We start from the raw sequence: 57,671 nt of genomic DNA, 5'->3' as shown, positions 1-57,671 counted from the left end.
GGACAAGCGTCCGCGAGATTCGGGGATTGGCGAGCCTGATCACGCGAATCTTCGGATAAGCATCCCGTTGCAATGCGAGCTGGGGCAGTACAGCAACCCCCACGCCTTCCGCCACCAGACCCAGTGCGGTAGATACGCGCTGCACTTCGTACAGGGTCTGCAGCTTCAGGTCAGCGTCGACGAATGCCTGATCGAGCAAGGCGCGGTTGCCGCTGAACTGTCCGAGGAAAATCAGCGGAAAACCATGGAGCTGCTGCCACGCGACTTCCTTCCTTTTCGCCATGACATGGTCATCGCGGCAGACAAACACGAATTCGTCCTCAAGCAGAGGGACGCTGTCCAGTTCTGCATGATGCGGCCCGGCGATGTTGATGCCGAACTCGGCCTCGCGCTGCAAGACGGCATTGGCTACCCCGGATGAACTATGGTCTAGGATCTTGATCCTGTTCTCGGGGTATTTCGACGAGTACTCCTGGATGATCTTGGGCAGGAAACGCACGCCGACCGTCGGCACGCAAGCAATCGTCACGTTGCCGCGCCGTGACTTGCCCGTCTCGCGAATTTCGATCAGCGAACTCGTCAGCTCGCTCAACAGGCGGCGCGCCTGGGGCAGGAAGTCCTGGCCGGTGCTGGTCAGGGCGACGGTACGCGTGGTGCGCTCAATGAGCTTGACGCCCAGAAACTCTTCAAGCGTTTGCAGACGTCGCGTGACGCCGGTCTGCGAAAGGAACAGGCTGTCCGCCGCTGCCTGGAAGCTGCCATGATCCGCAATTGCCACGAATGCCTGCACACCGAGCGTATCTATTTTCATGCGAAAAACTCATTAATAGGGCAGATAAATTCATTTTACTCCACCACCGACGCGGCGCAAGATGGCATCACGTTCAATCGCAAAGCGACACAAAATGCAAATCCAGATCCCCTGCGTTGTGATGAGAGGCGGGACTTCCAAAGGCCCGTTTTTCCTGGCATCCGACCTGCCGAAAAATGAGCGCGCCCGCGATCGTGTATTGCTTTCCATCATGGGCTCGCCGGACCGGCGACAGATCGATGGGCTGGGCGGTGGCGACAGCCTGACCAGCAAGGTGGCGATAGTCAGCAAATCCGCGCGCTCCGGCATCGATGTCGAATACCTGTTTGCGCAGGTCGGCGTGGACAGCAACGTCGTCGATACCAGCCCGAATTGCGGGAATATGCTTGCTGGCGTAGCGCCTTTTGCCATCGAAAAGGGGCTGGTGAAAGCGACATCGCCTGCGACCGTCGTCAGGATCTTCAACATCAACACCGGCAAGGTCGTGGAAGCGGTCGTCCCCACACCCGCCGGGCGGATCACTTACGACGGTGACGTACAGATCGATGGCGTCCCGGGCAAGGGCGCCGGCATCGTTCTGAACTTCCTCGACGCGGCGGGAGCGAAAACCGGCAAGTTGCTTCCCACCGGTAATCCTGTTGACCTGATCGACGGCGTTCCTGTTTCCTGTATCGACTACTCGACGCCTGTCGTCTTTCTGGCGGCGCGGTCAGTGGGCAAGACCGGATACGAATCAAAGCAGGAACTGGACGCTGATACCCGCTTGCTCAATCGGTTGGAAACCATCCGCAGGCAGGCTGCGCTGAAAATGGGGCTCGGCGATGTCAGCGGCAAAGTGCTGCCAAAGATTGTGCTGCTTGCGCCGCCCGCGGCAAGCGGAAATATCACCTCGCGCTACTTTGTGCCATGGAATTGCCATGCCGCCCACGCTGTGACGGGGGCATTGTGTGTGGCAGCCGCATGCCATATCCCGAGCAGTGTTGCCTCCGAGCTTGTCCGGATTGATGCCCAGGAACCTGGCGCGGTCGTTGTCGAACATCCTTCGGGAAAGCTCGAAGTACGGGTGAACTTCCAACCCGACAGTGCGAAAAATCAGCCGGAAATCAAGAGTGCCGGCATCGTCAGGACCGCCAGGCTGCTTATTTCAGGTGTCGTTCATGTATCTGGCGCGGCGTGGCAAGGACTGGAAACGGAACGCGAATTTGCCGTTGCCGGTTGATCATAAAGATTCTTCCAACATTATTTTTACTATTTAGGAGACAAACATGACCAAGACTTCATTCCCTACCATGCTGTGCAAGGTCGCTGCCGTGGCGCTGGTTGCGACGCCCTTATTCGCCGTGGCGCAGGACTATCCGAATCCGAAGCGTCCCATTACCGTCGTCGTGCCGTATGCCGCCGGCGGTGGTACCGACAATATTGCCCGCGAACTGGCCAAGCTGATGTCTGACAAGCTGGGCAGTCCGGTCATTATTGAAAATCGGGGCGGTGCCGGTGGGGCCATTGGGTCCAAGCAGGTTGCCAAGGCGGACCCTGACGGATACACGCTGCTGTTCGCGAGTTCGTCGTTCGTCACCCATGCCGCGACGGAAGCACGGCAGTCCTACGATGTGAACAAGGACTATGCACCGATTGCAATGGTAGGACGCGGCCCGCTGGTCGTCGTGGCCCACAAGAGCACCGGTGCGAAGAACGTCAAGCAACTGATCGACGCGACGAAGGCGAACCCGAACGGACTTGATTTCTGTTCCTCTGGTCCCGGCACCATCCTGCATCTGGCTGGCGAACTGTTCAAGCACAAGACCGGCGCCAATCTGACGCACGTCGCGTACAAGGGCAGCGGACCGGCGCTCACGGATCTTCTGGCAGGACGCGTCCATGTCTTCTTCACCACCGTGCCCGCGGTGATGCAGTACGTCAAGGCAGGCAACCTGGACCTGCTTGCTGTTACCAGCGCCAAGCGCTCGGCGATCTTCCCGGATGTGCCCACGGTGGCCGAGGCCGGGGTGCCCGACTACAACATCACCACGTGGTGGGGCCTGCTCGCGCCGGCCGGCACGCCGGAGCCGATTGTCGCAAAGCTCAATGCCGTGGTGAACGAGGTCGCAGCCAAGGAACCTTTGAAAACCCGCCTCACGAACGAAGGCGCAGAGCCGTCCCGAGGAACCCCCGCTGACTTCAAGTCCGTGCTTAGCACTGAACTCAAGACATGGCAGGACGTGGCCAAGGCGACCAACCTCAAGTTTTAAGCGAATGCCGCTCAATCGATAGCGATGACAAACACTCTCAGGGAGACAGTAGTGAAAAAAACCATTCTTGCAGCCGCAGTGATCGGCATGACGTGCGCGACCGCCTTCGCACAATCCAATGTGACCGTCTATGGCATCGTCGATACCGGATTGGTGTTTGCCCGTGGCGGCAGTGCCGGATCCGAGACGAAACTGGAAAGCGGCGTATCGACCGGAAGCCGGCTGGGCTTTCGCGGCACCGAAGACCTGGGCGGCGGTCTTTCCGCGCTGTACACGCTCGAAGCCGGCATCCTGGCCGATACCGGCGCTCTCGATCAGGGCGGATTGCTCTTCGGTCGCCAGGCCTTCGTTGGCCTGAAGGGCGGGGCCGGCACGGTGACGCTTGGACGGCAGTACACGCCGATCTACAGCACGCTCCTGATCGCCGATCCCTTTGGCAACAACTACGGCGGCGCATCCGGCCAATTGATGTCGGATGAGAAGGCAGGAACACGGACCAACAACACCATCATGCTTGCGTCGCCAGTCATCAACGGCTTTGACGCACAGCTCGCGTATCGATTTGGCGAAGTCGCGGGGAACACCTCGGCATCGCGCCAGACCGGCCTCGCAGCGGGTTATGCAAGCGGCCCGCTCACTGTGCGGCTTGCCTTCAACCGTACCGACAACGCGACCGCAACCGATGAGGCAAAGAACACCTTGCTCGTGGGTCGTTACGACTTCGGTATCGCCACTGGCAGCATCGGCTACGGCATCAACAAGGGCATGGGTGCCGTCGACAGCCACGATCTGCTGCTGGGGGTCAAGGTGCCTTTCGGTGCGCACACCGTGATGGCGACGTATATCCGCAAGGACGACCGGTCGGCAGCCAACCGCTTCGATGCGCATCAGACGGCACTTGCCTACAACTATGCACTGTCGAAGCGCACTGCGTTCTACATGGCCTACGCCAAGCTAAGCAACACCAATTTCACAAGGACCAAGTTCGGCACCGGCGACAGCGAGCTGGATATTGGCATCCGGCATTCGTTCTGAGCCAGTCCTGTGTGACACAGCCATCGAGGAGACAGAAGTGAAAGAGTGGATCGGGAAATCGGAAACGCGCAGCGACATCATCACGGCAATGCCTGTCGCTGCCATGCGCGCGACCCTCGACAGGGCACCGGAGATTCCGGACCCGGGCACCGTACTTCCGCCGCTATGGCATTGGCTTTACTTCCTGCCCTTGCACGCACGGTCGGAACTCGGACAGGACGGGCATGCAAGGAAAGGCGGTTTCCTGCCGCCCATCCCTTTGCCGCGTCGCATGTGGGCCGGCGGCAGGTTCGTGTTTCATCACAATCTCCATGTCGGCGATACGGTCACGCGCACCTCGACCATTGATGATGTCAGCACGAAATCCGGCCGCAGTGGCCCGCTGACCTTCGTCAAGGTCAGGCATGACATCCGCCTTGACAGGACCGGAACGCTGGCATTGACCGAGTTCCACGACATCGTTTACCGCGAAGCGCCGAAGCCGGGCGAAGCGCAGGTGGAACCGCGGCCGGCCCCGGACGGCGACTTCGAACAGACGATCGTCCCAGACGATGTCCTCCTGTTCCGCTACTCGGCACTGACCTTCAACGGCCATCGTATTCATTACGACCGCCGGTACGTCACCGAAGTGGAAGGCTATCCGGGACTGATCGTCCACGGCCCCTTGATCGCCACCTTGTTGCTGGAACTGCTGCGATCCGAACGCCCTGACGGCTGGGTCAGGGAATTCGAGTTCAAGGCGATACGTCCGGTGTTCGACACGGCGCCGTTTCAGGTGTGCGGCAAGGCAGAGCCAGACGGTCAGACATACCGCTTGTGGACCAGGGATCACGAAGGCGCCATCACCATGGAGGCGACAGCAGTCGTTATTTGATATGAAACCACTTGAAGGTATCACTGTCGTCACGCTGGAACATGCGATCGCCGCGCCATTCGCCACCCGCCAGCTTGCCGACCTCGGCGCGCGGGTAATCAAGGTTGAGCGACCCGGCGTGGGGGACTTTGCCCGCGGCTACGACGAACGTGTAAATGGGCTGTCGTCGCATTTCGTCTGGACCAACCGATCGAAGGAAAGTCTCACGCTTGACGTCAAGCACCCGGAGTCGCAGCGCATCCTGAAGCGCCTGATTGCCGAGCATGCCGACGTCGTGGTGCAAAACCTGGCGCCCGGCGCGGCCGCCCGGCTCGGTCTTTCCCATGAAGCACTGTCCGAGCAAAAGCCGCAAATCATCGTCTGCGATATTTCCGGGTACGGCAGCGATGGTCCCTATCGGGACAAGAAGGCCTATGACCTGCTGATACAAAGCGAGTCCGGGTTCCTGTCCGTGACTGGCACGGAAGACGCTCCGGCAAAAGCCGGCCCTTCCATTGCAGACATATCGGCCGGCATGTACGCGTACAGCGGCATCCTGGCGGCGCTGCTTGAAAGAAATCGCACGGGCCGCGGCCGGCATCTCGATATCTCCATGCTGGAATCGATGACGGAGTGGATGGGGTATCCCATGTATTACGCCTACGACGGCGCGTTACCGCCGCCGCGCACCGGCGCCAGCCATGCCACGATCTATCCTTACGGACCGTTCCCGACCGGAGATGGCAAGGAAGTGATGCTGGGTATCCAGAATGAACGGGAATGGGCCATGTTTTGCAACAAGGTGTTGATGCGCCCCGAGCTTGCAGACGATCCGCGTTATTGCTCCAACTCCCGGCGCTCTGCCGCCCGCGCAGAAATAAGGGCGCTCATCGTCGCTGCATTCGCCGGTATCAGCGCAGAAGAGGCGGTGCGGCGGCTCGAACAGGCGCAGATTGCCAATGCACAAGTCAATACGATGCATGAGGTCTGGAAGCATCCCCAACTGCATGCAAGACGACGCTGGAGCGAGGTGCAATCGCCCGCCGGCAGCCTGCCGGCCCTGCTGCCGCCGTGGCTCGAAGGCGGAGAGCAGGCGCGGATGGATCCGGTACCGGCGCTCGGCGAGCACACGGAGCAGATTCTTGCTTGCCTCGGTTATGACGCAGCGCGCATTGCGGCATTGCGCGTCGAAGGCGCCATCTAGAGGAGGGAATATGACTTTCCCGGTGAGTTACCTGTTTGTGCCCGGCAATCGTCCGGAGAGATTCGACAAGGCGTTGTCGTCCGGCGCCGACGTCGTGATCATCGATCTCGAAGACGCGGTGCCGGAGACGGACAAGCCCGGCGCCAGGGACGAGACAAGGCATTGGCTGGATTGGCATAGCGAGCAAGGCTCCGGGATGCTGGAGAGCGGTCGCATCATTGTCCGCATCAATGCCGTTGGCAGTGTGCACGCGGACAACGACCTTGCGCTGTTGCGTCATGCGCCGCCGGTGGGCGTCATGCTGGCCAAGGCCGAAAGCGCGATGCAGATCGACCAGATCAGATCGGGCGTGGAGCCGGGTCGCCAAAAGCTGCCGTTCATGATTCCCCTGGTGGAAACGGCGCTGGGCGTGCTGAATATCCGGGAGATCGCCAGCGCGCCGATTGTGCAGCGCATTGCCTTTGGCACGCACGACTACATCGCCGACCTCGGCTTGTCAGGGGACAAGCGTGGGTTGCTGATGCCGGCATCGCAAATAGCCATCGCATCCAGGGCGGCGGGTATTGCATCCCCTATCGGCGGCGTCACCACCGACATTGCATCAACCGAACGCTTCACGGAAGACGTCGCCTTCGACAGCGCGTGCGGATTCGGCGCCAAGCTCTGCATCCATCCCGCACAGGTTGGCATGCTGCACGCCGCAATGGCTCCGGACGAAGCGCAGCTGCAGTGGGCGCATCGCGTGCTCGCCGCAGTCCCGGCAGAAGGCGGCGCCGTGCGGGTCGACGGTGCCATGGTGGATCGTCCGGTCATCCTCAGGGCGCAAGCGATCCTTGCACGTGCTGCCAAAACCGCAATTTAACCATTGGAGCGTTACATGCCATCCACCATCATAGACTCGGCAATCTTCGGCAACATATTCAGCACGGCCGCCATGCGCGGCGTCTTTTCCGACGAAAACCGTACCCAGAAATATCTTGACATTGAAGCTGCGCTGGCGCGCGTCCAGGCACGCCTGGGAATCATTCCCGAAGAGGCGGCGAAAGAGATCGTGCGGAACTGTTCGATCGACAGGATCGACATGGACAAGTTGCGCCAGCAGACGGAACGCATCGGCTATCCCGTACTCGGCGTGGTCCAGCAACTGGTCGAGCTTTGCAAGGACGGGCTCGGCGAATGGTGCCATTGGGGCGCCACCACGCAGGACATCACGGACACGGCAACCGTGCTGCAGATGCGCGAGGCGCTGGCGCTGATCGATGACGAGCTGGCTGCCATTTCCGCTGCGATGGCTTCGCTCGCACAGCGTTATCGCGATACGCCGATGATCGGTCGCAGCAACCTGCAGCAGGCGGTGCCGGTATCGTTCGGATACAAGATGGCCGGCCTCCTGTCCTCCATCGAGCGCCACCGTGAGCGCCTCGAACAGCTCAAGCCGCGCGTCCTCATGGGAGAGTTTGCAGGTGCAGCGGGAACCCTGGCATCCCTGCAGCACGGCGCGCTGGAAACCCAGACCGAACTGATGAAGGAGCTTGGTCTACGGCAGCCGGATATCGCCTGGCACACCATACGGGACACCATTGCCGAAGTCGGCTGCTTCCTGGGCATGGTGTGCGGCACGCTCGGAAAGCTGGCGATGGATGTGAAGCTGATGATGCAGACCGAAGTCGGTGAAGTGTTCGAGCCATTCGCCCATGGACGCGGATCGAGCAGTACCATGCCGCAGAAGCGCAACCCGATCTCCTGCTGCTACATCCATGCCTGCGCTTCCGTGGTGCGACAACAGGCAGCCGCACTGATGGATGCGATGATCGCCGACCATGAACGTTCCACCGGTCCGTGGGAAATCGAATGGATCGCGCTGCCGGAAGCCTTCCTGCTTTCGGCCGGGGCACTCGCCCAATCGCGCTTCCTCCTGGAAGGCCTGGAAGTAGACGCGGGCAGGATGCGTGCCAATCTTGACATGACCAATGGTCTGGTGGTGTCAGAGGCCGTCATGATGGGCCTCGCTCCCTTCCTGGGACGCGAGTATGCGCACGACCTGGTGTACGACATTTGCCGCGATGCAGTGGCGCAGGACCGTCCGCTGCTTGACCTCCTTGCTGCACATCCGGAAATCGTCAAGCACCTCGACCGCGAGGCGCTCGCCGATCTGTGCGATCCGGCGAGATACATGGGTCTGTCCGGCGTCATGGTGGATCGCGTTCTCGCCACACTGCACCGGTAAGCAAGTGCACCGCGGACAGATATTCCGCGGTGCAGGCAAGCCAATCGATGAACTTTTTGGGCGCTTGTGCTGCGCTTTGAAACCATGTCTTCACTCATTTTCAAAACCTCGCTCGAAAACGAAAAATACATGGCCATGCCGACCGTGCAGACTGCATCGCATCAGGGCTACAAGGCCGTGGTGGTGGTCGCCGTGCGGGACGATTTGTCGGGCGATTCGTCGCGCTACAGCATGTCGGGCGAATTCACCAGTTACCAGGACGCACTTCTTGCGGGCAGGCGTTTTGCACAAGAGCTCATCGAAACGTTGCCGTAGCGAGCACGGAATAAAGAAAAGAATTTCTCGTCAGGAGACAAGTGATGCCATCGTTCATTCGCGATCCCAAGGATTTCTGGTCCGGGGTCATATTCGTCATCTTCGGCCTCGCTGCCGTCATCATCGGGCGCGATTACTCGATGGGTTCTGCCGGGAGAATGGGACCTGCTTATTTCCCGACCATTCTCGGTGGATTGCTTGCCCTGATCGGTTCGATCGGGATTATCCGGTCCATGGTCAAATCCGGCGGCGCGGTAGGGCGTTTCGCCGTTCGTGAAATCCTCCTGGTCATGCTGTCGGTCGCCGTATTCGGCGTCCTGGTGCGTGGCGCGGGTCTGGCAATCAGCGTCATCCTGGTGGTGATGGTCAGTGGATACGCGAGCATCAAGTTCAAGGTCGGCCCCTTCCTGGCGGTTGCGGTCGGGCTGGCGGTGTTCTGCGTGCTGATTTTCGTCAAGGCGCTCGGCTTGCCGATGCCCATGTTCGGGCCCTGGCTCGGTTTCTAAGGGGAAGACGTCATGGAAATTCTCAGCAACCTGGCGCTCGGCTTCGAAACCGCCCTCACACTGTCCAACCTGTTGTATTGCCTGATCGGCGTCTTCCTCGGCACCGCCATCGGCGTGCTGCCCGGCCTCGGCCCGGTCGCCACCATCGCGATGCTGTTGCCGGCCACCTTCTCGCTGCCGCCGGTTTCTTCGCTGATCATGCTGGCCGGCATCTATTACGGCGCCCAGTACGGCGGTTCCACCACTGCTATCCTGGTTAACCTGCCCGGTGAATCATCCTCGGTGGTGACCGCGCTTGACGGGCACCAGATGGCAAAGAACGGCCATGCCGGCAAGGCGCTGGCCACCGCGGCCATCGGTTCCTTCTTCGCCGGCACCGTTGCCACCGTGCTGCTGGCCCTGTTTGCGCCGCCGCTGGCCGACTTGGCGTTGACCTTCGGCCCGGCCGAATACTTTTCGCTGATGGTGCTGGGCCTGGTCGCTTCGGTCGTGCTGGCGCATGGTTCGCTGCTGCGCGCCATCGGCATGATCGTGCTCGGCCTGCTGCTGGGCCTGGTCGGCACCGACGTCAATTCCGGCACGCCGCGCTACACCTTCGACCTGCCGCAACTGGCCGATGGCATCAACTTCGTGGTAGTGGCCATGGGCATGTTCGGCCTGGGCGAAATCATCTCCAACCTCGAGCATGAGGAATCGCGCTCGCTGGTGATGAAGAAGGTGACCGGCCTGATGCCGACCAAGGATGACCTCAAGCGAATCGTCGCGCCGATCCTGCGCGGCACCGGCCTGGGCTCGGTGCTGGGCATCCTGCCCGGCGGCGGCGCGATGCTGGCGTCCTTCGTGTCCTATTCGATCGAAAAGAAGGTGTCGAAGAACGCGGCCAATTTCGGCAAGGGCGCCATCGAAGGCGTGGCCGCGCCGGAAGCCGCCAACAATGCCGGCGCGCAGACTTCGTTCATCCCGATGCTGACCCTGGGCATTCCGTCCAACCCGGTGATGGCGCTGATGATCGGCGCGATGATCATCCAGGGCATCCAGCCGGGACCGGCGGTGGTGACCGAGCAGCCGGCCTTGTTCTGGGGCATCATCGCTTCGATGTGGATCGGCAACTTCTTCCTGATCGTGCTGAACCTGCCGATGATCGGCCTGTGGGTGCGCATGATCATGGTGCCGTACCACTTCCTGTTCCCCGGCATTCTCGTGTTCTGCGCCATCGGCGTGTTCAGCCTGAACAACAGCGAGTTCGACGTGTACCTGATGGCGTTGTTCGGCCTGTTCGGCTACATCTGCTCGAAGCTGGAAATGGAACCGGCGCCGATGCTGCTGGGCTTCATCATCGGCCCGATGATGGAAGAGTACCTGCGCCGCGCGCTGCTGCTGTCGCGCAGCGACCCGATGGTCTTCCTGCAGCGGCCGATCTCGGCAACCATGCTGGTGCTCGCAGCGCTGGCGATGATCGTCGTGCTCAGCCCGAACCTGCGCAAGAAGCGCGAGGAAGCGTTTGTGGAGTGAGTCGATAAGGCTTGAGCGTCGGCAGTGAAGGCATTCGCCCGGCTTGTTCTTGTCATGCACCGGTCGTGGAAAACGCCGCGGGCGATGGGCGAACCCTCCTGCACATCACCGCTTCAAACCGAACTCCTGCGCTTGTCTCCCGTACTCGTCCACGGTTTTGTTCACGTAAGCTGTCAACGCATCGCCTGTCAGGGAAAACGGGTACAGGCCGTGTACCGTGCGCAGTTGCTCGAAGGTCGGCTGGGCCATCATTCTTTCGAACGCGCCCACCCACTTGCGGTAATCCGTGTCGGTCACGTTCGGCCCCATGTAGACGCCGCGGATGATTGGCCAGACAAGGTCGAATCCTTGCTCGCGGGCGGTCGGGATGTTAGCCAAGAGGCCGGGCAGCCGCTTGTCCGCCATCACTGCAAGCACGCGGATCTTGCCGCCGCCCATGTGCAGCGACGCCTCGGACACATCGCCGGATACCGCCTGCACATAACCGGCAAGCAGTGCGGTAAAGGATTCCCCGCCGCCCTCGAAGGCCACGAAGCGCAGCGACTTCGGTTCGCTGCCCACCTGTTTCGCGAGCATGGCCACCTTCAGCCAGTCCTGGCTGCCGATCGTGCCGCCGGCGCCGATGGAAATGCCGGATGGGTTGCGCTTGATCGCATCCAGCAGGTCGCGCAAATTCTTGTAGGGCGAATCCTCGCGCACGGCAATCATGCCGTAGTCCGTGCCCAGCGCCGCGACCCAGCGCACGTCGGACGCCGACACCTTGCCGTACTTGCCCTGCGCCAGATTCAGCAGCGAGCCGCCGGAGAAGGCGACCAGCGTGTCCGGTTCGGCACGCCGTTGCGACAGCACCGAATTCCACGCCACCGCGCCGATGCCGCCGGGCAGGTAGCTGATGCGCAGCGCCGGATTGACCTGCGTCTGCTTCGCCACCGGTTCCAGTCCCTTGCGCGCCAGCTTGCAGGTCAGGTCCATGCCGCCGCCCGGCTTGGCCGGGACGATGCATTCCGGCGCGCGCAGGGACTCCGCGCCTGCCTGCGCGGCAAGCAGCAACACCAATGGGAAGAGCCATGCGCGAATTGTCATTTTGCATCTTTTTTGTCATGCCGGATGACGTCATTCTTGCCGATATTCGCCGGCGCGACAAACCGCGCCGCTTTTCCAAACGGGATGAAGTTGAGTATGATGGGCAACACCGCTGCGGACTACATGCAGGCATCCCGGAGCGGTGCAATCTTCCACCTTACTCCGTTGCAGCTTTCAGTCTGCTTTCAAAGAGAGTGTTATGAACTGGATTGGGGGGCGCGTTCTTGCGAGAAGGGATGCAGTGCTAGGCGCGGCGCGCCGCTCAGGCTGGGGGCCTGCGCAAGCGCCGCAACAACGCAATGCGTCCCTTCTCGCAAGAACCCGAAGGGCAGCCTCGATAACCGGCCGACTGCGGTGTTGCAGCTCCTTGCCGTGGAACCACCACGGCGCGTCGCTGCGCCTAGCATTCGGCCGGTTCTCGAGGCTGCGCGACCCCCAATCCAGTTCATAACACCCTCTTATGCGAATCCTCCTGGTCGAAGACCACGCCGAACTCTCGCGCTGGATCAGCAAGGCGCTGCAGGACGCGCGCCTGACGGTCGAATGCGCGATGAACGGCGCGGATGCCGATGCGCTGCTCCATACGCAGGAATATGCGCTGGTGATCCTCGACCTCACCCTGCCGAAGATGGACGGGCTGGAAGTCCTCAAGCGCATGCGTGCCCGCGGCAGCAAGACGCCGGTGCTGGTGCTGACCGCGCGCGGCGGGCTGAACGAGCGCGTGCAGGGCCTCAACCTCGGCGCCGACGACTACCTGGCAAAACCCTTCGAACTCGTCGAACTCGAAGCGCGCGTCAAGGCGCTGCTGCGCCGCTCGCAGGGCAATGAAGCCGTCGTATTGAACTGCGGCGCCCTGTCCTTCGACACCGTCTCGCGCATGTTCACCTATGGCGGCGCGCCGCTCGCGCTGACCCCGCGCGAACATTCGGTGCTCGAAGTCCTGATCACGCGCGCCGGCCGCGCTGTGCCGAAAGAGAAACTGTTCGACGAAGTGTTCGCGCTCGACGACGATGCCAACCTCGACGCGATCGAGATCTACATCCACCGCCTGCGCAAGAAACTCGAGCGCGCCGAACTGGGCCGGGTTGCGATCACCACGCTGCGCGGCCTTGGATACCTGCTGGAAGAAAAGCCGCAGTGAAGCCCGTGTGGATCGGCAGCCTGCGCGGCCAGTTGCTGGCGTGGATGATCTTTCCGCTCGCCATCCTGGTCGCCATCGATGCGGTCACGGTGTATCACGCCTCGATCGAGGCGGCCGACCTCGCCTATGACCGCTCGCTGCTCGCCTCCACCCGCGCGCTGTCGGAGCGCGTCTCCATCGTCGACGGCAAGGTCGTCGCGGATGTGCCCTACGTGGCGCTCGACAGTTTCGAGACCGACACCCTCGGCCGCATCTACTACAAGGTCACCGGCATCAACGGCGATTTCGTATCCGGCTACGACGACCTGCCGCCGCTGCCGAAGAACGCGCAACGCTCGCAGGCCTATCCCGCGCTGGTCTACTTCTACCATGCCACCTATCGCGGCGAGCCGGTGCGCATCGCCGCGCTCTACCAGCCGGTGTACGACGATACGATTCGCGGCATCGCGCTGATCCAGGTCGGCGAATCGCTGGAGGCGCGCCGCGACCTGTCGCGCAAGATCCTGTTCGACACGCTGCTGCGCGAGGCGCTGCTGGTGCTGGCCGCCGCCGTGCTCGTCTGGTTCGCGGTGCGCTTCGCGCTGCGCCCGCTGATGCGGCTGACCGACGACGTGGAGGCGCGCAAGCCGACCGACCTGTCCGATTTCAATCCCGACCTCGTGCACAAGGAAGTGCGCCCGCTGGTGGCCGCCATGAATGGTTACATGGCGCGCCTGCAGACATTGATCGCCGGCCAGCGCCGCTTCATCGCCGACGCCTCGCACCAGCTGCGCACGCCGCTCACGGTGCTCAAGACCCAGGCCGAGCTGGCATTGCGCGAGAACGATCCCCAGGCCATGCGCGAAATCGTGCACGGCATCGGCGCCACCACCGACGCCACGGTGCACCTGGCGAACCGCCTGCTGTCGCTGGCCCGCGCCGAGCACGGCGCCGCCGAGGGCGAGCTGCAGCCGCTGTCGCTGAGCGACCTGTTGCGGCAGGTCGGGCTGGAACTGGCGGTGGAAGCGGTCAAGAAAGACATCGACCTGTCCTTCGAGGGCCAGCGCGACGTGCAGGTGCGCGGCCACGCGCTGCTGCTGCATGAAATGCTCTCCAACCTGGTCGACAACGCGATCCGCTACACGCCGCCCGGCGGCAGGGTGGCGATGCGGGTGTTCAAGGTGGACGTGCCGATGCTGGAGGTCGAAGACAGCGGCCCCGGCATTCCCGAAGCCGAACGCGAGCGCGTATTCGCCCCCTTCTATCGCGCCGTCTCGGCGCAGGCGGTCAATGCCGCCGGAAGCGGGCTTGGGCTGACCATCGTGCGCGACATTGCGGCCATGCATGGAGCGAAAGTCGAGTTGTTGGACGGCGCGCAAGGTGCCGGATTGAAAGTCAGGATACTTTTTCCCCACTGACATCCCAACATTCGTGCAGCTTTGCAACCTTATGTAAAAGTCCGCGTCTAAACCGGCTTTTGCGCCTACGTTTCAAGTAAAACTGCGCGCTTCTTGTGTAAAGGAACATCCATGGAGCGATTCTCCCGCTCGGCCTTGCTTGCCCTCCTCGCCTCGCTCGCCCTTGCCGCTTGCGGCGGTGGCGGCGACAGCAACGGTACCGGCGTCACGACGCAGAACGCGGCTGCCGTCAACGAACCCGGTGCGCCCGTCGCCACCGGCAACACGGCGAACGACGGCGTGGCCTGGTTCAACTACCGCCGGGCGCAGGCCGGCGTTCGCACCCTGGTGCGCGCTCCCATGGCGGATACCGCCGCCCAGTTGCATTCGGAATACCAGAAGATCCACAACGTCATCACGCACGAACAAACAGCGGGCACGACCGGGTTTACCGGCGTGACGGTCGGCGACCGCCTGACTGCCGCCGGCTACCAGTTCCGTTCCGCCTACGCTTACGGCGAAGTGCTCTCCGCCACGTCGGATACCTCGGGCGTCAATGCAGCCGAAGACCTGATCGCGGCCATCTACCACCGCTTCGTGATCCTTGACCCGGTGTTCCTCCAGGTCGGCGCTGGCGCCGCGACCGTGCGCAACGGCGCTACGTACTTCACCACCAACTTCGTTGCCGATCGCCTCAACGCCGGGCTTGGCGCAGGCAGGTTCATCGTCTATCCCTTCTCCGGCCAGCAGCGCGTGCCGCGCAATTTCTTCAGCGACCACGAGGTGCCGGATCCGGTGCCATCCCGCAACGAAGTCGGTTACCCGGTCAGCATCCATGCCGACATCACATCGACCATCGAGGTGCAGGCCTTCAGCATCCGTCCACGCGGCGGTACCCCGCTCCAGGTGCAACTGCTGCAGAACCGCAGCACGTCGGCAGCCGCGGCCGATCCGCTGACGCCGCCTTCCGCCGCCGCCATCGTCCCGCTCGGCGTGCTGTCTCCGGGCACCACCTATGACGTGCAGTTCAGCGGAAGCGTGGACGGCGTGGCTGTCAGCCGGGAGTGGTCGTTTACGACACAGTAGTTCCGGGAGTGCTGCCAGCCCGGCATGAATCTGATATTGTGTTTCCCGATAACAAGGAGACACGTTAACGCGCCGCGCGTTTGACCTGCCCTTGCTATCGGGGAGGGGATCACCAACGGGCGGCACGATGACGGCAAGGCCACAAACAAACCCATCTGCGCACGACGACTATGAACTGTTGAGTGCCGGCTTTGACGCGACCGGCATCGGCGTTTGCTTTCTTGACGAAAAAGGCATCTTCCTTCGCGTCAATCCCGCTTTTTCGCGCATGCTCGGTTTCGCGCCGGACGAGATCGTCGGGCACCCCTGGACGCTCGCCGCGCCGCCCGAGGTCGCGGCCTACGGGCATCGCTTCATCGCAGAACTGTTTTCCGAACGGCCGCGCCTGCCTGACGAGTGGCGAGTGCGCCGCGCCGACGGCAGCCTGCTGACCGCACTGGTCAGCTTCCAGATGATCACGGTGGCGGGCGGACTGCGCCGCATGGTCGTCACCTTCACCGACATCGACGCGCGCAAGGCCTCCGAGGAATCCGCGCTGCGCCGCTCGCAGGACCTCTACCGCAACGTGGTGGAAAACGTCAGCGAAGCGATCGTGGTGGTGCAGGGCGACCGCCTTATCTATTGCAATCCGCGCACCGCCGCGCTGTCCGGTTTTGCGCTCGACGAACTGCTGCAGATTCCCTTCACCTCGCTGATCCATCCCGACGACCTCGCCGAGGTCATGCAGCGTTACCAGCGCCGCATGAACGACGCGCCGCCGGGATCGCGCTATGCACAGTTTCGCGTAGTGCGCCGCGACGGCGAAGTGCTGTGGGTCGAATCGAGCGCGGTGCGCATCGACTGGGAAGGCAAGCCCGCGATGCTCGCCTTCCTGTCCGACCAGAGCGAGCGCAGGCGGCAGCAGGAAGCCCTGATCAAGTCCGAAGAACATCACCGCCAGGTGGTCGACAACGCCACCGAAGGCATCCTCGTGATGCAGGACGGCCGCATCGTGTTCGCCAACGCGCGCGTGCTGCAGATGACCGGCTACGCCCACGACCAGCTGATCGGGCAATCGCTCGGGCACGACGTGCATCCGGACGACCGCCCCATGGTGCTGGACCGCTATGCGCGTCGCATGCGCGGCGAAGAGGTCGAGCAGAAGACCTCCTTCCGCGTCGTCAACGCGATTTCCGGCAACACCGTCTGGATCGAGGTCGCCGCCGTCACCATCGAATGGGAAGGCCGGCCCGCCGTGCTGGCCTTCGTCAACGACATCACCGAACGCAAGGCGCTCGAAGACAAGCTCAAGCAGACCTTGGCCGAGCGGGAAACCATTCTCGAAAACTCCATCGTCGGCATGATCTTCCTGAACGCCGCCGGCCGCATCAACTGGGCCAACAGCGCGCTTTTCCAGATCTTCCGCGTCGGCCCCATGGACCCGATCGGCAAATCGCTCGAACCCTACTACCCGTCGCGCGAGGACTACCTGAAGACGGGCGCGGCGGTGGCCGACGCGGTGCGCCGCGGCGCCTCCTTCGAGGCCGAACTGCAGATGCGGCGCGGCGACGGCACCCTGTTCTGGGCCTACCTGTCCGGTCGCGCGGTCAATCCGCAAGATCTCTCTCGCGGCACGGTCTGGGTAGTCATGGACATCACCAAGCGCCGCCAGCTCGAGATCGACCTCAACAAGTCCGAAGAACACCACCGCCAGGTGGTCGACAACGCCACCGAATGCATCCTGGTCGTGCAGGACGGCCATATCGTTTTCTGCAATCCGCGCCTGATGCAGCTGACCGGCTACACGCAGGAAGAGTTGTTCGAGCTGCCTTTCTCCGCCGCCATCCATCCCGAAGACCGCCCGCTGGTGGTCGACCACCACATGCGCCGCCTGCGCGGCGAAAAGGTCGAGCAGTACTACCAGTTCCGCATCATCAATGCGCAGACCAATGCCGTGATCTGGGCGCAGCTCTCGGCGGTGATGATCGAATGGGAAGGAAAACCGGCGACGCTGTCCTTCATGACCGACGTCACCGAGCGCAAGCGCCTCGAAGACAGCCTCAAGCACAGCATGGCGGAACGCATCCGCCTCGAAACGCTGCAGATCCAGGCCGAGCTGAAGGAAGCCGAACTCGCCCGCCGCCACGCTGAGGAAACCACGCGCGCCAAGTCGATGTTCCTGGCCAACATGAGCCACGAAATCCGCACGCCGATGAACGCCATCATCGGCATGTCGCACCTCGCCTTGCGCACCGGGCTCGATCCCAAGCAGCGCGACTACATCGAAAAAATCCGCAGCGCCGGCCTCTCGCTGCTGGGCGTGATCAACGACATCCTCGACTTTTCCAAGATCGAGGCTGGCAAGCTCGACATGGAACATGTCGCCTTCAACCTCGACGATGTGCTCAACAATGTTGCCACCGTTACCGGCGCACGCGCGCATGAGAAACGGCTGGAATACCTGTTCCAGTTCCCGCTCGACATTCCGCGCGGACTGGTCGGCGATCCGCTGCGCCTCGGCCAGGTGCTGATCAACCTGGTCAACAACGCGATCAAGTTCACCGAAGAAGGCGAAGTCTTCGTCGCTTGCCGCCGTCTCGACATGAGCGCCGGCAAGATCCAGCTGCAGTTCGTCGTGCGCGACACCGGCATCGGCATGTCGGCCGAGCAGACCGGCAAGCTGTTCCGCGCATTCAGCCAGGCCGACGAATCGACCACGCGCAAGTACGGCGGCACCGGGCTCGGCCTCTCGATCTCCAAGCGCCTGGTGGAACTGATGGGCGGCACCATCTGGCTGGAGAGCGAAGTCGGCGTCGGCACCACCATCCGCTTCACCGCCTGGTTCGGCTTGTCTGAAGCGCAGGAAAGGCAGAGCCTGCCCCCCCAGGGGATCGACGGACTGCGGGTGCTCGTCGTGGACGACCACCCGGCGGCGCGCACCGTGCTGGCCGACAGCCTGGCTGCGCTGCCGGTCAGCGTCGACATCGCCCGCAACGCCGGCGAGGCACTCGACATGATCTGCAACGCCGACGCCAGTGCGCCGTATTCCGTCGTGTTCACCGACTTCGACATGCCAGGCATGGACGGGCTCGACCTCATTGCCGCCGTCAAGCACGACGACACGCTCAGCGCGCCGCCGCGCATGATCCTGCTCACCGCCCATGGCCGGGAAGAGGCGCGGCAGCGCGTCGAGCACATGAAGGCCGACGGCTTCCTGCTCAAGCCGGTCAATACCTCCAGCCTGGTCGATACGCTGGTCGAGCTGTTCGCGCCGCGCACGCGCATTGCCGCTGCCGGGGTGCCGGAGCGCATGCCGCGCTTCCGCGGCCTGAACGTGCTGCTGGTCGAAGACAACGAGATCAACCAGCAGATCGCCATCGAACTCCTGCAGGCGGCCGGCATCCGGGTCGAGGTCGCCGCCAACGGACGTGTCGCGCTCGATCGCCTGATGACCGGCGGTCAGCGCCGCTACGGACTGGTTTTCATGGATGTGCAGATGCCGGAAATGGACGGCCACGAAGCGACGCGGCGCATCCGCGCCGACGCGCGTTTCGCCAGTCTGCCGGTCCTGGCGATGACGGCCCATGCCCTGGTCGAGGAGCGCGAGCGCTGCTTCGCCGCCGGCATGAACGGCCATCTCGCCAAGCCCATCAATCCGGTCGAGCTGTATGCGGCAATTGCCCGCTGGTGCCCGCAATACGTGGTGCGCGACGACGGGCAGGATGTTGCGCCGGCTGCCGCGCACGGTGACGCCGGGCTGGTGATCGACGGTATCGACGTGCAGGATGGATTGTCCCGGACGCTGGGCAACCGCGAATTCTTCCTGCAGATGCTCGCCCGTTTCCGCGACAGTCATTGCGACGCCGCGGCCGACATCCGCAGCGCGCTGCGGCAGGACCGCGAACTGGCCGAACGCCTCGCCCATTCGCTCAAGGGTGTGGCCGCCCTGCTGGGCGCCGTCGAGGTGCGCGAACTCGCTACACAGCTTGAGAAATCCATCCGGCACGGCACGCCGGACAGCGAACTGAATCCATGGCTGGACGAACTCGATGCCATGTTGAGCGCACTGTCCATCGCGATCGGGAAAGTGCTCCCGGGGGCGGAACCCGTAGTTGCGCGGATCGAGGACGACGCTTACGATCGTGAAGAAGCGCAGACCGCCATTTGCCGTTTCGGCGGCCTGCTGCGCGAAAGCGACGGCGACGCGGTCGACGCCTTCGACCGCTCTGCCGGGCTGCTCGCGGCGGCGCTCGACGCGCGCAGCTGGAGCGACATCGAGCGTGCGGTCACACGTTACGATTTTGACGCGGCACTGGCCGCCTTGCGCACGGGCGCGAAGGCCGCCGGCTTCCGGGTCGACTAGGAGACGAGATGGGCAACCTGTTCACATTCGCGCACAAGCCGACGATCCTGCTGGTCGACGACACCCCGGACAACATCACCCTGCTATCGACGTTGCTCAAGGACAAATACAAGCTCAAGATCGCGACCAATGGCGTGAAGGCGCTGCAGATCGCCAACACCGCGCCCCATCCCGACCTCATCCTGCTCGACGTGATGATGCCGGAAATGGATGGCCACGAAACCTGCCGCCGCCTGAAGGCGGAGCCGCAGACGGCCGACATCCCGGTCATTTTCCTGACCTCGCGCACGCGGCCCGAGGATGAGGAGTTCGGTCTCTCCCTCGGCGCAGCGGACTACATCATGAAGCCCATCAGCCCGCCCATCGTGCTCGCGCGTGTGACGACGCAGCTCCAGCAGCAGCGGGCGCGCCAGCTGCTGCGGGACCAGAACAGCCATCTCGCGCACCTGGTGGAAGAGCGCACGCGGCAACTGATGCGGATACAGGAAGCAGGCGCACCGGCGCGGGATCGCGACAATGACAACGGCAGCGGCAGCCTTGCCGGCCGCATGCAGGCTTACGTCGAGGCGCTGGGCGAACGGTTGCGCGAACATCCGCGCTTTTCGCGCGCGCTCGCGGACGAGAACATCGGGCTGGCGGCGCGGTTGACGGCGGTGGTCGGCGTGTACGACGCCCTGGTCTCGCGCGAGGCGGGCGAACCGGGCTGCAGTCACGAAGAAGCCGTGCGCATCATGCGGGAAGGCGGCAGCCATTTCGATCCCGACGTCCTGCATGCCTTCCTGCACATCGAAGGAAGCTTCCGTGCGATCGCGCAGCAGAATCACGGCGACACCGTGCAGCAATCGGCGGCTTAACGCGACAGTAACCGGGGAAATGCCATGCCCAATCCTGCCAATGTCAGTGTCCTGATCATCGACGACAACGACGTCAGCCGCTCCATGCTGCGCCACATCCTCGCCAGCGAACGCTATCGCGTGGTGGGTGAGGCCGGCAACGGACGGCTCGGCCTGGAACTGGCGGAACGCCTCAAGCCCAACATCATCTGCCTCGACATCAACATGCCGACACCGAACGGCATCGAGGTGCTCAGGCAGGTAAAGGAAAAGTTGCCGCAATCCGAAGTGCTCATGGTGACCGGCAACAACGACCGGGAATCGGTAACGGAAGCCATGCAGCTCGGCGCCGCCGGTTATATCGTCAAACCGTTCAACCCGACGACGCTCCTGCGCACGCTCGAACAAGCCGTGCTCAAGCTGCCCACCACCGCCTGACACGTCCATGGCCCTCAACCGCAACCGCCTCCGCGCCTTTCTGTGTATCGCCGCATCGGCAGCCGTCAGCATCGGCCTGATTGTCTGGGCGGTACAAGAGTTCCTCTAGCTTACCCACATTTCCTGTGCCCAAATCTGTGGACAACCCTGGATAACGTTGGTTAAGTACATGATTTTCAATGAAATTGTTCCGTTGATGAAAATCAATGCACGCTGCTTCGCGAACATCCTCCCGCAGCCACAGTCCTAACAGCTCATGCTATGGAGGGGATGATGGCAGCCATCAAATACACCAAGGCGGACTGGATCGCGCAGGCCGATATCCAGGAAGAAGCAGGCGGCAAATTCCGCGGCGTCGTGATGATCAGCCACCAGAACGGGGCCGCGAGCGAGGACCGGCAGCACACGGTGGACGCGCCGTCAGACAGCCCCGAGCAGGCGCTCGAGCAGGCGGTCGCCCTTGCGCATCGTCTCCTCGCAGGCGTGCCATGACTGCTTGCTCGGTGGGTAGTAGCAACAATGCAACGTGCAAGGAAGCGCCATTTGATTATTCGCAAAGTCGTGTGCATTTGCGAAGCGGGCAGGTATTACTGTTCTCTCAGGAACCCTAGAATACGTGCCGGCATCCTCCCCCTCACGTAATACTGCACTCCGATGCGTTTCCAGCGTTGTATCAATTCCAGTTGCCTGCGCCCCTTCCAGGTCAATGAATTCGGCGGGCACACGGCCGAATTCCGTGGCTACATCACTTGTCCGCATTGCGGGCATTCCCTCGCCGCCGCCGCAGGCAGCGTCTTCCTCGTTCATGCGATGAGTCCGGAAGAAGAAGCGAAATTCAACCTCGATCACCCCTTTGCGCGAGAACTGCAGTTGCCCACATCTGCCGTGGACAACATTGTGGACAACCGGGGATAAGCATTGCTATATCCATGATTCACAAGGGAAATTTTCCCTTGATTAAACGCAAGGCAGCGTGGGGCGCAGCCTGCCGTCATGCCGCGCGCAGGGAGCTGTTGCTTCGCAGCCGCTCGATGATGAGCGCGGCATGCAATCCGGCCGCCGCTTCCAATGCCTGTCCCCAGTTGTCCTGAAGACGTGCCACCGAATCCTGCATCATGCGGAACGCAATCAGCGCGGCATCCATCGGCGTCGCCGCGCCCGCGCGAGCGGCTTCGATCTGCTCCAGCAGCCTTTCCAGCGAAGGACGATGCCGCAGCGGCGCATCATCGACCGCCTCGCGCAGCATGTGGCGCCTGAAATCTTCAAGGGCTTCAGGATCGTGGCGGTACAAGGCCACCAGTACGTCGAAATCCGGGAGGGGGGTCGTCATTGATCGGGCTCCTGTAGGTCACGTAACTACAGGTATATCGCCCTTGCCATTTTGGTATCTTGTGGCCGCTCAAGGGCTGACAGCGCCCGGTCTGCCTGGCCGCAACGGGCGGGCGTCCGGACGACAGGCGAAAAAAAAGCCCGCTGACCTTGCGGTAGCGGGCGAATCCAATTCAAGAAGAGTTGGAGGAGACAGGAAGAATAATACTGCTCCGCAACAAATGCCGCCGCTTTATTCTGGTGATGACAATCATTCACAAAGCTGATAACAGCGGCCAGTAAAAAGCCCGCAGGGCTTTCGCCGAGCGGGCTTCCGTGTCTCCTTCGATCATCCTAGAATCGGATTTCTTTATTTGGTGGCCGAATACTACACGGCTTTAACTAAAAACAAAAGTGCGTTTATCGAACACGCACCGAATTTTCGTCATTTTCCGATGCAAAAACGACTGAAAATTACGCCAAGCAAGTCATCCGGCGTAAATTCTCCGGTGATGCTGTTCAGACGCTCCTGCGCGATTCGTAATTCTTCCGCGAACAAATCGAGCGCATGGTCGCTGGTCTGGTTGTTTTTCGCGACATGTTCCGCCGCAACCTCAAGATGGTCGCGTGCCGCCTTCAGCGCCAGCAAATGGCGCTCGCGCGCCAGGAAGCGCGACTCGCCCGTCTGCTGCCAGCCCGCCACGCGCAGCAATTCCGTGCGCAGCAGGTTGATGCCGCGCCGGTCGGTCGCCGACAGATAGACATGCGTGGCGTCCGGCATGCGGTCCACCGTCGGCTTGTGGCCGGACAGGTCGATCTTGTTCCACACCCGCAGCACCGGCACGTTGTCCGGCAGTCGTTCCACGATCTCTTCATCGCCGCGCGTCGGTCCGCGGCTCGCATCCAGCAGGTGCAGGATCACGTCCGCCTTGTTCACCTCGCCCCAGGTGCGCTCGATGCCGATGCGTTCCACCTCGTCGCCCGCGTCGCGGATGCCCGCCGTGTCGATGATGTGCAGCGGGATGCCTTCCATCTGGATCGTCTCGGTCACCTTGTCGCGCGTGGTGCCGGCAATGGGGGTGACGATCGCGACTTCCGAGCCGGCCAGCGCATTCAGCAGCGAGGACTTGCCGACATTCGGCTGGCCCGCCAGCACCACGTTCAGCCCTTCGCGCAGCAACGCGCCCTGCGATGCCTGTTCGAACACTTCATTCAGCGATGCGCGGATGCGCTCCAGCTGGCCGCGCGCGTCCGACTTCTCGAGGAAATCGATTTCCTCTTCCGGGAAGTCCAGCGTCGCTTCCACCAGCATGCGCAGATGGATCACCTTGTCGACCAGGTCATGGATGGTTTTCGAGAACACGCCCGACAAGGAGGCGGAAGCCGACTTTGCCGCGGCTTCCGTCGATGCCTCGATCAGGTCGGCCACTGCCTCGGCCTGCGCCAGGTCGAGCTTGTCATTCAGGAAGGCGCGGTGCGTGAATTCGCCCGGCTGCGCGACACGCAGGCCGATGTCCTTGCCCGCTTCCAGGCAACGCGACAGCAGCATCTGCATCACTACCGGCCCCCCGTGGCCTTGCAGTTCGAGCACATCCTCGCCGGTGTACGAATGCGGCGCCTTGAAGTAGATGGCGATGCCCTGGTCGATGGCCGTGCCATCCGCATTCCGGAAAGGGAGATAGGTCGCGTAGCGCGGTTTCAGATCGGCCGTGCCGCAGAGGGCCTGCATCACGGGCACGATGTTCTTGCCGGAGACGCGCACGACGCCGATGCCTCCGCGACCGGGAGCGGTGGCGATGGCGGCGATGGGGGAAGAGTCGAAGTTCATGGGATGATTCTAGAGTTGGGGGCGGTTGCTGATCAAATGAAAATGCAGGACGCCATGGAAGCCGCGCACATTTGCAACACTCTGCATACCGTAGAGGGGAGTAAATCGCACAAACAAAAAAGCCCGCGCATCGCACGGGCTTTTTCAGTCATCGAAGCGATCAGGCCGGCTGTCCGCTCTCGATCTTCTTCGTGATCACCCACTGCTGGGCGATCGACAGGATGTTGTTCACCACCCAGTACAGCACGAGGCCTGCCGGGAAGAAGAAGAACATCACCGAGAAAATGATCGGCATGAACAGCATCACCTTCGCCTGGATCGGGTCCGGCGGCGTCGGGTTCAGCTTGGTCTGGATGAACATCGATGCGGCCATCACCAGCGGCAGGATGTACCACGGATCCGGCGACGCCAGATCCTGGATCCAGCCGAGCCAGGGCGCATTGCGCATTTCGACGGAGGCCAGCAGCACCCAGTACAGCGCGATGAACACCGGGATCTGCACCAGGATCGGCAGGCAGCCGCCCAGCGGGTTGATCTTCTCGGTCTTGTACAGCTCCATCAGCGCCTGGTTCATCTTCTGCGGATCGTTCTTGTAACGCTCGCGGATCGAGGTCATCTTCGGCGTCACGGTCTTCATCTTCGCCATGCTGCGATAGGACGCGGCGGACAGCGGGAAGAAGGCCAGCTTGATGAGGATGGTCAGCACGATGATGGTCCAGCCCCAGTTGCCCAGTACCTTGTGGATCTGGTCCATCAGCCAGAAGATCGGCTTGGCGAGGATGGTCAGCCAGCCGTAGTCCTTCACCAGCTCCAGGCCCGGCGCCAGCTTCTCGAGACGGTCGGTTTCCTGCGGACCCGAGTAAATCGTCGCATCCATCGAACCCGTCGCGCCCGGTGCCACGGTGCCCATCGGCAGGATGGTGCCGACCGAGTACAGGTTGTTGTCGACCTTCTTCGTGTAGATCTCGCGCTGCGCCTTCTGCGCCGGCAGGATCGCGGATACGAAGTAGTGCTGCACCAGCGCCACCCAGCCTTCATCCGACTTGGTGGCGTGCTTGGCCTTGCCCTTCTCGATGTCTTCGAATTCCATCTTCTGGAATTTCTCGGCTTCGGTATACACGACCGGGCCGGTGAAGGTGCTGTAGAACTGCGACTCGCCTTCCGGCTTGTTGCCGTCGCGCAGCAGCTGCATGTAAACAGAAGGAGCGATCGGTGCGCCGCTGTTGTTTACCACATCATGCTTGATGCCGATCGCGTAATCGCCCTTGCGGAAGGTATAGGTCTTCACCAGCTTCACGCCGCCCTGCTCGGACTCCAGCACCAGTTGCAGCTCATCCTTGCCGTCCAGCGCGCGCGGGCCTGCCTTGGCGACGAAGCCCGACTTGTGGTTCGGGAAATTGCCGCCGATCAGGCCGGTTTGCGCGAGGTAGGTGTGCTTGGTGCCCGAATCGAACAGCACCATGTTCTTCGTCTGGTCGACGGTGTCCTTGTGCTTGAGCAGCTCGAGGCGCTTGAGCTCGCCGCCGACGGTATCGATATCCGCCTTCATCACGTCGGTGGTGATGGTGATGATCTCGCTCTTGACCGGCGTCGGGCCGCCGGGAACGGCAGCGGGCGCCTGCGCGGTCACGGTCGGCTGCGGCACGTCCGACTTGGCCGCCGGTGTGCCGCCGGCAGCAGCCGGCTTGTCCGCCTGCTGCGTCGTGTTCGGGAAGAACATCGACTGTTTTCCGGTATAGCGCATCCAGTTGTCCCACAACAGCAGCAGGGACAGCGAGAACACAACCCACAGGATGGTACGTTGGATATCCATAGTTCTTTATTGTGCTTGAGTAATCAGTAATTCAATGATGCTGGCAGGCACAGTCCGCATGCCCGTCCGCCGTCTTCTTCGGCACCGGATCCACGCCGCCCGGATGCCACGGATGGCACTTGCACAGGCGTCTTGCCGCGAGCAGGCTGCCCTTCGCCGCGCCGTGTTCGCGGATCGCTTCGGCGGCGTAGGTGGAGCAGGTCGGGTAGAAACGGCAGTTCTGGCCGAGGAAAGGACTGATGCCCAGCTGGTACGCGCGCAATAGTAGCAGCAAAAGCGTCTTCATCACCGGGATTCCGCATCGGGCGAAGGGCGTTTCATCGCCTGCGAACCGAGCAGCTGCGCGAGTTCGCGCCGCAGCTCGGCCTTGAGCTTCGCGTTGGTTGCCGGACCGGCTTTGGAATTCACGGGCTGGGACAGGCGGACGATGCAATCGATCGCCGGCAGGGTGGACTGGCGGAACAGTTCGCGCGTGACGCGCTTGATCGTATTGCGGGTCACCGCGCGCGGGGCGAAGCGCTTGGCGGCCACGATGCCCAGCCTGGCGCGGTCCAGCTCGTTGCGGCGCGCATAGAGAACGAAATGCGCGGTCCGCTGCACGGGCCGCAAACGAAAAACGGATGAAAAATCATCCGTTTTCACGATGCGCCGGGTGCGTGCGTAGTTGTGTGAACGTTCTTCGCTCACGCCGGCAGCTTTTGGGTGCAGTGCTTGGCTTAGACAGCCAGGCGCTTGCGGCCCTTGGCGCGACGGGCGTTCAGCACGGCGCGGCCACCGCGGGTAGCCATACGGACACGGAAACCGTGGGTGCGCTTGCGGCGGACGACGGAAGGTTGGTAAGTACGTTTCATTTTGGTCTCGCTAAAGCAAAAATGGGTGGGAATCACGCGGCCCATTCTTGTCTTGTGAACGCACACAAAACGCAACAGGCAGTGAACCCGCAATTAAACCTCAATTTCTGCTTGTATGTCAATTACTTAGGGGCTGCGCTTGGAATCGCCGATATATGTAGCCTGATGAAGCGAAGCGCAATCCGGGATCAGTGCCTATTCGGCTCCCCCGGATTGCGCTTCGCTCCATCCAGGCTAGCTTTTAGCGAACGCCATGACATTTCCGCTGGTAATAGGTAATACCCCCACCTTCCCTAAGCCCAAATTATCCACATTGGCAAGCACTTTTTTATGTCGAAAAAATGACGCAGGCTGTGGATAACTGCGTGGCCCGGCGTTAGAATAGCCCTCCCTGTGGAAGCCGGCCCGGACCGCCACGCCGCTCCCGCACCCCACTGCGCAGACCAATCCGCCTCGGCCCGGACTGTGCAGCGGACTGCCGGAGGAGAGCAGGACGAAGGGCCTTGTGTATTTTCCACAAAGCAAACATTAGAAAAAATTCATGGAAAATTTTTGGCAGACTTGCTCCGCGAAACTGGAGCAGGAACTTACGCCTCAGCAGTTCAGTGCCTGGATCAAGCCGCTCGTGCCCCTCGATTTCGAGGATGGCTGCCTGCGCATCGCTGCGCCGAACCGCTTCAAGCTGGACTGGGTCAAGACGCAATTCGCCAGCCGCATCACCGCCCTGGCTTCCCAGCATTGGGAGCAGCCGATTGATGTCCAGTTCGTGCTCGATCCCCGCACCAATGTCGCCCGCAAGCCGTCCCCGGCACCTGTGCAGTCGCCCTCGGCCGCGCTCGCGCTGGCCGGCGGCGGCAACGACTATGCCGACATGCCCGACGTGATCGAGCGCGTTGATATTGTCATCGAGGAAACAAAAAAGCGCGACCAGAGCAAGATCAATCCGGTCCTGACCTTCGAGAACTTCGTGACCGGTAAGGCCAACCAGTTGGCTCGCGCCGCAGCCATCCAGGTCGCGAACAACCCGGGCGTGTCGTACAACCCGCTGTTCCTGTATGGCGGCGTCGGCCTCGGCAAGACCCACCTGATCCACGCCATCGGCAATCAGCTGCTGCAGGAAAACCCGAACGTCCGCATCCGCTACATTCACGCTGAACAGTACGTTCGCGACGTAGTGACCGCTTACCAGCGCAAGGGCTTCGACGATTTCAAGCGTTACTACCACTCGCTGGATATGCTGCTGATCGATGACATCCAGTTCTTTGCCGGCAAGAGCCGCACGCAGGAAGAATTCTTCTACGCGTTCGAAGCATTAATTGCCGCAAAGAAGCAAATTATCATCACCAGCGATACCTATCCGAAGGAAATCACGGGCATGGATGATCGCCTGATTTCCCGTTTCGACTCCGGCCTGACAGTCGCGGTTGAGCCGCCGGAGCTGGAAATGCGGGTCGCGATCCTGCTGAAAAAAGCGGCATCGGAAGGCGTGGTGTTCAACGACGACGTCGCCTTCTTCGTCGCCAAGCACCTGCGCTCCAACGTCCGCGAACTGGAAGGCGCGCTGCGCAAGATCCTCGCTTACTCGCGTTTCCACGACAAGGACATCACGATCGATGTTGTCAAAGAGGCACTGAAAGACCTGCTGTCGGTCCAGAATCGCCAGATTTCCGTGGAGAACATCCAGAAGACCGTCGCCGACTTCTTCAACATCAAGGTCGCCGACATGTACTCCAAGAAGCGTCCGGCCAACATCGCCCGTCCGCGCCAGATTGCGATGTATCTTGCCAAAGAATTAACGCAGAAAAGCCTGCCGGAAATCGGCGAACTCTTCGGCGGCCGCGACCACACCACGGTCCTGCACGCCGTCCGCAAGATCGCCGCCGACCGCTCCAAGAACCCGGAAGTGAACCACGAACTGCACGTCCTTGAGCAGACCCTGAAAGGCTAATCCACAGCTGCCTGTTGGCCTGTGGATAACCTTTCAACTCCCTTTGCCTAAATTTGAAGCAGCGCCTCCCCGGCGCTGCCGAACCTCTTGTAAAGCAAGCAAAAATCCCTCACTTTGGTTTCTTGGACACCCCCCTTTTCTGTCAAAATAGAGGTTGTTTTGCATTTGTTTGACCGGGCGGGAATCTGTCCTTTTTAGACCTGCCTTTTCACCCTGAAGTACAGCACTGTCTCAACTCAATTACTACAAGGACAAAAGCATGCAATTGGTCAAAACCCAACGAGACACGCTTCTCCGACCGCTGCAGATCGTGAGTGGTATTGTCGAGCGTCGGCACACGCTGCCGATTCTGGCCAATATCCTCATTCGCAAGGACGGCGAAAAGGTCTCCTTCCTGTCCACCGACATCGAGGTGCAGATCACCACGACCGCCGACGTCGGCAGCGGCGGTGAAGTCGCCGCGACCACCGTCGCCGCGCGCAAGCTGCTCGACATCCTGCGCGCACTGCCCGACTTCGGTGACGTCACTCTCTCGCTGGCCAACAAGCGCATGACCGTCCAGTCCGGCAAGTCGCGCTTCGCGCTGCAAACCCTGGCCGCCGAAGAATTTCCGACCGTCGCGCAAGCCGAACACTTCAATGCCAAGGTCACGCTGCCGCAGAAGACGCTCAAGCACCTGTTCAACATGGTGCACTTCGCGATGGCCCAGCAGGACATCCGCTACTACCTCAACGGCCTGCTGCTCGTCGTCGACGGCAAGAACGTCATCGCGGTCGCGACCGACGGCCACCGCCTCGCCTTCTGCCAGGTCGAGACCGACCAGAATTTCCAGCGCCAGGAAGTCATCATCCCGCGCAAGACCATCCTCGAACTGCAGCGCCTGCTCGAAGACAGCGACCAGCCGGTCGACCTCGAGATCGCCAGCAACCAGGTCAAGCTCACCTTCGCCGACATCGAACTGATTTCCAAGCTCGTCGAAGGCAAGTTCCCGGATTACACGCGCGTGATCCCCAAGGGCTACAAGAACAACTTCACGATCGATCGCCAGACGCTGCTGCACGCGCTGCAGCGCGCGGCCATCATGACCAGCGATAAATTCAAGGGCGTCCGCTGCATCATTGCGCCGGGCAGTCTCAAGATCAGCTCCACCAACGCCGACCAGGAAGAGGCAGTGGAAGAACTCGAAATCGATTACGGCGGCGACACCGTCGACATCGGCTTCAACGTCTCCTACCTGCTCGACGTGCTGAATAACCTCAAGTGCGACAACATCAACGTTGCGCTTGGCGACGCTAATTCATCGGCGTTGATCACCGTACCGGACAACGCCGACTTCAAGTACGTCGTGATGCCGATGCGTATTTAATGATTTAGAAAAGACAATTCGCAAAGGGGGCTGCCGTGGGTAAGGCGAGCCCCTTTGCCACATTTATGGAAATCCGAAATTCTTAGCTGATTGGTTCTCGAACCCTTTGCGCCGGCCTGTAATCAGGCTCCCTTCTCCCGCAGGCGGGAGAGGGGAGAAAAATCCCGGCGCCAAGGACGAGCAATCAGCCAAGCCGTTCTTTAGCAGCATTTCGTTTTAGAAGGTAGCCATGTCCGCACTCCCCCAAGAAGCACCGCGTGAGCAACAACCGACCAGCTCGTACAGCGCATCCTCGATCCAGATCCTCGAAGGCCTCGAAGCAGTCCGCAAGCGCCCAGGCATGTACATCGGCGACACCTCCGACGGCACGGGCCTGCACCACCTCGTGTTCGAAGTGCTCGACAACTCCATCGACGAAGCGCTTGCCGGCCACTGCACCGAGATCCACGTCACCATCCACTCCGACAACTCGATCTCCATCACTGACAACGGCCGCGGCATTCCGACCGGCATCAAGTGGGACGACAAGCACGATCCCAAGCGCAGCGCCGCAGAGATTGTGATGACAGAGCTGCACGCCGGCGGAAAGTTCGACCAGAATTCGTACAAAGTCTCCGGCGGCCTGCACGGCGTGGGCGTCTCTTGCGTGAACGCACTCTCCAAACTGCTCAAGCTCACCATCCGCCGCGACGGCAAAGTGCATCAGATGGAATTCTCCAAGGGCGTGGTCCAGAACCGCGAACTCGAAGACCAGGAAGGCGTGCAAGTCTCCCCCATCAAGGTCACCGGTGAAACCGACAAGCGCGGCACCGAAGTCCACTTCTGGGCCGACGAAGAAATCTTCACGCACATCGAATTCCACTACGACATCCTCGCCAAGCGCATCCGCGAACTGTCCTTCCTCAACAACGGCGTGCACATCAAGCTCACCGACCAGCGCACCGGCAAGGAAGAAGACTTCGCGTTCGAAGGCGGCACCCGCGGCTTCGTCGAATACATCAACAAGAACAAGAACGTCCTGCACCCGACCGTCTTCCAGGCCACCGGCGAGAAGGTCTCCGACCAGGGCACCATGATCGGCGTCGACGTCTCCATGCAATGGAACGACGCGTTCAACGAGCAAGTCCTCTGCTTCACCAACAACATCCCGCAGCGCGACGGCGGCACCCACCTCACCGGCCTGCGCGCCGCGATGACCCGCGTCATCAACAAATACATCGACGAAAACGACTTCGCCAAGAAAGCGAAAGTCGAAATCGCCGGCGACGACATGCGCGAAGGCCTCACCTGCGTGCTCTCCGTCAAGGTCCCCGAGCCCAAGTTCAGCTCCCAGACCAAGGACAAGCTCGTATCAAGCGAAGTGCGCGGCCCCGTCGAGGAAATCGTCGCCAAGACGCTCACCGACTTCCTCATGGAAAAGCCCAACGACGCCAAGATCATCTGCGGCAAGATCGTCGAAGCCGCCCGCGCGCGCGAAGCCGCCCGCAAGGCACGCGAACTGACTCGCCGCAAGGGCATCATGGACGGCCTCGGCCTGTCCGCCAAGCTGGCCGACTGCCAGGAGAAGGACCCAGCGCTGTGCGAACTCTACATCGTCGAGGGTGACTCCGCAGGCGGCTCCGCCAAGCAGGGCCGCGACCGCAAGTTCCAGGCGATCCTCCCGCTGCGCGGCAAGGTGCTCAACGTCGAAAAGGCCCGCTTCGAAAAGATGCTCTCCTCCGAGCAGATCACCACCCTGATCGCCACGCTCGGCACCAGCATCGGTCCCGACGAATTCAACGTCGACAAGCTGCGCTACCACCGCATCATCATCATGACCGACGCGGACGTCGACGGCGCCCACATCCGCACCCTGCTGCTCACGCTGCTGTACCGCCAGATGCCCGCCCTCGTCGAGCGCGGCCACGTCTACATCGCGCAGCCGCCGCTCTACAAGGTCAAGCACGGCAAGGACGAGCGCTACCTCAAGGACGCGGTCGAAGAAGCCAGCTACATGATGCAGATCGCGCTCAACGACGCCGCGCTGATCCCGACCGAAAACGCCAACCCGATCATTGGCGACGCACTGGCCGAACTGGTTCGCCAGTACAACACCGCCAACGCCATCATCATGCGCCTGGCGCGCGCGATCGATGAGGCAGCACTGTCGGCCATCATGACCGGAGTTACGCTCAACCTCGACACCGCCGAGAATGCCGACGCATCAGCCAAGGCACTCGAAGCAGCGATCAACGACCCGAGCGTCGAAGTCATCGTCAAGTCGGACGAACTCTCCGCCAAGCACCTGCTGCGCATCCAGCGCCGCCACTTTGGCAACATTAAGGTCAGCAGCATCGACGCCGACTTCGTCCACGGCCCCGACTACCTGGTCCTGTCCGCCGCCGCCGCCACCTTCAAGGGCCTGATCGGCCCGGGCGCACTGGTCCGCCGCGGCCAAGGCGACAAGGCCAAGGAAATCGCGATCAAGGACTTCCACGAAGCGATGAACTGGCTGCGCGACGAAGCCGAGCGCGGCGTCTCCAAGCAGCGCTACAAGGGCCTGGGTGAAATGAATCCGGAACAGCTGTGGGAAACCACGATGGATCCGAATGTGCGCCGGCTGTTGAAGGTGCAGATTGAGGATGCGATTGCTGCCGATCAGATTTTCACGACGCTGATGGGGGATGATGTTGAACCCCGTAGGGCGTTTATTGAGACTAATGCGTTGCAGGCGGGGAATATTGACGTTTGATGTTTTCGCCATGTCGAAAAAATGGGCTCCTTGTCAGGCTGTGTAAAAAGTCTGACGTTGGCACTCAACAAATTGCCCCGCTTTGGCGGGGCAATTTGTTTTTTGAAGTAGAAATCGGGCTCAGGCCCGCAGTGTCTTCGTGAGTGTTTGACTTCCGATCATGTGCACCACGCGCTTGAGGTTATAAGCCATTACAGCCAGGCTCAATTCGGCGCGTGCTCCCTTTAACCCGCGCAGTAACAACCGGGCATTGCGCAGAATTTGCTGCTTGATGGTCCCAAATGGGTGTTCGACGGTCTGGCGTCGCAGGGCCATCATGTGCGGCGCCGCTGCCACGCGTACCGCATTGGCCTGTACAGCCTCTTCGTGCCAGTGACGGCTGACCAGGCGCCGGCTGCTGACGGTGCATTTCCCCTTGTGCGGACAATTGGCGCAGTCATCCGGGGAGGCCGCATAGATCACCGACTTGTCCTGGCGGCACACCTGTTTGCGCCTGAGGATCTTGTTGGCCGGGCAAGTAAAACAGTCCCTACTGGCGTCGTAGCGAAACATCGCCTTGTCGTACAGCGTGCCATCACCTTGATTGTTCGGCGTGTGGGATGGCGCCACATAGCCGGTCATCCCCATGTCCTGCAGCGCCTGCAAATGCTCGCCATTGGCGTAACCAGCGTCGGCGACTACTTCAGGCTGGGTCTGGAGCACCTGGGCGACGCCTTGCGCCATCGGCATCAGTTGCCCCACATCCGACGTGTCATTGCACACTTCATGATGCACGATCAGATGGCTGTCGGTGTCGACTGCTGTTTGCAGGTTGTAGCCCGGTGCCCCATGCAGCGATTTCATCGCGCGCGCCTGCGGCTCCGTCAGCACGCTCGATGTGGCCTTGCCTTTGGCTAGCCGGGCCACTTCTGCGCCCACTTCATCCTGACGCTCGCGTAAGCGCTTGAGCGCCCGCCTGAACGCGCCGGCGCCGGGGCTGCCTTGCTCCTCTTGCCGGTCTGCGGCTTCCAGCTGCTCCAGATAGTGCGCTACTTCGCTCGCCAGTCGCTGCTGTTGGCGCTCCAGATCGGCCGCCTTGCCAACCGCCTTGCGCGAGGCGACGGCTTGAACCTTGCTGCCGTCAATGGCCACCACTGTGCCGCCCACCAGCCCGGCGCGCCTCACAAACTGCACAAACGCAGCGCAGCTTGCCACCAACGCCTCGCTGTTGTGTCGCCGGAAATCGGCAATCGTCTTGTGGTCCGGCACCAGTCGTCCCAGCAGCCACATGCATTCGACATTGCGCCGGCATTCCCGCTCGAGCGCGCGCGATGACCGGATGCCATTCAGATAGCCGCACAGATACAGCTTGAGCAAATCGCCCGGGTCATACGGCGGCCGCCCCAGTATGCCCGCATGGGCTTTGCCAAAACCCAGTGTTCGCAGATCGAGCGCGTTCACCCAGGCGTCAATGACCCGAGCCATCGCGTCCTCCTCGATCAGCTCGTCCAACTTCACTGGAAACAACACTGCCTGATCCCGGCTCTCTCCGCCACGATGTCCCATGCCTGACTCCCAAAAACAAAATCCCCGTCCAATTCACATTGGACGGGGATTGATTGCTTTGGTTTACCGGCTACAAGGACTTTTTACACAGCCTGTTGTGAGCCCATTTTTTTTTGGATATACGAAAACATCAATTAGCCGCAGAACCTTCTTCAATCAAACCGCGTTTCACATTCTCCAAAATATACAGTGCCCGCTTGGCCTCGAGCGGCATTGCAGCAACAAGTGCCATCTTTCCCTGGACGTCTGATTCCCTCGTCAATATCTCGACCGCAGCCTTTTTCGATACGTCACTGGATAAGCGCGTGATATCCGCACCCAACATTCGCGCTCCCGCAACCTCGTAATCGAAATCCGCTTCATCGAGCAGGTGTGGAAATTCTTCGTATAGCCGATCCTGATTGCCCGCATCAACGTAATGCCGGGCAATCAATGTAAAGTCATGCGCATCCTTGCGCGGTGCCAGCACATGCCGTTCATTCCAGGCAAACAGCTTCAGCAAGGCCAATGCAGGCAACGAAATGACGTTAATCTCGACACCTCCCGGCAATTTTGCCTTGAGAGCATTTTTGTAGGCCTCGTCAAATCCAAGAACCGTCATGATGGTATGGTGATCCGGTGGCCATGAAATAACCCCTTCCTCATCAGCGATCCTCCCGAACGGAATCAGGTCGATCACGAGACTGCTCCCATACTTCAAGCGATGCGCCGGTTGTTGTGCCGAGAACTCTCCTGTAGAAACGAGCCGTGCCTTCAACGCTTCGAACTCATCCCACGTATTCACCATCATTGCCCAATCGACGTCCTCTGTTCTTCTGCCGGTGTTGATGCCATAGCCATGGAACAGGATCAGGTCGCGCGCCATCGCCCCAGCCATGAAGACGGGAATACCCAAAGCATTGGTCTCGGCCAGGACGACCCCGGACAGCCGGGCTACCAGGGCGAGGTCAGGTTTGTTCGATAAATCGAGCGAGATACTTGTCATGGATGATGCGTGCGGTTTCGAGATTTCGATCGTCAGCGGTGGCGAGCAGGTCGGCATAAGCCAGCAGCGGAGGTACAAGACCAGGGACTTCTGAAAAATCGAAGTGCCAGAACACTTCGCGAAGCTCCACGTCTCCTTCCGCGTCTTTTACCAGGCGCAGCTTCTTGAACAATTCACTCTGCACATCCGGATCTCTTTGCATATAGATCGTCGTGATCGCAGGCTTGAGATAACCCGTCAGTCTTGCACCTGCAGTTTCGCCGCCCCACAGAGCGCCACGCACAGGCAGTTCGCCAGCGGTCTGCCGATCCTGCGACAGGGAGCGAAAGCGGCCGATCAACAATTTGGGCCGAAGCTGTTTTGCATAGCCCTCGACCCATTGCTCCAGCAACTTGCGCTGGTCGATGAGCTTGCGTCCCTGCGAGCCAAGTTCGAGCAGGTATTTCTCATCCTTCAGATCACGCATGACCCAGCCGACCGTTCCCAATGCGACACCCGCTGCCGCTGCGATATCGCGGTAGGGAGCGTCAACCAACTCCGGCTTGCATAGCAGGGCGAAGATCAACTTGAGTCCGCCCGGTTGGAAGGCGCGTGCAACGCGTGAATCCGCCAGAGGCTTTTCCGGCCTTTGCCCGGTTATCCAGATGAGTATGGGGGGCGCATGGATATAGGCATTCCCTGCGGCGTCAATGAACTGGATGTTCAATTGGCGAAGCCGCTTCGCAACAGGCGGGGCGATGTATTCCGTCACGAGCAAGGGACGGTCGTGGTGGGCGAGCCGATGAGCGATCGAGCCGACGTTCGTCGAATTCACATGGCGCGTGCATTCAACAAGGTATGTGACAGTCTTGTTGCCAAACCGCAAATCAATCTCTGCATCGCTTGTCTGCGAAGGGCGAATGTCTGTCTTGATCCCCACCCCGAGCGCGAGTCCATGGAACGCTCGCACGGCTGAGTCGAGCAAGGCTTGCTCCGCGGTTGACGCTGGATGGATAGCTGCCATGGCGACCCCGATGTTCATTATTGCGAAGTGTACACTAATAATGAACAAACTCAAAAAATGAACAATGGCAAGCTGAACCATAATGCAAAGGCGTCGAACTTGCCAGTTTAATTCCGCAAAGAAGGCAGGTATTAAGCAAAATTGGAGATGTTTAACGGTTTTGACACTTAAAGAATTTACATGAAATCAATGAGTTATAAAGCTCATGAATGGAGATGAAAGGCTGATTTTGAAGTTTAGGAAAGATCGAGGCTCATAAAGCAAACCACACTGTCGGCCATCATGACTGGCGTCACGCTCAACCTCGACACGTCCGAAAGCGCCGACGCCTCCGCGCAGGCATTGGCCGCGGCCATCTACGACCCGAGCGTTGAAGTCATCGTCAAGTCCGACGAACTCTCCGCCAAGCACATGCTGCGCATCCAGCGCCGCCACTTCGGCAACCTGAAGGTCAGCACCATCGACGCCGACTTCGTCCACTAGGAGACAGATCGGATAGTCGTACAAAATCCCCCTAAATCCCATTATCATGGGATGGTTATTTTCAGGAAACATATTAAGTTGCTGCTTAAGTTGCTGCCAAGGGGAAATGGGGCCCTGTATTCACAGAGGCGTTCTTTTTAATCGGTAGCAGGGCGAAAAGAGATCCTGATGACATTAGGGGAAAGCATGGCGAGCAGCGACAAAAAGCTTCCTTTCAATATCTACCTATTGAAATATAAGGTAGACGACAAAGGTGCAAACCAGCTTCGAGAACCAAAGGATTTTTTGGCGCGCCCTTTAACCGGCTCGGGCAAGCCAAAGCTTATCAGCTATGACCACTATCCTTTGGCTAATGATGGAAAGTCGCTTGGAGACTTGTATATCAGGAAACCTCACTCCGAGACAAAACCTGACTGGGTAGGACTGTTGGAGGCGTATGTTGCAGAACCTGACAAGCTTGCAAAACTGAAAAACAAGAGTGTCTCGGCCATCCTTGTCATAGAGGTAAAGGGGCGCCAGTTTGCTATAGCCTTTGGTCACGGGCGCTATATGCTGCATGCGGGTGCTTATGAAGCACGATTCGGATTAAGGGCAACATTAAACAGCATTTCACCAGACAAGGTCGCTTCCTTGGACAAGCAAACATTTGATTCGACTCCAAGGTTGACGAGGGAGCAAACCCTGCGAGCCGTGTCGATAACTGAATATGGCATCGATGTGGAGCAGGATTTGTTAAGGGCTAAAGGTACAAATGATGCTCGCAACGGACTGTGTCTGTGTATTCTGCATCATTGGGCGTTTGATAACGGCCTGTTTGGAATAAATAGAGATAGAAAGATCTTGGTTCCAAAGGCCATTCGTGCACTTTCCCAGAACAAATCGATCGCGGACTTGCATGATACGAAACTGCAAGAGGCGCGAGAATCGCATTTAAGGGCGGACCCAAATGCATTGCAGTGGCATTTGGAAAACGTTGTGCAGGGCATTTAGGTTCGCAGATTTATAAGGGCTGCCAAGGCCACTAGTATTCCGCTTGGTTGAGAACAGGACGTTGATTCTCTGCACGGAGAGCTAGATCAAGGGAAACATGGATGATTCAAGTAGATCACAATGAGATTCGAGAATGGACTGCGAAAAGTGAACATCTTCTCATTAAGAAGCTTTCACGAAACGACTGCAGTTGGGCAGATGGAGCGGAAAATGGCCACCAGAATGGTGTGTACATTCCACGAGAAATTCGCGAATCTGACTTCTTTCCCACACTAAAAAATCTAAATTCCCTCAAACCTCATATCTTCGAAGCAAGGTTTGGCACACTTTGGCCCCAAACAGGCGAAGTGAAGGAATCAAGGCTTACGCATTACTCGAACAAGGGGACGGAAATGCACTTTACTCGCGTGCCTCGAGAAGTGTTTTCCGAATTAACCCCAGCATCGTTGCTAATTGGAGGCGTGCTTCGCGAAGCGATCGGTGAAGTATGCCACTGGTTCCTAGTCATTGATTCTGCTTCGGACGAGGCGGAAATGTTGGAAACGGTATTTGATCTTGAATCCAATTTCCACTTCGGTTTGTTTGATCCAATGTCGGTAAGCCAGCAGCCAAGAGATGAAACAGATCAGCTTATTGATGAGCTCACATCTCACCTTAAAGCTGGCACGTTGGATAGGTATATTTCATCAGTGTGCAAACTTCCTGCGCCTCAAGACCTGGCACGGGATGCGCAGCTCATGTACTTGAAACAATATGGATTAAGTCGATTGGATCCGTATGTCATCGATAACCCGGGTGACGCAATTATGCAAATTAGTCGGGATATTGAGTATCGCTTATATAAGAGAGCGGAGCTTCGACACCGCGCCGCAGAGGTCATCCGAATCGTCACAGATGGGGATAACGTCGTTTCTACCGTAGTCAGAAGATTTCCAGAGTTGGATGCATTGTTCCTAAGTGCTAGCCAGCTTCGTAAATCTCGTGCTGGACGTTCATTCGAACAACATATTTCTCGCATCTTGAGCGACGGCGAGATACCGTTCGAAGAGCAGCAGGTAACTGGCGGGCGACGCCCCGATTTTGTTCTTCCAGATCTAAAAGTACTGAACGATACAAAGCGGCCTTTTACCGATGCGATAGTGCTCTCAGCGAAGACAACTTTGCGCGAGCGCTGGAAGCAGATCGTTATGGAAAAGTTTAACTGTTCGCTTTTTCTGGCTACGGTTGATGATCGCATCTCGTCAGAGGCGATCGAGGATATGAACAAGCAGGGAATATGTCTCGTAGTGCCGGAATCGCTCAAAAAGTCTAAGGAGACCTGCTACAAGGATAAGACGAACGTCATAACATTTCGCGATTTCTTTGACACCGAGATTGCAGCGAAGCGGAGTGGCTTGCGGAAGATGGTATTTGGAAACGCAGATTCACGCGGACTGAACAGTCCTATTCTAAGCTTGAGTCGACAATCTGATGATGAAGTGTGTTGAGCTTTTTTTCGTTAAGTTCACACTCCCAAATAACTAAAACCCGCCATCCTGCACGTTTTAAGAGGCGACGTACCTCACTATCTCGACGAACATTGTCGTCAAATTTCTTTTGCCAGAATTCTGAATTGCTTGCTGGAGTCGTAGCGTAGCGGCAGCCTCTGTGGCGGTGCCAGAAGCAACCATGAATGAACAATGCAACATGGTGCTTGGGGAAAACAAGATCCGGCTTGCCAGGTAATGTTTTCACGTGGAGGCGATACCGCAGACCTTTCGAATGGAGGAATTTGCGCACTGCCATTTCCGGCAGTGTATTTTTGCCGCGAATTCCCGCCATCATTCGACTGCGAGTCTCCTTGTCGACCACATCAATCATCAAGCTGCCAATATTGGAAGTTCGGGTTGCAAATCGTTTTCAGCGCAAATGAAGGGGCGCATTACGCGCGCCATCTCTTGCATTACGTCTACGACCACAGAATTCCCGAATTGTTTGTACGCTCTTGTGTCTGATACGGGAATGATGAACGAGTCAGGAAAACCCATCAGACGCGCGCATTCGCGAGGAGTGAGGCGCCTCGGATTTTTCTTTTTCCCTTGGTAGACCAGTATTTCAGAACCGTCCTTGTAGTATCGCGCCGAGAGAGTGCGGGTTACCGAATCTTCGTTTACAAGACCGAATCCAAAGCCATTGCCTTTTGCTCGATGCTTCTCAGCATAGGCTTGCAGGTACGACCATAGCCCGTCCGTCAAAGTGTACTTATCGTTGACCTTTTTGGTCTTATAGTCAAAGAATCGGTCTTGGTCCCAAGGCAGGAACGGCTCTGTTCCGTCAGTCTTGTGAAGAATTTCGCCGAGCTTCTTGGTCCCTTTCGGCGGGAGATCGAGGATATCCCAGTCGAACGCCACCGGCTCCTTGAAACCCACAATAATGATTCTTTCACGGTGCTGAGGGACGAAGTGTGCACCGTCAATTACGCGGTAGTGGACGTCATATCCGAGCTCATGCTTTAGCGTGCGATGAATGACGTCAAACGTACGGCCCTTGTCGTGTGACCGAAGGTTCTTCACGTTCTCAAGCAGAAATGCACGCGGCTGTTTCTTGGCAATGATGCGAGCCACGTCGAAAAAGAGAGTTCCTTGCGTTTCATCGGCAAATCCGTGTGCTCGGCCTAGAGCGTTCTTCTTGGACACACCGGCGATTGAGAACGGTTGGCAAGGAAATCCGCCCAGCAATACATCGTGATCTGGGATGTCATTCTCATCGACCGCCGTGATGTCGCCCGCAATTGAATGCCCACCCGGGTAATTGGCAGAATATGTTTTCTGCGCGTATGAATCCCACTCACTTGTAAATATGCAGCGTCCCCCGACTTCCTCAAAACCGATTCGGATGCCGCCAATGCCCGCAAACAGATCGATGAATGTGAATGCCGGTTCGCTCTCGTCGAACGGCAGCTCCAGCGGGAGCATTCGCTGCAGTGCGTGTACGACGTATGCCGGCGGATGCGATTGACGCACTTCCCAACGTCGTACCGTTCTAACGTCAACACCCAAAAGCGATGCAATTTCTGCTTGTGAATGGATCTTGCGGGCTGCGGCGAGATAGTCGTATGCCGCCGTGGAGTTTGATAGAGTGTGAAAGATCGTTGCCATGGGTTCGCTGGGAATAATTGCGGACATTATGACTGGTATTTTTCCCAAAAGCGACCCAAATTTGGGGCCGCTGTTGGTAAGTCACCACTTATGACTGTGTATTTATACAGTAAAAATGGGGCGAGATAAATGCTTTTGGCACAGGAGGCGATCGATCTTGGGATCTTTTCAACTGGTAATAGGTCAATCCTAGCCAGCCGTCATTCCCCTACAACTGCGCCTCCTGATAATCCAAAATCTCCTCCTGATGCCGCATCACCTCATCACTGATCTCATTCCCCCGCCACAGCCGAATCAGTTCCTTGCGTTCCGCCTTGATCGCCGCGCAGCGCAGCTGCCATAACAATGCATCCTTCGGCGTTTGTTCCGCTCCCTCCGCAGCACCCAGCGCGACGTGGTTGGCGATTTCCATGCGCAGTTCATCCGCCCACTCCGGCGGCGCCTTTGCATTGACCCAATGCGCATCAACGGCAGCGATCGCCGCTGCACGCATGGCTGCGCGGACGCGCTGTTGCTCCTCGGCTAACGACCAGTCCGCGCCCACCTTCAGTTTCCGTATCAGCGGTGTCAGCGTGAGTCCCTGGCCGACGAGGGTCGCTGCAATGACAAAGAAGGTGATGAAGATGATCAGGTAGCGTGCCGGGAAGGGCTCGCCGTTCGGCAGGGCGGCCGGCAGCGCGAGTGCGGCGGCGAGCGAGACGATACCGCGCATGCCGCACCAGCTGATGATCGCGAGTTCGCGGTTGCGTGGCTTGGGCGCCTGTTCGTGGAGGCTGCCGCTCAGCCAGCGCGGGAGATACGCCACCGGAAACACCCAGGCGAAGCGGACGGCGACGGCCACCAGGGTGATCACGCTTCCCAGCATGAACAGTTCGGACAGCGAATACAGGTGCAGCTTGTCCATCACGCCCGACATCTGCACGCCGATCAGGATGAAGATCAGGCTGTTGAGGATGAAGACGAGCACGTTCCAGACGGAGCGGGCCATGATCCGCATTTCCGCCGAGACGATTTCCGGCGCATACCGCCCGCGCACGAGCCCCGCCGCGACGACGGACAGCACGCCGGAGACATGCAGCGATTCGGCGGCGATGTAGGCGGTATAGGGAATCGTCAGGACGGCGATGACTTCGATGAACGGGTCGTGCAGGCGGCGATGGATGGCGATGTACACAAACGCCAGGATCGTCCCGATCACCAGGCCGCCGGCCGACACCAGCGCAAACTGCGCACTCGCCTCCGCAAACGAAAAGGCGCCGGTCAGCACGGCGGCGATCGCGAGCTTGTAGATGACCAGGCCGGACGCGTCGTTGACCAGGCTTTCGCCTTCGAGAATGGTGACGACATGCCGGGGGATGTTCAGGCGGGACAGGATGCTCGTCGCGGCCACGGCGTCCGGCGGCGACACGATGGCGCCAAGCACGAAGGCGGCGGCCCAGGGGGCCGACGGCACCATGAACTTGAGCGCGAAGCCGACGGCCAGCGTGGTGGCGATGACCAGCCCGATGGCCAAGAGGCTGATCGGGCGGATGTGGGTCTTGAAGTCGGTCCACGAAGTCAGCAGCGCCGCCTGGTACAGCACCGGGGGCAGGACGATCACCAGGATGAGCTGCGGGTCGAACGGAAACTGCGGCAGGTTCGGGATCAGGCCCAGCAGCGCACCACCCACGACAAGGGCAATCGGGTAAGGCAGCTTGAATTGGCGCGCGAGCCAGCTGAGCGCGGCGGCGCAGATCATGAGCAACAGGACGAGTTCGAGCAGGAGCATGGGATATCTGTTTGAATAACCGGTCTGAAACGTGTGAAGCGCATGCCTTCTGGGAAGGACGGACCGGTTATTGTGGCAGGAATCCGTTGCTCTTTGGAAATGAGGTTTAATACAGACGCAGCCGTTGCGACCCTGAATGCAAGAACAGCCCATGGACATCATCTACAGCCCCGACCACCACGCCCACCGCGGCGAGTTCGAGTTCTACCGCGGCGAACTCGTCCCCTGCTTCGAAAAGCCCGAGCGCGCCGACTTCGTCTTCAAGGCCGTCACCGACCACCAGATCGGCCCGGTCTCCGCGCCCAACAGCTTCCCGCTCGCACCCATCGAACGCGTGCACGCGTCCCGCTACCTGCGTTTCCTCGAACGCGCCTGGGACAGCTGGGCCGCTCTCGGCAACACGCGCGACGCGATTCCCGCCGTGTGGCCGATCCGTGGGTTCCGGCATGACGTGGAGCCGGACAACTTCATCGCCCAGCTGGGGATGTATTCCTTTGATAGCGGTACGCCGTTCACCTCCGGCTCCTGGCGTGCGGCGCGGCTAGGGGCGGATATCGCGTTGACGGCGCAGAAGCGCATTGCGCAGGGCGCGCGTGCCGCCTTCGCCTTGTCCCGTCCGCCCGGCCACCACGCCGGTCCGGATTTCCTCGGCGGCTACTGCTTCATCAACAATGCGGCTGTCGCTGCGCAGGCGTTTCTTGACGGCGGTGCGTCGCGCGTGGCGATTCTCGATGTCGATTACCACCATGGCAACGGTACGCAATCAATCTTCTATGACCGCGCCGATGTGCTGTTCCAGTCCATTCATGGTGACCCGAAGACGGAGTACCCGTTCTACCTCGGCCACGCCGACGAAATCGGCGCCGGTCCTGGCCTTGGTTTCAACCAGAACTATCCATTACCGGCGGGCAGCAACAACGAACAATGGTTCACGGCGGTCGATGCCGCATGCAAGCGTATTCTGGACTATGCGCCGGACGCCCTGGTGATTTCTCTCGGCGTGGACACCTATGTTGGCGACCCGATCTCGAAATTCCGGCTCGATGCGCCGGAATACCTGCGCATGGGCAAGCAGCTCGCCGGATTGGGGCTGCCGACGCTATTCGTGATGGAGGGCGGGTATGCTGTGGCGGAGATTGGGGGGAATGTTGCGCATGTGCTGCGCGGGTTTCGGGATGTGGCAGGGTGAGTTCGTAAGGGATATCTTGTCGATTTCCCCCCGTGTAGTGACTACTTATAGCTTCTAGTAAACGCAAATCTCTGTTTCTTTGCGCTCTCTGTATTCCGCGAATATTCTTCTAGTTCTTGAGTGCGTTGATCAGTGAGATCAATGATGCAAATATCATGTGCCACGCCATTGCATAAACTGTTTTCACACTGACTATCCTCTTGTACCTGGTCACACTTTTCGTCCCGCCAGTCAATCCATTCTCTTTGAGACGACCTGAGTAACGATTTCGAACTCGTGCTCAATTCCGACATTAGCTTCTTATATGTCTTGTTAAGCTTTATGTCTGCTGCTTTAAATCGGACACACGCTTTCTCGTTCGTCAATGGGGTCTCGTGGACATTGCAGGCGGCAAGTGATTCTTTAGAAAACAGAACGCCGGCGAATGTAAGTAAGACAAGCAAACCATTAAATTTCGTATGTTGATAAGTCATACAGGTCCTCAGCAAGAAATCCGAGTTCGTCATTCATGAGCCGCTTGGCCCAGGTTTGTGGTGTGCATTCGGGCATGGACATCTGGGGGGTACTGGCTCGGTGAATACCGGAATGCGGATTGCACAAGCGCTCGCGAACAAAATGCCTCTCGAGCGATTTGCGCGGTTTTCGCTAGAACGTCTCTAGTAGCGCAGACGATACGTTGTCACTTTGGTCGGTACTTCTCGAACAGGGTGACTGGCTTGCCTTTGCTTGTAGTTACCTGCCGGTGTCCCGGCACGAGTGCATCTGCGTCAAGGACGCCGCCATTATTCAGTACCCATGCTTCGGCAATGCGTTTGTGAAACACCCAGTCGCGGAGCGTCGTGTCATAGCGGAACGTTATGTAGTCGGTCCAGTGTGCGCCGCATGCGACGCTGTTCTGGACTGTGAAATAGGCGCCTTTGATGGCAAATCCGGAAGCATCCTCGCCAAACTCTTCGAACGGATCGCACTGACCACCTTGATCTGCTGAGAAAATCACATGATCATTGCGCCGGGCAAGGGTAATGGTGCCTGCCGCATTCTGGATCAAGAGGAGCAGGGGGCGCAGTGGCGCGGCGAGTGTTTTTCTTGTGATGTCAAGTTCGTCTGCCCGATGCAGTGCCACCAAGTGGTCACTGCGCCCGTCACCGTTCAGGTCGCCACTCGCATGCAATAGAACTTTGTAACCTGTCGGAAGGTGGTCTAAGACAGCTTGGGGCAACGTTTCGGCAGACGCCGTAAAACTGGCGCCAAGCAAAGTGGAGAAGAAAACTTGTTTAAGTTTGGGCAAGCTCATAGCGGCGGGTTAATTGTGTCGCTTGAATTTCCGCTTGTTTCTACGGCTTCGTCATAATTCGTCGCGGACAAGAAATGCCGGGTTGCCCAGATGAGCACTGTCCTTTTGTTCGTGCGAATAGAAACATCAAGACGTTATTAGGCGACACTGTTTTGTTGCTGTTACCTTGCGATCTCCTGCAAATGCGTTTTAGCCGATTTGATATCTCTGGATTTTCCAGTACTACGAATCATTTGTGCAAGCTCTCTTTCGGCGCGGATTAATCCATCTCGAGTTACTGAAAAAACGGCGACATTTCTTGACTTGCCTGCGCCCTCGAATATTCCGAGAAAGTAAGTTTTCTCGCCCTTCTTTGCTTTGCTCGATGCCAAGAAGTCGATGCACTTACCGTCTTCTGTAAAAAGATCACTGCTGAATTTTGCAAAACTTCCACTATTCTCGACTACAAAGAAACATTTCTGCCGCGTGGTATCTTTCAAAACGGAGAATGAACTGTCTCTCTCAAATACAAAATCTCGGTCGAGAAAATCCATATCTGGGGTCATGCGTTGGACCATCATCGATTTTGCTAACCGTATTCCATCGTCTGCTGTCGCCATGTACCAAGTACCATTTGGACCGATGCGCTTAGAATTTTTTTTAACAAGCTCTACAGGAATATTTAATTCGTTTAATTGTTTGTCTACAACATAGCGACCGTCCTGGTCTCGATAAATAAAAAAGAATCGGTCGTTAATTTCGTCTCTAGTTTCTTTTTCCGTATATACGAACAGGAGGTACGCTTTGTCCATTAACTTAAAAAATACTGCGTCTTTAATGCCAGCACAGTGAGGATATGGATCATCTGGCTCGCTCATCAAAATCTCGATAAAGCTCAGTTCACTTGCCTTCTGAACTAGCACTCCACAGCTGGGGGAATTTGCGCGCTTGCTAAAAAAATGAATCGGAAGAATGTCGGGAGATGGCACCGCGAAGTTCATCTTACTTTCCGATAAATTCCATTCATTTTTTTCTAAAAAAGCTGAGACGATCTTGGCTTCTTTATCTATAGCGTTTGCATTAAGCGTCGAAAAAATGCTGATAAATAGAAATGAAAAAAACTTCGTCATTGAGATTTTGCCTTTGCGTGTTTAATCATTGCCTCAGTATTCTTAAAGCCGAAACGAGGTTTCTTAATCGGATTACTCTCATTCAGTTCTAAGAAGCGCGCATATCCCGCTTTGCTATTGGCCTGATCTTTATGGAGACCTTTTTTTGGGGAAGTGGGGTCACTCCAATAACCGAAGGCGAAAGAAGGGTCCCGTTTTTCATATATCGCACTCTTTGTGAATGAAAGAGGAGCGTCACTCTTGTTCTCTTTAACCTTGCATACCCCCGTTGGCCGGTCAAAATCCCCCACTTCTGGCCACCCCAAAATCCCCCACCTGAGGCCCGCGTAACGGCACTGTAGAGGCCGTTTCTGGCGCCCGGGAGGCATCCCGCTGGCAGGACGTAACCTTCCCCCTCCGCATGTCGAGGGGAATCCGGAGTGAACGTCTTGAAGCCACATCTGCAAACCACCGTGACCACGCTGCTGGCGGCCGGCAAGAGCCAGCGCGAGATCGAGCGCATCACTGGCGTCGATCGCAAGACCATCCGCCGCCTGGCCCTGCGCCTTGCACCCCAGTCGGCAAATTCCCCCGGGGCGGCCACCGGGCCGGCAGCGCAAATTCCCCCACCCCGGCCACCGGCTCAGGCCATGCCGTCGGCCTGCGAGCCGTTCCGCGCCTTCATCGAGTCGCAGTTGCGCCTGCGCCGCAACTACACCGCGATCTACCAGGACCTGGTCGATCAGTTCGGCTTTACCGGCGGCTACAACAGCGTCAAGCGATTCGCCGGCAAGATCGTGCAGCACGAACCGGAACAGTTCGACCGGCTCGAATTCGCCCCCGGCGAGGAAGTCCAGGTCGATTACGGCGAAGGCGCGCTCACGCGCGTGCCCGGCAGCGACCGCTACCGCCGTCCGCGCCTGTTCGTCATGACGCTGCGCTATTCGCGCCGCTGCTTCCGGCGCGTGGTCTGGAACTCCAGCAAGGAGACCTGGGCGCAATTGCACGAGCAGGCCTGGCGCTACTTCGGCGGTGCCGCCAGTTACGTCGTGCTCGACAATCTCAAAGAAGGCGTCATCAAGCCCGACCTGTACGAGCCGGAATTGAACCCGGTCTACAGCGCGGTGCTGGCGCATTACGGCGTGGTCGCCGACCCGGCGCGCGTGCGCGATCCGAACCGCAAGGGCAGCGTCGAGAACGCCATCCAGCATACGCAGAACACCGCGCTCAAGGGCCGGCGCTTCGAATCGATCGAGGAGCAGAATGCCTTCCTCGAACACTGGGAAACGCGCTGGGCCGCGCAGCGCGTGCACGGTGCCACCCGGCGTCAGGTGGAGGCCATGTTCCAGGAGGAACGCGCGCACCTCAAGCCGCTGCCGCTGTCGGGCTTTGCGTACTTCACCGAGTGCGAACGCACCGTCGACGACGCCACCTGCGTGCGCATCGACCATAGCAGCTATGCAGCACGCCCGGCGGCCATCGGCAGCCGCGTTCTGGTGCGCGTGTTCGAGCGCCACATCGAGATCCGCGACCGTACCACGCAGGCCCTGCTGCGCACGCACCCGCGCGCGCAACGGCCCGGCAGCGTGCTACTGCCGGAAGAGGAGCGGCCGTACAACCCGTCACGCGAGACGAAGAGCATCCTGGCGCAGGCCGAACACATCGGACCAGCCACGCTCGCCCTATGCCGGCAATGGTTCGAGCGCGACGGCCGCATCGGTCACCGCCGCTTGCGCGGCGTGGTCGGCCTGGCCCGGCGCTATCCGCGCCGTCTCATCGAGCAGGCGTGCGAACAGGCCCTGCGCGATGGCGTGCAGCACTACAAGTCGATCCAGGCACTGACCGAGCGCCTCCTGCAGGAGGCGCTGGCCGCCCTCGATGCGCCAATCCAGCACGAACTGGACCTGACCCAGCAGCATCCCCTGATCCGGGACGGCGACGAGTACGCCGACCTGTTCACCCTCGGCGCGCAGGCTGCCGCCACCCTTTGACCCACCAAGGAGAACCATCACGATGAGCATGACCATGAACGAAATCGAGCGTGCCTTGCGCGCGCTGCGCCTGTCCGGCATCCGCGCCACGCTGGAAACGCGCATCCTGCAGGCCCAGGCCACGCAGGAGCCCTTCCTGGAGACCTTCTCGCTGATCCTGCAGGATGAACTGGACCGGCGCCGCTCACGCCTGATGGAACGGCGCTACCAGCAAAGCGGGCTGGACGAGCGGGCCCTGCTTGCCGACTTCGACTGGCGCTTCAACCCCAAGCTGCCGCGTGCGGCGTGCTTCGAGCTGCACACCCTGAAGTTCATCGCCGAAGGGCAGAATGCCCTGATCGTCGGCAAGCCCGGCACCGGCAAGAGCCATGTCGCCAAGGCCGTCGCTTACCAGGCCACGCTGGCCGGCCATGCGGTGCGCTACCTGGAGGCTGACAGCGCATTCGCGCAGTACGCCATGGGCAGCGAGGTCGAGCAGCGGCAGCAGATGCGCGCGCTGGTCGAGGCCGACCTGCTGGTGCTCGACGATCTGTTCCTGGCGCGCCGCATCGGCGAGACCGCGGGTGAACTGCTGCAGGCGCTGGTGCATCAGCGTTACAAGCTCAAACGCAGTATCGTCGTGACTTCCAACCGGGTGGTGCAGGACTGGGGGAAATACCTGGGCGACATGACCATGGCGACCACGATCCTGGACCGGCTCATGCACCGCGCGCATCTGCTGGAGTTCGAGGGACGCAGCTACCGGCTGAAAGAGGCAGCCAGCCGCTTGACGCAGTCGACGGCAACCGAGACAAAGGCAGGCTGACCAACTCGGGCCATCATCGGCAACGGCCAAATTCGTCAATGCGACGCCGATTGCCCTACAATCCGCATGTCCTGCCATGGGGGAGTTTGACCCGGCCAAAGGTGGGGGAATTTAACCTGGCCAACGGGGCATACAGTTGCCTTTAATACTTTGTGTGCGCGTCTAAAATTTTCTTCTCTATGGTCAAAGCCATTAAATCCGCCGTTGATAGAAACGGATATGTCTAGCAAATCATTTAGATCTGCTGGTAAATTCAGATTACTTGAAGTGCCGTGGCACCAATACCATCCGGCAGAGTCTGTTGCCCATTCGATGGACTCCAACTTGCTCCTATTTTCTTCAAGAAAGTTCACACCAACATACGCGCCATACCTTTCATAGTTTCTTTTGTAAGTGAGTTGTATCAGGCCTCGCCCCTTATAGCCGTCATACACGTCCGCTTCTTTTGTTCCTGTTGGCAGAACTTCTGCGAGGTACCTTAGACATCCTGATTCATGTCCGATTTGCGCAAGGGCGTGGCTCTTTCTAAGACACGAATTGATTTCATACTTGCGTAGCATGGTATTTATTGGAGAAAGGAATTTCTCTAGATCTGACTTTTTTCTGCTTGAAAATATTGCGGCTAATTGATCGATGGTAAGGTCTTTCCCGCACGCACATTCGCCCGGTATAAGGGTGTGCTCTGGTTGATGTCGGTGATTGTGTCCCTGAGCGTGATGTAACCCTTGGTCTTCTTTCTTTGTCTTTGCAGGCTGATTCGCGCTTTGGCCTTTGTTTCGTTGGCTATCGGGTATTGCGCCAGTTCTCGGGTGAAGTTCGGTCTTGCTTTGGATTTTTGCGCTTTTGATCTTCAGAAGCGCTAACGGACGCCGCCGGTCAACGTTAATTTTCGCGATTTTTTCAAATTGGCTTTCACCAATTTTATTTGTGAAGATCGATAACTTTTCTCCGTTCCGTACCAAGAAATTTGCTTCATTCACTGTCTTGGTGACTTTTCCACATACGATTACCCGCTCGTTAGCAAGTATCTTGAACCGTATTCCTATTGGTGGTTGATCAATAAGATTGAGGAATCTAATTGTGTAATTCACCTTATTGCTCGGGACTTTTATTTTCTGGCCAATACGAAGATTTTTCGGGTTTTTTATCTCCGGATTCGCATCCAAAATTTCATCGACGCTTACCTTATTCTTAATTGCGATTTTCCAAAGCGAATCTCCTTCTGAAATCGTCACTGTTGTGAATTCTTCATTCGTCATTTGAGTCCCCTTTTTTGCTTGGCAAAGAAGGCGTTTCTGGAACAGTTACTTCCCAGCTTGCGTCGCCGACGATTATCGTCAAATCTTCTTCTTGGTCTGTGAATATCCGGCTTGATAGCCCGTCCGCATTTAAGTGACCTGATGCTATCTGGAGAGAACTGTCCTTTTTCCAAATTTGATATGGAAGATTAGCCAATTGGGGGTGCCTATTTATAAGTTCTGTACCGTTAATTTGCTGGCTATACGTCGGATCTTTTGAGTTATCTATTTCCATCTGACTTTTTGGTAATACAGGTAACGCCGTGCTTACCATTGCCGGTCCTGTCAGATTTTTTGCACTACCGTGGATATTGATCGGACCCGGTGCCTTCAATGTAATCTGCCCATTACCGACTTCAATTTGGCAACCTCCTGCGGTGAGTCGTATGCTCTTCGGTGCAGTGATGTCGATATGTCCGTCAACAGACGTAACCTTGATGTCCTTCTTCGCAATCGCCTCGATCTCATCGTCCTGTGCCTGGATCTGCAGCTTGCCCTTGCCGGCGAAGAGCTTGATGCCGGATTTGGCGACGAACACGCTCCACGCTTCCTTGATGGCCATCGACAGCTTGTTGCCCACCGCGATGTTGGTGTCCTGCTGGCTGGAGAAGTGGATGTGCTCGCCTGCGGCGATTTCATGGCTCTTCGGTGTTGCATTGATGATGCCTGCCGGGCTGGAAATCGCGAGGATCGGTTCTTCATAGCCCGGCACTTCCGCCTTCTGTCCTGTGCCGCCTTGCTGTGTGTACGTCTTGCTGGCGACCTTGATCAGTCGTTCCGCTTCCGCATTCGCTTCCAGCGGATCGGCGTTGTGGTCCTTCGCCGCATCCGACAAGGTCTTGGATAGTTCCAGGTTGCTCGTGAGCTGGTTGGTCAGTTCCTTGCTGTCCAGATGCGTGCTGCTTTCATTGTTCCTGGCATCGGTGCTGATGAGCATGCCTCGACCTGCACGCAGCGCACCGTACTGGTCGGTCCTCAGCTCGAATCCCTCGCCTCGCGGTTCACCTTTTCCATCCCTTCGCGGGTGGACGAGGTAGCCTTGATTGAGTGCGGTCTTGCCATGATCCGTCGCGACCCGGATGCGCTGCTCGTTCGTGCTGTCGTCCCAGACCACTTCGTTGAGCCCCCGCCCCTTATACATCTTGCTCTTGATGCCGGACAGCGCCTTGTTGCCGGGGAGATTGCCGGCATCGGTAAAGGCCGCCGGACGGTGCGTGCCGTTGTAGACCGAGCCGATCACGATCGGTCGGTCGATGTCGCCGTTGATGAACTGGATCAGTACTTCGTCGCCGATGCGTGGAATCCACACTTGCCCATAGTGGCTGCCGGTCCATGATTGCGCCACTCTGATCCAGAGGGAATCGCGGTCGGTGCCGCTGGCCCCCGCGCCTTCGGCAAATGCGTGGTCCAGGCTGCGGGTGAACGGCATCCTGACCTTGATGCAGCCGTACTCGTTGACGTGGATCTCTTCGCCGGGCGGGCCGACGACGATGGCGGTCAAGAGTGTTGGTGCGACCGGCTTCGCATGTTCGGTGGTGCTGAAGGCGGGAATGATGGGGATGTGACGACGAGTGGCGTCGAAGTTGGTGCGGAACACCGGTTCACCACCCTTGTCCTCCTGCTGCAGGTTGTTGCGGGCGAACAGGCGGGTGCGCAGCACCGTGAACTGCCGGTCTTCCGGCGCATCCTGGTCGTGCACCGGATGGTCGGCCAGTTCGAAATACCTTCCGACGGCCAGTTCACGGTGGCTGCCGCTGCCGTTGAATGACTTGCTGGCGAATTCATGCGCGCCGATGCGCAGCTTGCCGTAGCGCGCGTAATCGTCGTCGTCGTTGGCGCTGTGGTGCGGTTCATAACGCACGTCTTCCAGCGTGCTGGCCAGTTTCTCGCCGTGCTCTCCCTGGTCGATGCCGGCGCCATCCTGCTGGGTGCTGGTGACGACGGACTTGTAATCGTAGCTGGCGCGTTCGGTGCCGCCGGGTTGTAAAGTCCGTACCCCCTGCCATGCGGTGATGCTGTCTTCCGACTCGGTGCCGTCGTCGCGGTGGAAGCGGATCTTGTCCGCAGAAGCCGGTTCCAGCACCGATACATCGTCGAACAGCACCAGCGTCAGTTTCGGGTGCTCTCCCGGCACGCCGGCATCGCCATGCTCGAAGTACCAGCTGATCCCTTCCTGCGCGAGCCAGCGGCAAATGAACGCGGTATCGGATTCGTTGTACTGGGTAACCCAGGACTGGGCGGGATGCTCGCCCATGCAACGGTCGTCGAGATCGAAACAGGACGCCAGGACAGGATTGTTCTGGCGGTGTTCCTGCAGCAGAACGGACACAAATTCGACGACCGACAGGTCCTGGAACACGCGGCTGTTGACGCGGCGGGACAGCACCGCGAACGGGTCCTGCAGGGTGAGCACATAACGGGTGAAGCCACCATCGGAGCCGCCGAATTCGGCGCGGGTGACCAGGCCGCACAGCGCACGCTCCTCGCCGCCGTCGGTCAGCAGTGAAACCTGCACCGGCAAGCCGATGAACTGCTTCAGTTCGAGGTGGGCATCGGAAGACAGGCAAGTCAGGGAGTAGGTGAAGCCTTCGGAAACAGCTTCATCGCCGGACAACTCCTGCGGCAGCAGCGTGCCTTCGTCGATGTCGGAGCCGGGGGCAAACGAGAGCGTGAACAGGCGGCCGGACTGAGTGAAAGCTAGCGCGTCGGTGAGGCTGGTGAGTGCCTCGGAGAAGGGGGAATTTGCGGCCATTGATTGTCTTTTTGGAAAGAAATCGAGACCGCTGACAATAGCGCAAAATTGGCAAAATAGCAATAAAACAAGGCCGTGCCAATGGGGATGTCAAGTTGTTGAAGGGAAAAACCAGCGCGGCAGGATGGGCTGCGTTTTCGATGGCGGCAAGGGCCGGGAAATGAAGAAGCCCTGCACTTCGTCGCAGCGCAATTGCTTGAGCGCGACGATCTGTTCGATCGTCTCGACGCCTTCCGCGACGACCCGCATGCCGAGCGCGTGCGCCATGGTGATGATGGCGGTGATGAGGGCCATGCCTTCCTTGGAATCCTTCATGCCGGCGGTGAACGCGCGGTCGACCTTGATGACGTCGAAGTCCAGCCGCTGCAGTTGCGAGAGCGATGAATAGCCGGTGCCGAAATCGTCCACCAGCAGTTTGATGCCCGTCGCCTGGATGGCCTGCAGGCATTCGACGACGTTGTGTCCTTCTTCGATCATCGACGATTCGGTCAGCTCGATTTCGATCAGCGCGGGGTCGACCTTGTAGCGTTCCAGGCAGGACGTCAGCAGTTTGGCGACGTTGGATTCGCGGAATTGCCGGGCGGAGACGTTGATGGACACGGGCACCAGTTCCTGCCCCTGCTCTGCCCAGTGGGCGACCTGGGCGAAGACTTTTTCGATGATCTGTTCGCCGAGCCGGATGATGAGGCCGGTTTCTTCCGCCAGCGGGATGAACTCGTTCGGTCCGACCATGCCGCGGGTGGGATGGGCCCAGCGCACCAGCGCCTCCATGCTGGACGTGACGCCGGTGGAGACGTCGACGCGCGGCTGGTAGTACATCACGAACTGGTCGTGGTCGAGCGCGTGGTGGAGTTCGGCTTCGCTGCGGTGCCGTTCGCGGATGGCTTCCGAGTAGCGCGGGTCGAAGAAGCGGTAGGTGCCCTTGCCGTCGGATTTGACGGAGTACATCGCGATGTCGGCATTGTTGAGCAGGGTGTTGGCGTCGGCGCCGTCGATGGGATAGAGGCTGATGCCGATCGATGCGCCGATGGTGCGCATGCCCTGGTTAACCTTGAATGCGGTGCTGAATGCGTCGAGGATGCGGTCGGCGACCTGGGCGGCGTCGAAGGCGTGTCCTATCCGCTCCAGGATCACCAGGAATTCGTCGCCGCCGATGCGCACGACGTAGTCCTGGGGCCGCGTCGCCTCCTTGATCCGCTGGGCGGCATTGCGCAGGATTTCATCGCCGGCATGGTGACCCATGGTGTCGTTGACGGCCTTGAAGCCGTCGAGGTCGATGAAGAGCAAGGCCAGCATGCGGCGGGATGCGGCGGCTTGATGCACGGCTTGCGGCAGGAAGGAATTGAGCCAGTGCCGGTTGGGCAGCCCGGTGAGCGCATCTTCATTGCCGCGGCGTTCGAGTTCGGCGACGTGCGATTTGAGGTCGGTGATGTCGCGCAGGGTGATGGCGAGGTCGTCGTTCGGGCGCGAGATGCGGATGTGCAGCCAGCGCGGCCCGCCTTCCAGGCCGAGGCTGGCGAGCTCGGTTTCGCCCTCGTAGAAGCGGGTTTTCATCGCGCGGCACAGCATGCGCATCGTCCGTTCGGCGGCGACGTCCTGGTACATCCAGGATATCCGCTGTCCGATCAGTTCTTCGCGGCGGTAGCGCAGCAAGTTGGCGCCGCGTTCGTTGCAATCGGTGATTTCGAAGTCGTCCACGTTGCCCTTTGCATCCCGCATGGCGCGCGCGATGAGGAAGCCGTCGTTGCCGACTTCGGTCGCGCGGCGGTACGTCTCCTGCATGGAGTACATCTGGTGCCGGCGCCAGACGATGTGCAGCGAGACGATCATGGCGGCGAGGGTGATGAGGGCGAGCACCGCGCTGGCCAGGATGCCCCGGTTGATGGCTTCGCGCCTGTCCTCCCAGTACGGCGCAAGTTCGGTTTCGCGGTCGAGGCCGGCGACGGTGATCATCTTGTATCCGGACGTCGCGTGCCATCCGACGTAGCGGGTGCGGCGGTCGGTGAACCATTCGTTGCCGTCGAGCATGGCGCTGCCTCCCGGTTCAAGAAAGGGGAGCTCGCGCATCAGTGCGGTCTTCTTTCCATGCGGCAGGAAGATCTCGTTGCCGATCCTCGCCAGGCGCACCACCTTGTCGGCGCTGAGGATGCCGATGAGGCCGAGATGCCGGAGCGCGGCTTCGTCATAGCTGGAGGTGAAGTATTCCGGCACGACGGATACCAGGACGATGCCCTGGAAAGTGCCGTTCGCATCTTCCAGCCGGCGCGAGAAGGGAACGACCGGCGTGCGCGAAAAATTGCCGATGCGTGCGGTGCCGATATAGAACTCGTCACTGTCGTCCAGATGGGCCTGGAAATACGGCTCGGTGGCAATGTTCACGCGGCGCGCTTCCGGAATGGTGCTGGTGCGCAGATTGCCGTCCGCATCGATGATGCTGACGTAGAAGCCGGCACGTTCCGTGAAGAGGCCGGTGCCGGCCATCTTTTCCAGCTTGAAGCTGTTGCCGCCCAGCTCCCATCCGCTCTTGACGTAAAGCGTGATCTGGTCGACGGCTTCGAGCGCGCGATACAGGTGCTGCGCATAGGCGCGGCTCAATGTTTCCGCTTCGCGCAGGGCTGTTCGTTCGGCCTCCACTTTTTCCGCGTCGAGATGCGTGAGCAGGAAATGCCACCCGATGAAGCCGAGAATGATCGCCTTGATGGGCCAGAAGAGCAGCAGGCCGAGGTTCTTCTTGAGGAACTGCCCATCGCCGAGAAGCGACTTCAGCCGTGAAAACCTGCCATCGGAAAGTGTATCCGTCGCCATGAAGTGGTCCGAAACTGTAAATGGACGCCGGCGCATCAAGGCGGCCGGAAAGGATTCGACAATGGAGATTGCTTATCGTTGACTGTATGCGGGAAGAAGAAGCAGGCTTGTGATGTAAACGAAAAGTCGGTCACGGAAGGTGCGTTCAATGAATCGTGTTCAGCGTACGGATGTGCGTCAGGAAGTCGGCGGCCGGCGCCGGTTGGCTGAAGAGATATCCCTGGTAGCCCTGGCAACCATGCTCTGCCAGGAAGTCGCGCTGCGCTTCGGTTTCCACGCCTTCGGCGATGACGGACAGGCCGAGGCTCTGGCCGAGCGCGACGATGGTACGGGCGATCGCGGCGTCGTTCGGGTCGACCAGCACATCGCGCACGAAGGACTGGTCGATCTTGAGCTGGTCGAGGGGAAAACGCTTCAGGTACGACAGCGAGGAATACCCGGTCCCGAAGTCGTCCAGCGAGAAGCCGACGCCCCGGTCCTTGAGCTGCGTCATCTTGTCGATGGTCGCTTCGATGTCGTCCACCAGCAGGCTTTCCGTCAGCTCCAGCTTGAGCTTCCTGGGATCGGCGCCGGTGCGTTCCAGCACGCCGAACACCAGCTCCACGAAATCCGGATGGCGGAACTGCCGCGCGCTGACATTGACGGACATTGTCATGTGCGCGGTTTGCGGGTCGGCTTGCCATTCGGCGAGCAGGGCGCACGCCGTCTCCAGCACCCATTCGCCGAGGTGCAGGATGAGGCCGGTCTCTTCCGCCAGCGGAATGAACTCGGCAGGCGATACCACGCCCCGCTTCGGCTGCTCCCAGCGGATCAATGCTTCGGCGCCGGTCTGGTACCCGTTCCTGTCCACCTGCGCCTGGTAGTACAGGACGAACTCGTTGGTGCGCGCCGCATTGCGCAGGTCCGCTTCCAGTCCGAGTCGGTGTTTGACGGCGGCCTGCATCACCGGATCGAAGAAGCGGATGGTGTTGCGGCCGGCGCCCTTGGCCTGGTACATCGCGAGGTCGGCGCGCTTGAGCACATCGTCGACAGAATCCCCGCCGCCGCGAAAGAGCGTCACGCCGATGCTGGGCGTGCTGATGTGCTCGTAGCCTTCCAGCGGATAGGGCTGGTTGAGGGCGGCCAGCACTTTTTCCGCGGTGACCTCGGCCTGGATGGCCGCCTCGTTCGCGCTGCTGCTTAAATCTTCCAGCAGGACGACGAACTCGTCGCCGCCCAGCCGCGCGACCGTGTCCGTCTGCCGCACGCAGGGCAGCAGGCGCGACGCCACCTGCTGCAACAGCATGTCGCCCTTGTCATGGCCGAGGGTGTCGTTCAGTGTCTTGAAGTTGTCGAGGTCGATCAGCATCAGGGCGCCGAGCGTGCGGCGGCGGTTGCAGAGGCCGACCGCGTGCTGCAGGCGCTCCATCAGCGAGGACCGGTTCGGCAGGCGCGTCAGCTGGTCGTAGAAGGCCAGTTGCTGCACCTTTTCCTCGGCCGCCTTGCGCATCGTGATATCGGCGTGGATGTCGAGGATAGCTTGCACTTCGCCTTCGTCGGATGTGATCAGTGTCCAGTGCGCCTCCACCACGAGACGGGATCCATCCTTGCGCTGCTGCGGGATTTCACCGCTCCATTCGCCGTCGCGCAGGACGGCACCCATGGCGTTCTGGAAAACAGTGGTGTCGTTGTACAGGAGTTCC

49 protein-coding genes (2 of these 49 cut by a window edge) are annotated in these 57,671 nt (G+C 59.6%); 28 read left to right on the top strand and 21 right to left on the bottom strand.

All coding sequences use genetic code 11. The features are described from left to right. On the bottom strand, window positions 1-811 hold the 5' portion of the coding sequence (locus AC3WOY_RS12855; protein WP_492424321.1) for a LysR family transcriptional regulator. The gene continues 89 nt to the left of window position 1, outside the view; 811 of the gene's 900 nt are visible here — the first part of the coding sequence; its start codon is at window positions 809-811; its stop codon lies beyond the left edge, outside the window. 94 nt (window positions 812-905) lie between these two features. Here AC3WOY_RS12855 and AC3WOY_RS12850 point away from each other — a divergent pair, with 94 nt between their 5' ends. The 10 genes from AC3WOY_RS12850 to AC3WOY_RS12805 all read left to right on the top strand — a co-directional run bounded on the left by AC3WOY_RS12850 (window position 906) and on the right by AC3WOY_RS12805 (window position 10,712). Continuing rightward, the gene (locus AC3WOY_RS12850) at window positions 906-2,030 is read left to right on the top strand and encodes a 4-oxalomesaconate tautomerase (protein WP_492424319.1); all 1,125 of its coding nucleotides are present in this window, start codon (window positions 906-908) and stop codon (window positions 2,028-2,030) included. Between the two features lie 46 nt (window positions 2,031-2,076). After that, a complete protein-coding gene (locus AC3WOY_RS12845; RefSeq protein WP_492424317.1) occupies window positions 2,077-3,060 on the top strand; it encodes a Bug family tripartite tricarboxylate transporter substrate binding protein in 984 nt (327 codons plus the stop codon). A gap of 51 nt (window positions 3,061-3,111) precedes the next feature. Beyond that, window positions 3,112-4,095: a porin gene (locus AC3WOY_RS12840; RefSeq protein WP_492424315.1), complete on the top strand. Its 984-nt coding sequence runs from the start codon at window positions 3,112-3,114 to the stop codon at window positions 4,093-4,095. Between the two features lie 88 nt (window positions 4,096-4,183). After that, window positions 4,184-4,969, top strand: coding sequence for an HTD2 family dehydratase (locus AC3WOY_RS12835; protein ID WP_492429289.1), 786 nt, complete (start codon window positions 4,184-4,186; stop codon window positions 4,967-4,969). 1 nt (window position 4,970) lies between these two features. Beyond that, window positions 4,971-6,152: a CaiB/BaiF CoA transferase family protein gene (locus tag AC3WOY_RS12830; RefSeq protein ID WP_492424313.1), complete on the top strand. Its 1,182-nt coding sequence runs from the start codon at window positions 4,971-4,973 to the stop codon at window positions 6,150-6,152. A gap of 10 nt (window positions 6,153-6,162) precedes the next feature. Then, window positions 6,163-7,014, top strand: a complete 852-nt coding sequence (locus AC3WOY_RS12825) for an HpcH/HpaI aldolase/citrate lyase family protein (RefSeq protein WP_492424311.1) — start codon at window positions 6,163-6,165, stop codon at window positions 7,012-7,014. Between the two features lie 15 nt (window positions 7,015-7,029). Beyond that, window positions 7,030-8,379 (top strand): 3-carboxy-cis,cis-muconate cycloisomerase, encoded by a 1,350-nt coding sequence (gene pcaB, locus AC3WOY_RS12820; protein ID WP_492424309.1) that lies wholly within the window; start codon window positions 7,030-7,032, stop codon window positions 8,377-8,379. Between the two features lie 84 nt (window positions 8,380-8,463). Further along, window positions 8,464-8,694, top strand: a complete 231-nt coding sequence (locus AC3WOY_RS12815; RefSeq protein WP_492424307.1) for a hypothetical protein — start codon at window positions 8,464-8,466, stop codon at window positions 8,692-8,694. Window positions 8,695-8,738: 44 nt separating this feature from the next. Continuing rightward, window positions 8,739-9,200 (top strand): tripartite tricarboxylate transporter TctB family protein, encoded by a 462-nt coding sequence (locus AC3WOY_RS12810; RefSeq protein ID WP_492424305.1) that lies wholly within the window; start codon window positions 8,739-8,741, stop codon window positions 9,198-9,200. A 12-nt stretch (window positions 9,201-9,212) separates the two neighbouring features. After that, window positions 9,213-10,712, top strand: a complete 1,500-nt coding sequence (locus AC3WOY_RS12805) for a tripartite tricarboxylate transporter permease (RefSeq protein WP_492424303.1) — start codon at window positions 9,213-9,215, stop codon at window positions 10,710-10,712. 105 nt (window positions 10,713-10,817) lie between these two features. Here the strand turns inward: AC3WOY_RS12805 and AC3WOY_RS12800 are convergent, their stop codons facing one another. Then, window positions 10,818-11,795, bottom strand: a complete 978-nt coding sequence (locus AC3WOY_RS12800) for a Bug family tripartite tricarboxylate transporter substrate binding protein (RefSeq protein WP_492424301.1) — start codon at window positions 11,793-11,795, stop codon at window positions 10,818-10,820. Between AC3WOY_RS12800 and AC3WOY_RS12795 the strand changes: the two genes are divergently transcribed. The 9 genes from AC3WOY_RS12795 to AC3WOY_RS12755 all read left to right on the top strand — a co-directional run bounded on the left by AC3WOY_RS12795 (window position 11,780) and on the right by AC3WOY_RS12755 (window position 21,926). Then, window positions 11,780-11,998 carry a hypothetical protein gene (locus AC3WOY_RS12795; RefSeq protein WP_492424299.1) on the top strand — a complete coding sequence of 73 codons (219 nt, stop codon included), beginning with the start codon at window positions 11,780-11,782 and terminating at the stop codon, window positions 11,996-11,998. The genes AC3WOY_RS12800 and AC3WOY_RS12795 overlap by 16 nt on opposite strands. 257 nt (window positions 11,999-12,255) lie before the next feature. Continuing rightward, window positions 12,256-12,936, top strand: coding sequence for a response regulator (locus AC3WOY_RS12790; protein ID WP_492424297.1), 681 nt, complete (start codon window positions 12,256-12,258; stop codon window positions 12,934-12,936). Window positions 12,937-12,980: 44 nt separating this feature from the next. Continuing rightward, window positions 12,981-14,333 carry a sensor histidine kinase gene (locus AC3WOY_RS12785; protein ID WP_492429287.1) on the top strand — a complete coding sequence of 451 codons (1,353 nt, stop codon included), beginning with the start codon at window positions 12,981-12,983 and terminating at the stop codon, window positions 14,331-14,333. Between the two features lie 111 nt (window positions 14,334-14,444). Further along, a complete protein-coding gene (locus AC3WOY_RS12780) occupies window positions 14,445-15,398 on the top strand; it encodes a CAP domain-containing protein (protein ID WP_492424295.1) in 954 nt (317 codons plus the stop codon). 127 nt (window positions 15,399-15,525) lie between these two features. After that, window positions 15,526-19,740: a PAS domain S-box protein gene (locus AC3WOY_RS12775; protein WP_492424293.1), complete on the top strand. Its 4,215-nt coding sequence runs from the start codon at window positions 15,526-15,528 to the stop codon at window positions 19,738-19,740. 8 nt (window positions 19,741-19,748) lie between these two features. Beyond that, a complete protein-coding gene (locus AC3WOY_RS12770; protein WP_492424291.1) occupies window positions 19,749-20,594 on the top strand; it encodes a response regulator in 846 nt (281 codons plus the stop codon). Window positions 20,595-20,618: 24 nt separating this feature from the next. Next, complete coding sequence (locus AC3WOY_RS12765; RefSeq protein WP_492424289.1) at window positions 20,619-21,011, top strand: response regulator transcription factor; 393 nt, start codon at window positions 20,619-20,621, stop codon at window positions 21,009-21,011. Between the two features lie 270 nt (window positions 21,012-21,281). Then, the gene (locus tag AC3WOY_RS12760; RefSeq protein ID WP_492424287.1) at window positions 21,282-21,503 is read left to right on the top strand and encodes a hypothetical protein; all 222 of its coding nucleotides are present in this window, start codon (window positions 21,282-21,284) and stop codon (window positions 21,501-21,503) included. 162 nt (window positions 21,504-21,665) lie between these two features. Then, the gene (locus AC3WOY_RS12755; RefSeq protein WP_492424285.1) at window positions 21,666-21,926 is read left to right on the top strand and encodes a hypothetical protein; all 261 of its coding nucleotides are present in this window, start codon (window positions 21,666-21,668) and stop codon (window positions 21,924-21,926) included. A gap of 76 nt (window positions 21,927-22,002) precedes the next feature. Here the strand turns inward: AC3WOY_RS12755 and AC3WOY_RS12750 are convergent, their stop codons facing one another. From AC3WOY_RS12750 to rpmH, 6 genes are all read right to left on the bottom strand, one after another. After that, the gene (locus AC3WOY_RS12750) at window positions 22,003-22,341 is read right to left on the bottom strand and encodes a DUF3135 domain-containing protein (protein ID WP_492424283.1); all 339 of its coding nucleotides are present in this window, start codon (window positions 22,339-22,341) and stop codon (window positions 22,003-22,005) included. A gap of 423 nt (window positions 22,342-22,764) precedes the next feature. Then, on the bottom strand, window positions 22,765-24,147 hold the full coding sequence (gene mnmE, locus AC3WOY_RS12745) for a tRNA uridine-5-carboxymethylaminomethyl(34) synthesis GTPase MnmE (protein ID WP_492424281.1): 1,383 nt from the start codon (window positions 24,145-24,147) through the stop codon (window positions 22,765-22,767). Window positions 24,148-24,307: 160 nt separating this feature from the next. Next, the gene (yidC, locus tag AC3WOY_RS12740; protein WP_492424279.1) at window positions 24,308-25,960 is read right to left on the bottom strand and encodes a membrane protein insertase YidC; all 1,653 of its coding nucleotides are present in this window, start codon (window positions 25,958-25,960) and stop codon (window positions 24,308-24,310) included. A gap of 31 nt (window positions 25,961-25,991) precedes the next feature. After that, window positions 25,992-26,246: a membrane protein insertion efficiency factor YidD gene (gene yidD, locus AC3WOY_RS12735; protein ID WP_492424277.1), complete on the bottom strand. Its 255-nt coding sequence runs from the start codon at window positions 26,244-26,246 to the stop codon at window positions 25,992-25,994. Beyond that, window positions 26,246-26,647, bottom strand: a complete 402-nt coding sequence (gene rnpA / locus AC3WOY_RS12730) for a ribonuclease P protein component (protein ID WP_492424275.1) — start codon at window positions 26,645-26,647, stop codon at window positions 26,246-26,248. Before rnpA ends, yidD begins: the two co-directional genes overlap by 1 nt. A gap of 29 nt (window positions 26,648-26,676) precedes the next feature. Then, window positions 26,677-26,811, bottom strand: a complete 135-nt coding sequence (gene rpmH / locus AC3WOY_RS12725; RefSeq protein WP_040041456.1) for a 50S ribosomal protein L34 — start codon at window positions 26,809-26,811, stop codon at window positions 26,677-26,679. A gap of 541 nt (window positions 26,812-27,352) precedes the next feature. Between rpmH and dnaA the strand changes: the two genes are divergently transcribed. The 3 genes from dnaA to gyrB all read left to right on the top strand — a co-directional run bounded on the left by dnaA (window position 27,353) and on the right by gyrB (window position 32,856). Then, the gene (gene dnaA / locus AC3WOY_RS12720) at window positions 27,353-28,759 is read left to right on the top strand and encodes a chromosomal replication initiator protein DnaA (RefSeq protein ID WP_492424272.1); all 1,407 of its coding nucleotides are present in this window, start codon (window positions 27,353-27,355) and stop codon (window positions 28,757-28,759) included. 259 nt (window positions 28,760-29,018) lie between these two features. Continuing rightward, window positions 29,019-30,125 carry a DNA polymerase III subunit beta gene (gene dnaN, locus AC3WOY_RS12715; RefSeq protein WP_492424270.1) on the top strand — a complete coding sequence of 369 codons (1,107 nt, stop codon included), beginning with the start codon at window positions 29,019-29,021 and terminating at the stop codon, window positions 30,123-30,125. Between the two features lie 229 nt (window positions 30,126-30,354). Further along, window positions 30,355-32,856, top strand: coding sequence for a DNA topoisomerase (ATP-hydrolyzing) subunit B (gyrB, locus tag AC3WOY_RS12710; RefSeq protein WP_492424268.1), 2,502 nt, complete (start codon window positions 30,355-30,357; stop codon window positions 32,854-32,856). A gap of 120 nt (window positions 32,857-32,976) precedes the next feature. Here gyrB and AC3WOY_RS12705 read toward each other — a convergent pair whose 3' ends face one another. The 3 genes from AC3WOY_RS12705 to AC3WOY_RS12695 form a co-directional block, all read right to left on the bottom strand. Beyond that, window positions 32,977-34,401 carry an IS1182 family transposase gene (locus AC3WOY_RS12705; protein WP_492421647.1) on the bottom strand — a complete coding sequence of 475 codons (1,425 nt, stop codon included), beginning with the start codon at window positions 34,399-34,401 and terminating at the stop codon, window positions 32,977-32,979. A 130-nt stretch (window positions 34,402-34,531) separates the two neighbouring features. Next, window positions 34,532-35,386 carry a nucleotidyl transferase AbiEii/AbiGii toxin family protein gene (locus tag AC3WOY_RS12700; protein ID WP_492424266.1) on the bottom strand — a complete coding sequence of 285 codons (855 nt, stop codon included), beginning with the start codon at window positions 35,384-35,386 and terminating at the stop codon, window positions 34,532-34,534. After that, a complete protein-coding gene (locus AC3WOY_RS12695) occupies window positions 35,349-36,470 on the bottom strand; it encodes a type IV toxin-antitoxin system AbiEi family antitoxin (protein WP_492424264.1) in 1,122 nt (373 codons plus the stop codon). Before AC3WOY_RS12695 ends, AC3WOY_RS12700 begins: the two co-directional genes overlap by 38 nt. A gap of 174 nt (window positions 36,471-36,644) precedes the next feature. On the opposite strand from AC3WOY_RS12695, the gene AC3WOY_RS12690 reads away from it, so the two are divergent. The 3 genes from AC3WOY_RS12690 to AC3WOY_RS12680 all read left to right on the top strand — a co-directional run bounded on the left by AC3WOY_RS12690 (window position 36,645) and on the right by AC3WOY_RS12680 (window position 39,349). After that, entirely contained in the window at window positions 36,645-36,872 is a 228-nt protein-coding gene (locus tag AC3WOY_RS12690; RefSeq protein ID WP_492429285.1) for a hypothetical protein, read from the top strand. 168 nt (window positions 36,873-37,040) lie between these two features. Next, window positions 37,041-37,862 carry an HNH endonuclease gene (locus AC3WOY_RS12685; protein WP_492424262.1) on the top strand — a complete coding sequence of 274 codons (822 nt, stop codon included), beginning with the start codon at window positions 37,041-37,043 and terminating at the stop codon, window positions 37,860-37,862. 101 nt (window positions 37,863-37,963) lie between these two features. Next, entirely contained in the window at window positions 37,964-39,349 is a 1,386-nt protein-coding gene (locus AC3WOY_RS12680; RefSeq protein ID WP_492424260.1) for a type II restriction endonuclease, read from the top strand. Here AC3WOY_RS12680 and AC3WOY_RS12675 read toward each other — a convergent pair. The 3 genes from AC3WOY_RS12675 to AC3WOY_RS12665 all read right to left on the bottom strand — a co-directional run bounded on the left by AC3WOY_RS12675 (window position 39,306) and on the right by AC3WOY_RS12665 (window position 42,767). After that, window positions 39,306-39,722, bottom strand: coding sequence for a very short patch repair endonuclease (locus tag AC3WOY_RS12675; protein WP_492424258.1), 417 nt, complete (start codon window positions 39,720-39,722; stop codon window positions 39,306-39,308). The two genes, AC3WOY_RS12680 and AC3WOY_RS12675, sit on opposite strands and share 44 nt — an antisense overlap. After that, window positions 39,722-40,999: a DNA (cytosine-5-)-methyltransferase gene (gene dcm, locus AC3WOY_RS12670; RefSeq protein ID WP_492424256.1), complete on the bottom strand. Its 1,278-nt coding sequence runs from the start codon at window positions 40,997-40,999 to the stop codon at window positions 39,722-39,724. The genes AC3WOY_RS12675 and dcm overlap by 1 nt, the downstream gene beginning before the upstream one ends. A gap of 208 nt (window positions 41,000-41,207) precedes the next feature. Then, window positions 41,208-42,767: a Na+/H+ antiporter gene (locus tag AC3WOY_RS12665; protein ID WP_492424254.1), complete on the bottom strand. Its 1,560-nt coding sequence runs from the start codon at window positions 42,765-42,767 to the stop codon at window positions 41,208-41,210. Between the two features lie 151 nt (window positions 42,768-42,918). Between AC3WOY_RS12665 and AC3WOY_RS12660 the strand changes: the two genes are divergently transcribed. Further along, window positions 42,919-43,956 (top strand): histone deacetylase family protein, encoded by a 1,038-nt coding sequence (locus AC3WOY_RS12660; RefSeq protein ID WP_492424252.1) that lies wholly within the window; start codon window positions 42,919-42,921, stop codon window positions 43,954-43,956. A gap of 41 nt (window positions 43,957-43,997) precedes the next feature. Here the strand turns inward: AC3WOY_RS12660 and AC3WOY_RS12655 are convergent, their stop codons facing one another. From AC3WOY_RS12655 to AC3WOY_RS12645, 3 genes are all read right to left on the bottom strand, one after another. After that, window positions 43,998-44,429 carry a lysozyme inhibitor LprI family protein gene (locus AC3WOY_RS12655; protein WP_492424250.1) on the bottom strand — a complete coding sequence of 144 codons (432 nt, stop codon included), beginning with the start codon at window positions 44,427-44,429 and terminating at the stop codon, window positions 43,998-44,000. Between the two features lie 206 nt (window positions 44,430-44,635). Beyond that, complete coding sequence (locus AC3WOY_RS12650; RefSeq protein ID WP_492424248.1) at window positions 44,636-45,250, bottom strand: hypothetical protein; 615 nt, start codon at window positions 45,248-45,250, stop codon at window positions 44,636-44,638. Window positions 45,251-45,411: 161 nt separating this feature from the next. Then, a complete protein-coding gene (locus AC3WOY_RS12645) occupies window positions 45,412-46,359 on the bottom strand; it encodes a hypothetical protein (RefSeq protein WP_492424246.1) in 948 nt (315 codons plus the stop codon). Window positions 46,360-46,778: 419 nt separating this feature from the next. Between AC3WOY_RS12645 and istA the strand changes: the two genes are divergently transcribed. Then, window positions 46,779-48,329, top strand: a complete 1,551-nt coding sequence (gene istA / locus AC3WOY_RS12640) for an IS21 family transposase (protein WP_492424244.1) — start codon at window positions 46,779-46,781, stop codon at window positions 48,327-48,329. A gap of 22 nt (window positions 48,330-48,351) precedes the next feature. Next, on the top strand, window positions 48,352-49,134 hold the full coding sequence (gene istB / locus AC3WOY_RS12635; RefSeq protein WP_492424242.1) for an IS21-like element helper ATPase IstB: 783 nt from the start codon (window positions 48,352-48,354) through the stop codon (window positions 49,132-49,134). Between the two features lie 35 nt (window positions 49,135-49,169). On the opposite strand, the gene AC3WOY_RS12630 is transcribed toward istB, so the two are convergent. The 4 genes from AC3WOY_RS12630 to AC3WOY_RS12615 all read right to left on the bottom strand — a co-directional run. Beyond that, the gene (locus AC3WOY_RS12630; protein ID WP_492424240.1) at window positions 49,170-50,393 is read right to left on the bottom strand and encodes a LysM peptidoglycan-binding domain-containing protein; all 1,224 of its coding nucleotides are present in this window, start codon (window positions 50,391-50,393) and stop codon (window positions 49,170-49,172) included. Next, window positions 50,383-53,184, bottom strand: a complete 2,802-nt coding sequence (gene tssI, locus AC3WOY_RS12625; protein ID WP_492424238.1) for a type VI secretion system tip protein TssI/VgrG — start codon at window positions 53,182-53,184, stop codon at window positions 50,383-50,385. The genes AC3WOY_RS12630 and tssI overlap by 11 nt, the downstream gene beginning before the upstream one ends. A 90-nt stretch (window positions 53,185-53,274) precedes the next feature. Continuing rightward, complete coding sequence (locus tag AC3WOY_RS12620; protein WP_492424236.1) at window positions 53,275-55,989, bottom strand: bifunctional diguanylate cyclase/phosphodiesterase; 2,715 nt, start codon at window positions 55,987-55,989, stop codon at window positions 53,275-53,277. Window positions 55,990-56,134: 145 nt separating this feature from the next. Continuing rightward, on the bottom strand, window positions 56,135-57,671 hold the final stretch of the coding sequence (locus AC3WOY_RS12615; RefSeq protein ID WP_492424234.1) for an EAL domain-containing protein. The gene runs 2,390 nt beyond the window's last position; 1,537 of the gene's 3,927 nt are visible here — the last part of the coding sequence; its start codon lies beyond the right edge, outside the window; its stop codon occupies window positions 56,135-56,137.

It is taken from the genome of Noviherbaspirillum sp. FW303-A3 (assembly GCF_058788695.1).
The sequence above is the reverse complement of the archived record's forward strand: the minus strand, read 5'-3'. Positions and strand labels throughout refer to the sequence as shown.

Excerpts from the sequence above, each read along its gene's own strand:
- AC3WOY_RS12705 (WP_492421647.1), bottom strand. The coding sequence starts at position 34,401 with ATGGGACATCGTGGCGGAGAGAGCCGGGATCAGGCAGTGTTGTTTCCA.
- gyrB (WP_492424268.1), top strand. The coding sequence starts at position 30,355 with ATGTCCGCACTCCCCCAAGAAGCACCGCGTGAGCAACAACCGACCAGC.
- pcaB (WP_492424309.1), top strand. The coding sequence starts at position 7,030 with ATGCCATCCACCATCATAGACTCGGCAATCTTCGGCAACATATTCAGC.
- AC3WOY_RS12800 (WP_492424301.1), bottom strand. The coding sequence starts at position 11,795 with ATGACAATTCGCGCATGGCTCTTCCCATTGGTGTTGCTGCTTGCCGCG.
- dnaA (WP_492424272.1), top strand. The coding sequence starts at position 27,353 with ATGGAAAATTTTTGGCAGACTTGCTCCGCGAAACTGGAGCAGGAACTT.
- yidC (WP_492424279.1), bottom strand. The coding sequence starts at position 25,960 with ATGGATATCCAACGTACCATCCTGTGGGTTGTGTTCTCGCTGTCCCTG.
- tssI (WP_492424238.1), bottom strand. The coding sequence starts at position 53,184 with ATGGCCGCAAATTCCCCCTTCTCCGAGGCACTCACCAGCCTCACCGAC.
- AC3WOY_RS12620 (WP_492424236.1), bottom strand. The coding sequence starts at position 55,989 with ATGGCGACGGATACACTTTCCGATGGCAGGTTTTCACGGCTGAAGTCG.
- AC3WOY_RS12850 (WP_492424319.1), top strand. The coding sequence starts at position 906 with ATGCAAATCCAGATCCCCTGCGTTGTGATGAGAGGCGGGACTTCCAAA.
- AC3WOY_RS12795 (WP_492424299.1), top strand. The coding sequence starts at position 11,780 with ATGCGCGAATTGTCATTTTGCATCTTTTTTGTCATGCCGGATGACGTC.
- AC3WOY_RS12790 (WP_492424297.1), top strand. The coding sequence starts at position 12,256 with ATGCGAATCCTCCTGGTCGAAGACCACGCCGAACTCTCGCGCTGGATC.
- AC3WOY_RS12655 (WP_492424250.1), bottom strand. The coding sequence starts at position 44,429 with ATGACTTATCAACATACGAAATTTAATGGTTTGCTTGTCTTACTTACA.
- AC3WOY_RS12630 (WP_492424240.1), bottom strand. The coding sequence starts at position 50,393 with ATGACGAATGAAGAATTCACAACAGTGACGATTTCAGAAGGAGATTCG.
- AC3WOY_RS12680 (WP_492424260.1), top strand. The coding sequence starts at position 37,964 with ATGATTCAAGTAGATCACAATGAGATTCGAGAATGGACTGCGAAAAGT.
- AC3WOY_RS12775 (WP_492424293.1), top strand. The coding sequence starts at position 15,526 with ATGACGGCAAGGCCACAAACAAACCCATCTGCGCACGACGACTATGAA.
- AC3WOY_RS12685 (WP_492424262.1), top strand. The coding sequence starts at position 37,041 with ATGACATTAGGGGAAAGCATGGCGAGCAGCGACAAAAAGCTTCCTTTC.
- rpmH (WP_040041456.1), bottom strand. The coding sequence starts at position 26,811 with ATGAAACGTACTTACCAACCTTCCGTCGTCCGCCGCAAGCGCACCCAC.
- AC3WOY_RS12825 (WP_492424311.1), top strand. The coding sequence starts at position 6,163 with ATGACTTTCCCGGTGAGTTACCTGTTTGTGCCCGGCAATCGTCCGGAG.
- AC3WOY_RS12660 (WP_492424252.1), top strand. The coding sequence starts at position 42,919 with ATGGACATCATCTACAGCCCCGACCACCACGCCCACCGCGGCGAGTTC.
- AC3WOY_RS12815 (WP_492424307.1), top strand. The coding sequence starts at position 8,464 with ATGTCTTCACTCATTTTCAAAACCTCGCTCGAAAACGAAAAATACATG.
- AC3WOY_RS12750 (WP_492424283.1), bottom strand. The coding sequence starts at position 22,341 with ATGACGACCCCCCTCCCGGATTTCGACGTACTGGTGGCCTTGTACCGC.
- AC3WOY_RS12830 (WP_492424313.1), top strand. The coding sequence starts at position 4,971 with ATGAAACCACTTGAAGGTATCACTGTCGTCACGCTGGAACATGCGATC.
- AC3WOY_RS12835 (WP_492429289.1), top strand. The coding sequence starts at position 4,184 with ATGCCTGTCGCTGCCATGCGCGCGACCCTCGACAGGGCACCGGAGATT.
- AC3WOY_RS12770 (WP_492424291.1), top strand. The coding sequence starts at position 19,749 with ATGGGCAACCTGTTCACATTCGCGCACAAGCCGACGATCCTGCTGGTC.
- AC3WOY_RS12755 (WP_492424285.1), top strand. The coding sequence starts at position 21,666 with ATGCGTTTCCAGCGTTGTATCAATTCCAGTTGCCTGCGCCCCTTCCAG.
- AC3WOY_RS12785 (WP_492429287.1), top strand. The coding sequence starts at position 12,981 with ATGATCTTTCCGCTCGCCATCCTGGTCGCCATCGATGCGGTCACGGTG.
- AC3WOY_RS12665 (WP_492424254.1), bottom strand. The coding sequence starts at position 42,767 with ATGCTCCTGCTCGAACTCGTCCTGTTGCTCATGATCTGCGCCGCCGCG.
- AC3WOY_RS12805 (WP_492424303.1), top strand. The coding sequence starts at position 9,213 with ATGGAAATTCTCAGCAACCTGGCGCTCGGCTTCGAAACCGCCCTCACA.
- AC3WOY_RS12765 (WP_492424289.1), top strand. The coding sequence starts at position 20,619 with ATGCCCAATCCTGCCAATGTCAGTGTCCTGATCATCGACGACAACGAC.
- AC3WOY_RS12695 (WP_492424264.1), bottom strand. The coding sequence starts at position 36,470 with ATGGTTCAGCTTGCCATTGTTCATTTTTTGAGTTTGTTCATTATTAGT.
- AC3WOY_RS12650 (WP_492424248.1), bottom strand. The coding sequence starts at position 45,250 with ATGAGCTTGCCCAAACTTAAACAAGTTTTCTTCTCCACTTTGCTTGGC.
- AC3WOY_RS12760 (WP_492424287.1), top strand. The coding sequence starts at position 21,282 with ATGATGGCAGCCATCAAATACACCAAGGCGGACTGGATCGCGCAGGCC.
- AC3WOY_RS12645 (WP_492424246.1), bottom strand. The coding sequence starts at position 46,359 with ATGACGAAGTTTTTTTCATTTCTATTTATCAGCATTTTTTCGACGCTT.
- AC3WOY_RS12845 (WP_492424317.1), top strand. The coding sequence starts at position 2,077 with ATGACCAAGACTTCATTCCCTACCATGCTGTGCAAGGTCGCTGCCGTG.
- yidD (WP_492424277.1), bottom strand. The coding sequence starts at position 26,246 with ATGAAGACGCTTTTGCTGCTACTATTGCGCGCGTACCAGCTGGGCATC.
- AC3WOY_RS12780 (WP_492424295.1), top strand. The coding sequence starts at position 14,445 with ATGGAGCGATTCTCCCGCTCGGCCTTGCTTGCCCTCCTCGCCTCGCTC.
- AC3WOY_RS12675 (WP_492424258.1), bottom strand. The coding sequence starts at position 39,722 with ATGATTGATGTGGTCGACAAGGAGACTCGCAGTCGAATGATGGCGGGA.
- dnaN (WP_492424270.1), top strand. The coding sequence starts at position 29,019 with ATGCAATTGGTCAAAACCCAACGAGACACGCTTCTCCGACCGCTGCAG.
- AC3WOY_RS12700 (WP_492424266.1), bottom strand. The coding sequence starts at position 35,386 with ATGACAAGTATCTCGCTCGATTTATCGAACAAACCTGACCTCGCCCTG.
- dcm (WP_492424256.1), bottom strand. The coding sequence starts at position 40,999 with ATGGCAACGATCTTTCACACTCTATCAAACTCCACGGCGGCATACGAC.
- AC3WOY_RS12810 (WP_492424305.1), top strand. The coding sequence starts at position 8,739 with ATGCCATCGTTCATTCGCGATCCCAAGGATTTCTGGTCCGGGGTCATA.
- istB (WP_492424242.1), top strand. The coding sequence starts at position 48,352 with ATGAGCATGACCATGAACGAAATCGAGCGTGCCTTGCGCGCGCTGCGC.
- mnmE (WP_492424281.1), bottom strand. The coding sequence starts at position 24,147 with ATGAACTTCGACTCTTCCCCCATCGCCGCCATCGCCACCGCTCCCGGT.